This window comes from Nostoc sp. UIC 10607 (assembly GCF_047228265.1).
GTDB classification, from domain to species: Bacteria; Cyanobacteriota; Cyanobacteriia; order Cyanobacteriales; family Nostocaceae; genus Nostoc; species Nostoc foliaceum_A.
The window spans coordinates 250,246-304,846 of the sequence record NZ_JBIQNW010000003.1; the positions used below are offsets into that span (position 1 = coordinate 250,246).

The 54,601-nt window shown below is 41.8% G+C and carries 50 protein-coding genes, 2 tRNA genes and 1 pseudogene; 18 read left to right on the plus strand and 35 right to left on the minus strand.

Annotation, left to right across the window (positions count from 1 at the left end; translation table 11 throughout):
* The 6 genes from ACEYW6_RS04545 to ACEYW6_RS04570 all read right to left on the minus strand — a co-directional run.
* On the minus strand, positions 1–3,906 hold a 3,906-nt coding region (locus ACEYW6_RS04545), incomplete at its 3' end, for a tetratricopeptide repeat protein (RefSeq protein ID WP_412978788.1).
* Positions 3,907–3,948: 42 nt separating this feature from the next.
* Positions 3,949–5,250 carry a P-loop NTPase fold protein gene (locus ACEYW6_RS04550; RefSeq protein WP_412978789.1) on the minus strand — a complete coding sequence of 434 codons (1,302 nt, stop codon included), beginning with the start codon at positions 5,248–5,250 and terminating at the stop codon, positions 3,949–3,951.
* A gap of 374 nt (positions 5,251–5,624) precedes the next feature.
* Entirely contained in the window at positions 5,625–6,104 is a 480-nt protein-coding gene (locus ACEYW6_RS04555; protein WP_114084958.1) for a plasmid segregation centromere-binding protein ParR, read from the minus strand.
* Between the two features lie 5 nt (positions 6,105–6,109).
* A complete protein-coding gene (locus ACEYW6_RS04560) occupies positions 6,110–7,261 on the minus strand; it encodes a ParM/StbA family protein (RefSeq protein ID WP_190893146.1) in 1,152 nt (383 codons plus the stop codon).
* Between the two features lie 239 nt (positions 7,262–7,500).
* Positions 7,501–8,124, minus strand: a complete 624-nt coding sequence (locus ACEYW6_RS04565) for a DedA family protein (RefSeq protein WP_190893144.1) — start codon at positions 8,122–8,124, stop codon at positions 7,501–7,503.
* A 469-nt stretch (positions 8,125–8,593) separates the two neighbouring features.
* Positions 8,594–9,676: a Gfo/Idh/MocA family oxidoreductase gene (locus ACEYW6_RS04570; protein WP_196510648.1), complete on the minus strand. Its 1,083-nt coding sequence runs from the start codon at positions 9,674–9,676 to the stop codon at positions 8,594–8,596.
* A gap of 747 nt (positions 9,677–10,423) precedes the next feature.
* On the opposite strand from ACEYW6_RS04570, the gene queC reads away from it, so the two are divergent.
* Entirely contained in the window at positions 10,424–11,101 is a 678-nt protein-coding gene (gene queC, locus ACEYW6_RS04575; protein ID WP_412978790.1) for a 7-cyano-7-deazaguanine synthase QueC, read from the plus strand.
* A 53-nt stretch (positions 11,102–11,154) separates the two neighbouring features.
* Here the strand turns inward: queC and ACEYW6_RS04580 are convergent, their stop codons facing one another.
* Positions 11,155–12,549 (minus strand): hemolysin family protein, encoded by a 1,395-nt coding sequence (locus tag ACEYW6_RS04580; RefSeq protein ID WP_412978791.1) that lies wholly within the window; start codon positions 12,547–12,549, stop codon positions 11,155–11,157.
* Between the two features lie 80 nt (positions 12,550–12,629).
* Positions 12,630–13,331, minus strand: coding sequence for a hypothetical protein (locus tag ACEYW6_RS04585; RefSeq protein ID WP_412978792.1), 702 nt, complete (start codon positions 13,329–13,331; stop codon positions 12,630–12,632).
* Between the two features lie 295 nt (positions 13,332–13,626).
* Between ACEYW6_RS04585 and ACEYW6_RS04590 the strand changes: the two genes are divergently transcribed.
* Positions 13,627–13,699: transfer RNA gene (locus ACEYW6_RS04590), tRNA-Ile, on the plus strand.
* 199 nt (positions 13,700–13,898) lie between these two features.
* On the opposite strand, the gene ACEYW6_RS04595 is transcribed toward ACEYW6_RS04590, so the two are convergent.
* Positions 13,899–14,333: a hypothetical protein gene (locus ACEYW6_RS04595; RefSeq protein ID WP_190893133.1), complete on the minus strand. Its 435-nt coding sequence runs from the start codon at positions 14,331–14,333 to the stop codon at positions 13,899–13,901.
* Between the two features lie 100 nt (positions 14,334–14,433).
* Between ACEYW6_RS04595 and pyrE the strand changes: the two genes are divergently transcribed.
* Positions 14,434–15,057, plus strand: coding sequence for an orotate phosphoribosyltransferase (pyrE, locus tag ACEYW6_RS04600; RefSeq protein ID WP_190893131.1), 624 nt, complete (start codon positions 14,434–14,436; stop codon positions 15,055–15,057).
* A 41-nt stretch (positions 15,058–15,098) separates the two neighbouring features.
* Here pyrE and ACEYW6_RS04605 read toward each other — a convergent pair.
* A pseudogene (locus ACEYW6_RS04605) lies at positions 15,099–15,362 on the minus strand (zinc ribbon domain-containing protein); the annotation flags it as partial.
* A gap of 20 nt (positions 15,363–15,382) precedes the next feature.
* Between ACEYW6_RS04605 and ACEYW6_RS04610 the strand changes: the two are divergent.
* Positions 15,383–16,078 (plus strand): hypothetical protein, encoded by a 696-nt coding sequence (locus tag ACEYW6_RS04610; RefSeq protein ID WP_412978793.1) that lies wholly within the window; start codon positions 15,383–15,385, stop codon positions 16,076–16,078.
* Here ACEYW6_RS04610 and hpsP read toward each other — a convergent pair.
* The 7 genes from hpsP to glmM all read right to left on the minus strand — a co-directional run bounded on the left by hpsP (position 16,075) and on the right by glmM (position 25,048).
* Entirely contained in the window at positions 16,075–17,253 is a 1,179-nt protein-coding gene (gene hpsP / locus ACEYW6_RS04615) for a hormogonium polysaccharide biosynthesis glycosyltransferase HpsP (RefSeq protein ID WP_412978794.1), read from the minus strand. The genes ACEYW6_RS04610 and hpsP overlap by 4 nt on opposite strands.
* Positions 17,254–17,339: 86 nt before the next feature.
* Complete coding sequence (hpsO, locus tag ACEYW6_RS04620) at positions 17,340–18,515, minus strand: hormogonium polysaccharide biosynthesis glycosyltransferase HpsO (RefSeq protein WP_412978795.1); 1,176 nt, start codon at positions 18,513–18,515, stop codon at positions 17,340–17,342.
* A 37-nt stretch (positions 18,516–18,552) separates the two neighbouring features.
* Positions 18,553–19,533, minus strand: coding sequence for a hormogonium polysaccharide biosynthesis glycosyltransferase HpsN (gene hpsN, locus ACEYW6_RS04625; RefSeq protein WP_412978796.1), 981 nt, complete (start codon positions 19,531–19,533; stop codon positions 18,553–18,555).
* A 185-nt stretch (positions 19,534–19,718) separates the two neighbouring features.
* A complete protein-coding gene (locus ACEYW6_RS04630; protein ID WP_412978797.1) occupies positions 19,719–20,723 on the minus strand; it encodes a glycosyltransferase family 4 protein in 1,005 nt (334 codons plus the stop codon).
* 155 nt (positions 20,724–20,878) lie between these two features.
* The gene (hpsL, locus tag ACEYW6_RS04635; protein ID WP_412978798.1) at positions 20,879–22,534 is read right to left on the minus strand and encodes a hormogonium polysaccharide biosynthesis protein HpsL; all 1,656 of its coding nucleotides are present in this window, start codon (positions 22,532–22,534) and stop codon (positions 20,879–20,881) included.
* Positions 22,535–22,573: 39 nt separating this feature from the next.
* Positions 22,574–23,341 carry a glycosyltransferase family 2 protein gene (locus tag ACEYW6_RS04640; protein WP_412978799.1) on the minus strand — a complete coding sequence of 256 codons (768 nt, stop codon included), beginning with the start codon at positions 23,339–23,341 and terminating at the stop codon, positions 22,574–22,576.
* A gap of 234 nt (positions 23,342–23,575) precedes the next feature.
* Positions 23,576–25,048, minus strand: coding sequence for a phosphoglucosamine mutase (gene glmM / locus ACEYW6_RS04645; protein ID WP_412978800.1), 1,473 nt, complete (start codon positions 25,046–25,048; stop codon positions 23,576–23,578).
* A 566-nt stretch (positions 25,049–25,614) separates the two neighbouring features.
* Between glmM and ACEYW6_RS04650 the strand changes: the two genes are divergently transcribed.
* Positions 25,615–26,331 carry a heme oxygenase (biliverdin-producing) gene (locus ACEYW6_RS04650; RefSeq protein WP_412978801.1) on the plus strand — a complete coding sequence of 239 codons (717 nt, stop codon included), beginning with the start codon at positions 25,615–25,617 and terminating at the stop codon, positions 26,329–26,331.
* Between the two features lie 95 nt (positions 26,332–26,426).
* Here ACEYW6_RS04650 and ACEYW6_RS04655 read toward each other — a convergent pair whose 3' ends face one another.
* Positions 26,427–27,122, minus strand: coding sequence for a tetratricopeptide repeat protein (locus ACEYW6_RS04655; RefSeq protein WP_412978802.1), 696 nt, complete (start codon positions 27,120–27,122; stop codon positions 26,427–26,429).
* A gap of 102 nt (positions 27,123–27,224) precedes the next feature.
* Between ACEYW6_RS04655 and cobW the strand changes: the two genes are divergently transcribed.
* Both cobW and ACEYW6_RS04665 read left to right on the plus strand, forming a co-directional pair.
* Complete coding sequence (cobW, locus tag ACEYW6_RS04660) at positions 27,225–28,265, plus strand: cobalamin biosynthesis protein CobW (RefSeq protein ID WP_412978803.1); 1,041 nt, start codon at positions 27,225–27,227, stop codon at positions 28,263–28,265.
* 127 nt (positions 28,266–28,392) lie between these two features.
* Complete coding sequence (locus tag ACEYW6_RS04665) at positions 28,393–28,875, plus strand: ABA4-like family protein (RefSeq protein ID WP_412978804.1); 483 nt, start codon at positions 28,393–28,395, stop codon at positions 28,873–28,875.
* Between the two features lie 109 nt (positions 28,876–28,984).
* Here the strand turns inward: ACEYW6_RS04665 and ACEYW6_RS04670 are convergent, their stop codons facing one another.
* The 3 genes from ACEYW6_RS04670 to ACEYW6_RS04680 all read right to left on the minus strand — a co-directional run bounded on the left by ACEYW6_RS04670 (position 28,985) and on the right by ACEYW6_RS04680 (position 30,166).
* Positions 28,985–29,200, minus strand: coding sequence for an acetyltransferase (locus tag ACEYW6_RS04670; protein ID WP_190893112.1), 216 nt, complete (start codon positions 29,198–29,200; stop codon positions 28,985–28,987).
* A 280-nt stretch (positions 29,201–29,480) separates the two neighbouring features.
* On the minus strand, positions 29,481–29,789 hold the full coding sequence (locus ACEYW6_RS04675) for a DUF3181 family protein (RefSeq protein ID WP_190893111.1): 309 nt from the start codon (positions 29,787–29,789) through the stop codon (positions 29,481–29,483).
* A 119-nt stretch (positions 29,790–29,908) separates the two neighbouring features.
* Positions 29,909–30,166 carry a hypothetical protein gene (locus tag ACEYW6_RS04680; protein WP_190893110.1) on the minus strand — a complete coding sequence of 86 codons (258 nt, stop codon included), beginning with the start codon at positions 30,164–30,166 and terminating at the stop codon, positions 29,909–29,911.
* A 227-nt stretch (positions 30,167–30,393) separates the two neighbouring features.
* Between ACEYW6_RS04680 and ACEYW6_RS04685 the strand changes: the two genes are divergently transcribed.
* On the plus strand, positions 30,394–30,591 hold the full coding sequence (locus ACEYW6_RS04685; protein ID WP_190893109.1) for a DUF2795 domain-containing protein: 198 nt from the start codon (positions 30,394–30,396) through the stop codon (positions 30,589–30,591).
* Between the two features lies 1 nt (position 30,592).
* On the opposite strand, the gene moaC is transcribed toward ACEYW6_RS04685, so the two are convergent.
* Positions 30,593–31,102, minus strand: a complete 510-nt coding sequence (moaC, locus tag ACEYW6_RS04690; protein ID WP_412978805.1) for a cyclic pyranopterin monophosphate synthase MoaC — start codon at positions 31,100–31,102, stop codon at positions 30,593–30,595.
* A 33-nt stretch (positions 31,103–31,135) separates the two neighbouring features.
* Here moaC and ACEYW6_RS04695 point away from each other — a divergent pair.
* Positions 31,136–31,209, plus strand: a tRNA-Arg gene (locus tag ACEYW6_RS04695).
* A gap of 38 nt (positions 31,210–31,247) precedes the next feature.
* Here ACEYW6_RS04695 and ACEYW6_RS04700 read toward each other — a convergent pair.
* The 3 genes from ACEYW6_RS04700 to ACEYW6_RS04710 form a co-directional block, all read right to left on the minus strand.
* Positions 31,248–32,522, minus strand: a complete 1,275-nt coding sequence (locus tag ACEYW6_RS04700; protein ID WP_412978806.1) for an MFS transporter — start codon at positions 32,520–32,522, stop codon at positions 31,248–31,250.
* A 119-nt stretch (positions 32,523–32,641) separates the two neighbouring features.
* On the minus strand, positions 32,642–33,655 hold the full coding sequence (locus ACEYW6_RS04705; RefSeq protein WP_412978807.1) for a glycosyltransferase family 2 protein: 1,014 nt from the start codon (positions 33,653–33,655) through the stop codon (positions 32,642–32,644).
* A gap of 14 nt (positions 33,656–33,669) precedes the next feature.
* Positions 33,670–34,374, minus strand: coding sequence for a C40 family peptidase (locus ACEYW6_RS04710; protein WP_190893105.1), 705 nt, complete (start codon positions 34,372–34,374; stop codon positions 33,670–33,672).
* 10 nt (positions 34,375–34,384) lie between these two features.
* Here ACEYW6_RS04710 and ACEYW6_RS04715 point away from each other — a divergent pair, with 10 nt between their 5' ends.
* A complete protein-coding gene (locus ACEYW6_RS04715; RefSeq protein ID WP_412978808.1) occupies positions 34,385–35,317 on the plus strand; it encodes a serine hydrolase in 933 nt (310 codons plus the stop codon).
* A gap of 481 nt (positions 35,318–35,798) precedes the next feature.
* Here ACEYW6_RS04715 and ACEYW6_RS04720 read toward each other — a convergent pair whose 3' ends face one another.
* Positions 35,799–36,188 carry a hypothetical protein gene (locus ACEYW6_RS04720; protein ID WP_412978809.1) on the minus strand — a complete coding sequence of 130 codons (390 nt, stop codon included), beginning with the start codon at positions 36,186–36,188 and terminating at the stop codon, positions 35,799–35,801.
* Between the two features lie 1,116 nt (positions 36,189–37,304).
* On the opposite strand from ACEYW6_RS04720, the gene ACEYW6_RS04725 reads away from it, so the two are divergent.
* Positions 37,305–38,111, plus strand: coding sequence for a superoxide dismutase (locus tag ACEYW6_RS04725; protein ID WP_412978810.1), 807 nt, complete (start codon positions 37,305–37,307; stop codon positions 38,109–38,111).
* Positions 38,112–38,320: 209 nt separating this feature from the next.
* On the opposite strand, the gene ACEYW6_RS04730 is transcribed toward ACEYW6_RS04725, so the two are convergent.
* Positions 38,321–39,655, minus strand: a complete 1,335-nt coding sequence (locus ACEYW6_RS04730; protein ID WP_412978811.1) for a hypothetical protein — start codon at positions 39,653–39,655, stop codon at positions 38,321–38,323.
* Positions 39,656–39,860: 205 nt separating this feature from the next.
* Positions 39,861–40,502, minus strand: coding sequence for a hypothetical protein (locus ACEYW6_RS04735; RefSeq protein ID WP_190893098.1), 642 nt, complete (start codon positions 40,500–40,502; stop codon positions 39,861–39,863).
* A gap of 1,102 nt (positions 40,503–41,604) precedes the next feature.
* Here ACEYW6_RS04735 and ACEYW6_RS04740 point away from each other — a divergent pair.
* The gene (locus ACEYW6_RS04740; RefSeq protein ID WP_196510624.1) at positions 41,605–42,033 is read left to right on the plus strand and encodes a hypothetical protein; all 429 of its coding nucleotides are present in this window, start codon (positions 41,605–41,607) and stop codon (positions 42,031–42,033) included.
* A gap of 473 nt (positions 42,034–42,506) precedes the next feature.
* Here the strand turns inward: ACEYW6_RS04740 and ACEYW6_RS04745 are convergent, their stop codons facing one another.
* Positions 42,507–42,644, minus strand: a complete 138-nt coding sequence (locus tag ACEYW6_RS04745) for a hypothetical protein (RefSeq protein ID WP_190893094.1) — start codon at positions 42,642–42,644, stop codon at positions 42,507–42,509.
* Between the two features lie 105 nt (positions 42,645–42,749).
* Between ACEYW6_RS04745 and ACEYW6_RS04750 the strand changes: the two genes are divergently transcribed.
* From ACEYW6_RS04750 to ACEYW6_RS04775, 6 genes are all read left to right on the plus strand, one after another.
* Positions 42,750–44,114 (plus strand): APC family permease, encoded by a 1,365-nt coding sequence (locus ACEYW6_RS04750; protein WP_412978812.1) that lies wholly within the window; start codon positions 42,750–42,752, stop codon positions 44,112–44,114.
* Positions 44,115–44,222: 108 nt separating this feature from the next.
* Positions 44,223–44,882, plus strand: a complete 660-nt coding sequence (locus ACEYW6_RS04755) for a class I SAM-dependent methyltransferase (protein ID WP_190893090.1) — start codon at positions 44,223–44,225, stop codon at positions 44,880–44,882.
* A gap of 440 nt (positions 44,883–45,322) precedes the next feature.
* The gene (locus tag ACEYW6_RS04760; RefSeq protein WP_412978813.1) at positions 45,323–46,132 is read left to right on the plus strand and encodes a glucose 1-dehydrogenase; all 810 of its coding nucleotides are present in this window, start codon (positions 45,323–45,325) and stop codon (positions 46,130–46,132) included.
* A gap of 62 nt (positions 46,133–46,194) precedes the next feature.
* Positions 46,195–47,598, plus strand: a complete 1,404-nt coding sequence (locus tag ACEYW6_RS04765; protein WP_412978814.1) for a glycoside hydrolase 100 family protein — start codon at positions 46,195–46,197, stop codon at positions 47,596–47,598.
* Between the two features lie 245 nt (positions 47,599–47,843).
* Positions 47,844–48,146 carry a hypothetical protein gene (locus ACEYW6_RS04770; RefSeq protein WP_412978815.1) on the plus strand — a complete coding sequence of 101 codons (303 nt, stop codon included), beginning with the start codon at positions 47,844–47,846 and terminating at the stop codon, positions 48,144–48,146.
* A gap of 104 nt (positions 48,147–48,250) precedes the next feature.
* Positions 48,251–48,724 (plus strand): hypothetical protein, encoded by a 474-nt coding sequence (locus ACEYW6_RS04775; RefSeq protein ID WP_196510618.1) that lies wholly within the window; start codon positions 48,251–48,253, stop codon positions 48,722–48,724.
* 57 nt (positions 48,725–48,781) lie between these two features.
* Here the strand turns inward: ACEYW6_RS04775 and ACEYW6_RS04780 are convergent, their stop codons facing one another.
* From ACEYW6_RS04780 to ACEYW6_RS04805, 6 genes are all read right to left on the minus strand, one after another.
* On the minus strand, positions 48,782–48,964 hold the full coding sequence (locus ACEYW6_RS04780; protein ID WP_190893081.1) for a hypothetical protein: 183 nt from the start codon (positions 48,962–48,964) through the stop codon (positions 48,782–48,784).
* Between the two features lie 132 nt (positions 48,965–49,096).
* Positions 49,097–52,105 carry a UPF0182 family protein gene (locus tag ACEYW6_RS04785; RefSeq protein WP_412978816.1) on the minus strand — a complete coding sequence of 1,003 codons (3,009 nt, stop codon included), beginning with the start codon at positions 52,103–52,105 and terminating at the stop codon, positions 49,097–49,099.
* Positions 52,106–52,241: 136 nt separating this feature from the next.
* Positions 52,242–52,439: a type II toxin-antitoxin system HicA family toxin gene (locus ACEYW6_RS04790; RefSeq protein ID WP_412978817.1), complete on the minus strand. Its 198-nt coding sequence runs from the start codon at positions 52,437–52,439 to the stop codon at positions 52,242–52,244.
* A complete protein-coding gene (locus ACEYW6_RS04795; protein ID WP_412978839.1) occupies positions 52,440–52,685 on the minus strand; it encodes a DUF1902 domain-containing protein in 246 nt (81 codons plus the stop codon).
* Positions 52,686–52,992: 307 nt separating this feature from the next.
* Entirely contained in the window at positions 52,993–53,226 is a 234-nt protein-coding gene (locus ACEYW6_RS04800) for a hypothetical protein (RefSeq protein ID WP_412978818.1), read from the minus strand.
* 26 nt (positions 53,227–53,252) lie between these two features.
* Positions 53,253–54,601, minus strand: a 1,349-nt coding sequence (locus tag ACEYW6_RS04805) for a WD40 repeat domain-containing protein (protein WP_412978819.1), incomplete at its 5' end; no start/stop codon positions are given.

Consider the following 54,601-nt stretch of genomic DNA (forward strand, 5'->3'; position numbering starts at 1 on the left):
CCATTCCCGATAGCAATCACCTAACCAGTAGCATTGATTTGCTACATTCTTGTCTTGACTCAATTGCTCATAGAGGTCACGGCTTTGTTGGTAATGGGCGATCGCTTGTTCATATTTGCTCCATGCTTGATAGATGCGACCTAGTTGAAAGTAGGCACTAGCTATACCTGGTTGGTCTTCTAACTTTTGACGTTGTACCAAGCATTTTTGCTGACACTCAAGTGCTTGTTCATATTTACCCCATTCTCGGTAGCAACCAGCTAAGTTGTACCACTGGCTAGCTAGATTCTTTTCTTTGCCCAATTGCTCATAGAGATCACGGCTTTGTTGGAAATAAGCGATTGCTTGTTCGTATTTGCCCCAACTTTGATGAATCCAGCCTAGTTGAAAGTAGGCACTAGCTATATTTGTTTGGTCATCCAGTTGTTGACGAAGTGCTAAATCCTTGAGTTCATATTCGAGTGCCTGCTCATATTTACCCCATTCTCGGTAGCATCCAGCTAAGTTGTACCACTGACTGGCTACATTTTTGTCTTGACCCAATTGCTCATAGAAGTCACGGCTTTGTTGGTAATGAGCGATTGCTTGTTCGTATTTGCCCCAACTTTGATAAATCCAGCCTAGTTGAAAGTAGGCACTAGCTACATTTGTTTGGTCTTCTAACCGTTGATGTTGTGCCAAACACTTTTGCTGGCACTCAAGTGCCTGCTCATATTTACCCCATTGCCGATAGCAATCACCCAACCAATACCACAGATTTGCTACATTTTTCTCTTTACCCAATTGTTCATAGAGATTACGGCTTTGTTGATGATAGGCGATCGCCTGTTCGTACTTACCCCAGCCTTGATAAGTTATGCCTATATTCCACAGATCACTTGCTTCATCTTCAGACTTGCAAAACTCTTTGTCTATAGCTAATGCCTGCTGGAAGCATTCTAGTGACTGATGGTATTTGGTGTGTAAGCGATAACAAATACCTCGATTTCTCCAAAACAGCAGAAAAGCAGATGGATGAATATATAAAGCTAGGGTTTCAAAGCATTCCTGATAATAGTCGATTGCTTGATCAAATTTCTCTTGTTCCTGATAACAAGTTGCAATTGACCAAGCTATATAAGCACTGTGACTGACTTTTGGCTGAACATTGATTTCTTCTAGAAGTTCAACAGCTTTTATATATTTATCTGTACGAATATAAGATATTGCGGTAAGTAAACTTAATGCCCTTTGAGAGTCTTGCTCGCCACCATAATTTTCCAGACTATTTTCTAGAGCCGATGTCATTTCTTCACCTAGTTCTTTAACCAACTCTCTAAGACTACAAAATATATTAGGTTCTAGCTTATTAACAACATCAATGGCACAACTAACTAATCCTGTCCCTGATTCACCACAAGCAACATAAAGAATAGCTGTCTCTGCTTTCACCCGTATCTCTTCAGTAAATATTGAGTTTTTAGCGAATTCTTTCAGTCGTGCCAGAACTTCACCTTTGTGGTTAAACATTTCAATTTGGCGTAACAGTCTTAACAGTTCTTTAGTTGTCTCATCCTTAAAGTTTGTATCTAAACCAAGATAGGTAATAACAAATTTTTTAATTAGCTTTTTGCGAGGGCTGCTATTGACTTCAACTTGAGTTAAAACCTCCCCAGCAAATAGCAAATCTTTTAACCGTAATTCTGACTGTTTACAGTTAGTAGTTGATTCCTGTTGCAAATCTGACCAGATGATAATCGCATCCTGCGAAGATGCATTTTTGATTTTTAACTTTGCACCTGGAATTACAGGTTCATAAGTCTCAAGATTACTGAAAAGCTGGTCAACCAGCTTATTAACCTGTTTAGGAGAATAAATTCCGTAATAACCTAAAGCTAATAGAATTGGCTCATTCCAACGCGGCTCATGCAAATGTTTACGGATAATTGCTAAAATATCACTTACTTCATTGTCAGCAATATAACGTGCAGCAAAATACTCCTCAAACGTTAGGTGCATAAAGCCGTAGACTCCAGGCGCACGTTCCACAAATAGACCTGTGGTTTCCCGCACTTTTCGTAAAAACTCCTGCACGGCAAGGCGCACTGAATCTGATTCTAGGTCAGTATCATTTAATTCTGCTAGCTTTGCTGCTAACTGTTGTTCAACTTCTGCCTCAGTGACTAAACCAGAAGGCTTTTCCTCATGCATCCAGTAAGCCAGTGGTGCTAAAAATGCCACCACTTCATTTTGGTTCAGCAGCACTTTCGGAGCATCTGGCAACTTCTTACCTAGCTGCCAATCTTCGGTCAAGGTTTGCACTGCTAATTCATAAAGTTTCACCCGGCGGTTAGGTAGGCGCTCACCATTGCGGTGAATCAGTGCCAAAATTGTCAACAGTAGAGGGTTCGCTGTCAAGCGTTTTACACCCTCATTATCTTTAATTGCCTCTAAAATCTTCCTTGCTTGATCGTCTCCTGCTCTTTGCCATTGCGCCTCACTTGCTTCTGGCTGTTGCGCTCGTTCTATCGCCAAACACCAGCGTTCCAGGAATTTTTCTACCTGTTCGCTACCCATATCTTCAATAGTGAACTCAGCAAAACGGCTGCTCAGTTTCACATCGCGGTAGCCAGCTATGCGGCTGGTAATGACAAACTTATTACTAGAGAAAGCATTCACAAACTGATCGATTCTTTCCACAATCAGCCTGCGGCTTTCTTGTTCAAATACCTCATCTAGGCCATCCAGCAGTACCAAGCACTGCCCCTGGTGCATTTTTTCTAATAGTAGCGCCGCCATCTCTGTTCCCGCTTCCACTTCATCTTGAAAGTAAGCTTCCCACTGGCGGTAAAATTGGTGCAGATAGTCCAACAGACTTAACTCTGGTTCTTGTTGAAGTCGTTCTGCATAATCGGCAATACGAAAGAAAATTGGCAACAGAGCTTTACCCAATTCTTCTTGGGGTTCGCCACCTATTACTGTTTCATTACCATCACGTTTCGCTGTGGCAAAATGTAGCGCTAGATAACGCAGTAACGTTGTCTTTCCCGCACCTGGAGCGCCGAGAATCACGCAGTATTGATTCTCCTGCACTGCATGAGATAAATCAATTCTTGTTGTTACTGTTTTGGTGCTAGTAGTTGGTATTGAACTTAGTAAATCTGGTTCATAATAGGAAGGTTCGTCTAAATCGTAGGGGCTAGAGATGTTCATGCTCAACCTATGTTCAGCTTTGCGAAATGTAGTCATCTCTTGGTCTAGTTTCGACGTTTCTGTAATCTGCTGTCGCCTTACAGCTTGCAGTGAAACATAAATTTGATCGAGAAAAATATCTACTTGCCGCTGGACTTGCATCACGCCGCTGATTTTGAGATAGGAATTCTCAGCTATCAACCACTCAAGATAAGGATAAAACAAGGGATTTACGGGTGGACGTGCCTCAAATTTCACCAACTTACCCCGCCAATCCCAGAAATCAGGCGCACGGTTACGAAATTCTTCTAAAAATTCTTCTTTATTCAGCCAAAAAATTATGACCAATTCCCGACCAAATAGCGAATCTCTCCCTAAATTTAACTGCTTCATCTCTTGTTTGAGGCGGGATGTCGGCAGTTGGTCAATTCCAAACGCCATTATCAATTTGCGTTTATTTTGAGAATTATGCAGCCCAGTTTCATCTAAACTGTAGAGAAAGTTATAGAGTGAGTTATCACTGTAAAAGAAGTTTTGAGGCTCATGAAAAGTATGATCTCCATCTGATAAAAGTAACTTGATTTCCTCGACTACTGGATGCTGTGGCCCACTCTCCGGTGCAATAGCAAAAATTGTCGTTGTTTCACTAGATAATTCTAAGAAACTAACTAATTTTTTTAGCTCTGTTGCGTCATTTGCACTTATAGAATAAGTGATAGATTCGTTAGAAGCCATTTTTATTGATGAATAATTGCTGATTACGAGAGAAAACAACTATTAAATTTTTGGAGAGTTAGCAGCTTGCCAACGTTGTAAATCTTCTAATAGAATAGGGTTCACATCAAACCAGGATTTTTTACTGTGATTGTAATAGCCTAATACAAATTTGTTTTGCAAAAGCTCATCACAAATGACAAACTGACCTTTGTTAGGCAAACTATGGGTATTAGTAGTTAAGCAACCTGTACGGTGAACTTTATCTAGTTCAGGGAAATGGTAATCACTCAAATTATATTCTCTGCGTACTTCTTGCACAGCCTCTTTAGCAACATCTAAGTCTACATATATCAAATCTAGCCTTAAAGAAACTTCACAAGCTGTACGAGCCAGTCGCACCAAGTCACGCATCACACCGCCACTCTTTTCAGAAATTAGTTCTAGCGCATCTGGATTAAATAAACCCTTATAAGCAACACCCAAACTTGCTAAACGCTTACGAATTACATTATTAAGAATGTCTCTACCAAGTTGATTAGGGATTGTAGTAGGACATAAATTTTCATCGCATTCAAATACTGGTGGATTCGTTAAATCTAAGCATTTTTGAAAGCTTTCCATTGGTTGACGAAAGCTTGGAGAATATCTGAGCGAAATCGGAATCGCATATATAATATGGCAACTTAGCTGAGTCAGCAGTGGACTAGCGAACATTTCCAAGGCTGTAACTTGATCGTGTCGGTCAAGCCCATCTACAATCACCAGTAATTTCTGCTTGTTTCTTTTCTCAGCAGCTTCTATGATGGCGTTAACTCGCTCAATGATTTTACTAAGCTGCGGACGAATATTAAGAGTTGTAGTAACTTTTCTAGTTAGTCCTTGTTTAAGAATTAGACCTAGTTTTTTGATAATTTCTGGAAGTTCAAGACCAGTATTTTCAGCTTCTTCATCTTGATAAACTACAGTTTTGAGACTTTTTAGTAAATCATTTAATAAATCGTCTTTTAAACCCCACTCTCGTTGAATAACTTTTTCAAAAATTTTAATTCCAATTAGGACTACAACCTCAGCATAGCCAATGTTGTACTGGTCAAGAGCAGTTACAGTATCAATCCAAATTACTGTATACTTACTGTTCAAATGTTGTTTTAATCGCCGCAATTCTGTAGTTTTGCCACCGCCCCTGTGACCTGCTAGTAAAAATTTAGCTGGGTCGTCTTCCATATCCAAAAAAGTGATTAAATTCTCTACAGGACTGTTGGCTCGCTGGACATAAAAATTTCTCAGTTCTTCAGGTGTAGTAAGTGGTTCCTCTGGCTTAAAAAGCTGATAAGCAGGCTTCCAAAAACTGGTATTACTCATGGTGACAAATTTAAACTGATCTCAAACGGTGTTTTGGCTTACACTCGTTTATCTCAGTATAACTGGGTAATTTCCTGCTGTAGATTCCTAGAATTGAAAAACTTTATACTATAGTCCGAAATAATACTCTATGCCACTTTGATTGCACACTAAAAATTGATGTGCGATCGCTCGGTTTTACATAACTTGATTAGCCGCGTAGATGCAGTGACGTAAAGCGGCTTCCCGTTCGCGTAGCGTCTCCAAATAAGAAGGGTGGCGGCTTGTTGCCAAATATTGTGTCTGTACAAAAAATATATATTAATAATCCTTAATAGTATTAACTATTAAGGATTGTTAACATGAGCAAAACTGCTCACAAACCTGATTGTTCCTTAAAAATCATCGAGAAACTGACTAAGGCGACTGATTACGGGGTCAACCTCTTGAGGAGGGGTAGCAACAGTATAAGAAGTATTATTTACTACTTCTAATTGACTTGGAGACGGAATGAACGATCGATCGTTGACTATGAGCGCCAGTTGTGCAACTTGTTGAGAAAGTTGCAGTAGATGATGTTCCATCGCCTCCAAACGATTAGATCCCTTGGCAAAAAAACGTTCCTCAAGTCCAGCCACTTGACGTTGCAGTTCACCAATTTGTTGTTCAATTGGTGTTGTTGCTGCTGTTTGTGGAGCAGGTTGTACAGATTCCGGTACACATAAAGATTGCCACAAGGCTTCTTTACAGAGATCGCTGAAAGTCTTGTCTGGTTGTTTTTCCAAATAACTTTCTACTTGCGCTAACAAGCTTTCATCAGCAAGCTCTGGGTTGAACGTGACGGATTTAACTACCTTTTTTGACCATTGGAACATCAGCTTTATGCCCTAGCAGCGCGATTGGAGGATAATTGTGCCTCTCCATAAATATACTGCCCCAAAGCATTCGCCTGACGGGAAGGTGCTGCTAAATGAGCATTAATCTTTGCTTCCTTGAGCAGACGTTGAACGTCGTCCCAGAAGAACTCACCACCACCGCCAGTAAGAATCACATCGGTGACGCGTTCTGGCAACCAAGCTAGCACACGGCTACAGATTTCGCGAGAAAACATCTCCGTGAGGTTGGGAAGAAAATCGTCTAGGTTGGTGGGCTTGCTAGCGCCTTTAGGACGGTAATAGCGTTCACCTCTGGGTTTGTTCACAGCGGAAATCAACGCTAGAGATTGACTATCTGCTCCCTCGATTTCGGCGGACACCAATTCATAAAACTTATTCATCCCGAAGTCTTCGCTCTTAGAAGCGCCTCTGGCAAAACGGAAGTTATCTACCATCAAAAGATCGACGGTTTGATGTCCAATATCAACGATCGCCACCGATATTTTTGTAAAATCGGGGCTACCAGGACTTTTCTTCGGTTGAGCTTCAGACCACAATAGGCTACCGTAGCCTTCTGGCATGACCCATACCTTATTGACGTTCAGCGACACAGATTCGCCTCGGAAGTTCAACACATGAGGCCCACCTACTTGGCTAATCAACTGTGCTTTTTCCTTTTCAAATTGCTCTAAGGAAAGAAAAGGCAGACCTAGTACGACTGAGATATCGTCTCTAAGTTTGAAGTAGCCAGCGCTTGCTAACACTTTTACCAGTGCAGCTTCTACCTTAGATTGTCCGACTCCTAGATTCGCCCCAAAATCGGCTGCTAGTTGACCAACAGCATATCCATTTCCTTGATACTCCAGCCACAAATCCATTAAGGGGTCAGTAGCCCTGGCTTCAAAAACACCGCCGCGTACTTGTTCTATAGACATCTGCTTGACGTTGGCAGGTACGAACACCACATTGCCTGGTTCACGACTCACACAAGTTTTTGTGGAAGTTCTGCCTAAATCAACACTGAGAATGGTTTTCCCGGAACCACCGCCTGGCTTGGGAGTATTATTAACAGCATTGATGGGAGTCGATGCTGACACTCTATTCATGGGTATAGCAGCGGCATTGATTGGGGTAGCGGCGGAAGGTTGGTCTGTCATGAAAGCTCCTAGTTCAAACTTAACTGTAAAAAGTTGTCATGCTCATCTTACAAAAATGCGAGCAACCAGAAATTCTAGGTTGCGTCAAGTGTAGCTAGAAATACGCCAAAAATTAATTCAGGCAATACCTCCGATAAGCTCTGCCAACACACATCTAGTATTATTTGGCATAGTGTAGGCGAATTTTGGCCAGATGTAACCCCTGCTTTCACTGCTTTCAAACCAAAAGCCTCCGTGTTTCATCTTCTAGTACGTCTTAACTGGCGCTTGAATATCCAGAAAACAAATGCTAGAACCAAACCCCCAAGTACGATTTTGGATACAGGAGCGAGGTACTTGTCCACAAGTTCATACTGACTACCCAATATGTATCCTGAGTATGTTAGCAAACCCACCCAAGCAGCGCTACCTAAGGTTGTGTAAACCAAAAATGGTAGCAGGGGCATGTTGCTAATACCTGCGGGAACAGAAATCAAAGTGCGGATTCCTGGCACAAGGCGACCGATTAATACTGCTGTTCTACCTCGTCGGTCAAACCAATGTTTGGCCTTGGTGATATCTTTACTAGATATGCCCAGCCATTTGCCATATTTGTCAGCCCAAGCTTTCAAACGGGTTTCGCCCAAAAACTGACCTGGATAGTACCAAATAAGTGCGCCCAATACAGAACCCAAAAGTCCTGCGAAAAACACACCAATGATATTCAGCTTTGCCCCTCCTGGTTGATATGGACTTGCTGTAAATCCAGCCAGTGGCATGATCAATTCTGAAGGAATCGGGGGAAAAAGGTTCTCTAGGAACATTAGTAGGGCGATTCCCCAATAACCAAAATAGTTGATAGTATTAGTTATCCATTCAAGCATTGAGTCAATTCCTGAAATTGCTGGGCTAGTCTTGTTACTAAATTCAGCCTTAGCTTTTTTAAAAGCTAATTATCCCCGCTTGTTAAAGTCAAGGTAACTTAACTCCACTAAAGCATCAGAACTGAGAAACAGAGTAAGACAAGTGGAAGCTAGGGGTCTGTTTTATTAATTTCAAGGGTTATAAAAGTTCGTAAATATTTCTAGCCCTTGAGATTGAGCGATAAATCGCTCAATACGAACCTGAAAAAATTAATGAAACAAACCACTAGGTTTTATTTTCTAATTTTTTAGATCCCCCTTAGTCAGTTTTTTAAAATAACTAGGGAGGATCTAAAGATTTGATGGCAAATTTAAAAACACACTTTAGGATTTTTTCTGAGGTTGGGACTGTGGAGGAGATGAGGGAGGTAGGAGTGCAGAGGAAGACTAGGGAGAAAATTTTACCTTATCCCCCTCTGCCTCCTTTCTTCTAGGCTGTCGGGGTCAATGATTGTACTCTTGGTTCCGATTGCCAGTCTAAGGGATTCCAAACTCGATCTTCCAGCGCCATCTGCTCAATCAAACTTGCTAGTCTCAGGGCTTTGAGAGCTTGTTCACCACCTACTGAGGGTTGATTGCCACCGTGTACACAGTTGACAAAATGTTCTAATTCTGCACTTAAAGGTTGAATATTGCTGGTGTAGACTTTTTCAATCACACCATCTTGCCTATAAAGTACTTGTCGGTGGTCGGTGAGAGAATTGGCAGTCGTTTGTCGGTGAATCAAAATTTCATTCTTAAGAAAATCTGCCTCAGTAAATGAATTTTTACAATGGGCGACAATCCGGCGAATTTTTCGGTGGGTGACTTTACTGGCAGTCAGAGTAGCAACAATACCATTAGCAAACCCCAAGGTGGCGGTTACATAATCTAAATAACCAGAGTCTAGGGCGCGAGTCCCGCTAGCAGTCAATTTTGTTACTGGGGAAGCAGCTAATTCCAAAAGTAGGTCGATGTCATGGATCATTAAATCCAGGACAACTGAAACATCGTTTGCTCGATCTGAGTAAGGACTCATTCTGTGGGCTTCTAGCGCCAGTAATTCCTCTGTTTTTAGAACTTGGCTCAGTTCTTTAAAAGCTGGGTTAAAACGCTCAATATGACCTACTTGCAGAATACACCCAGACTCAGCCGCGGCATTTACTAAAGACTCTGCCTCAGAAATACTGGCTGCGATCGGTTTTTCAATCAAAACATGAATTCCCGCTAACAGACAGTTGATGCCCACGGCATAGTGCAGACGGGTGGGAACAGCTACACAAACTGCTTCCACAAGGGGTAGCAGATCGCAGTAATCTTCAAAAAAACGCACCTTGTAGTTGCTGGCAGTTTCTAACCCCCGCTCGACGTTAATATCTGCCACTCCGACTAGTTCAACATCTTTCATTGAACTCAGCACGCGAGCATGGTGTTGTCCCATGTTACCCACTCCAATCACGCCTATGCGGATTGGTCGTGGCTGGTTGCGCTGTGTATATGGATTCGGTTCTGCCACTGACATGCTATCTTGCACTATTATTCTCTCCTCAACCACCAAATTTAGAGACGCTACGGCCGTTGGCGTTTATACTCGAAAGCCAGTTACGATCCGTCTAAAACCATCCAGATGGTAACATAGAGCCTATGTTTATGAAGAATTTCAAAGTTTGTGTTCGGTTCCCGTAATCCAGATATCTTTTGTATAGATAGTTCGGGTTTGTTTTGGATTTTGCACTTTCTACAATAAATATGTGTCTTTTTATTAACTTTAAAACATTCAGTAAGACTTAAGTGTAAATTCTTCAAATTTATAAGGATCGCCTTCCTTTGCTCCGACTTAACTGGAGGTTGTGTTTAGGCAATTAATTACCGAGATCGATATCTAATTGATACTACTCAAATTACAAAGTCATGAAAAAGTAACATGTGTACTTTTTTCCAGAAAAATGCTGTTGGAAATTATCGCCGCTAAATTACTTGAAAAGATTTTTGTATGATTATTTGCAGCACCCGTTGTAGAAACGTACTCCTGTAAAGAAGCAAGCCACGCATAGCATCTGTCTGTGACACGCTGCGCGTTTGCGTAGCATCCCGCAGGGAACGTAGAGAAGATATCGCACCGCTTTTTGAGAGAAACTAGTGTAAATTGTTTTTTTGGAATATCTAAAGGTGCGGCGTTATTTGCCATCACTCACAGGGTTTAGGAGTCGCTTTGGCATTACTCTGTGACATCTTGTTAAGGTGTGATTTGGCAATTTGAAATCCAAAATTTGCAACTGAGATGAAAGCTGTAATTCTGTTATCTGGGGGATTAGACTCTTCCACAATTCTGTACAAAGCTAAGGCTGATGGCTGTGAATGTCATGCTATTTCCTTTGATTACCAGCAGCGACACCGACGAGAGTTACAGTCAGCCCTCACCGTTGCTGAAAAAGCTGCGATCGCAAAACATCAGGTGGTTAATTTTGACTTACGGCAATGGGGCGGTTCCGCACTTACCGATGATGCCATTGATTTACCCCAGGAGCGATCGCTGGATGAAATGTCTCAAAATATTCCTGTCACCTATGTTCCGGCTCGTAATACCATCTTCTTAAGCTTTGCTCTTAGTTACGCCGAAGCGATCGCAGCTGAACGTGTTTATATCGGTGTCAACGCCTTAGATTACTCAGGATATCCTGACTGTCGCCCCGACTATATCCAAGCAATGCAGGAAGTTTTTCGCCTGGGAACCAAACAGGGGCGTGAGGGACAACCAATTAATATTGTTGCACCCCTAATAAATTTGAAAAAAACTGAAATCATCCAACTGGGGAACCAATTGGGAGTTCCTTGGGAGCTAACTTGGTCTTGCTATGCTGGTGGAGATGTCGCCTGCAGCGTGTGTGATTCTTGTCGGTTGCGGCTAGCAGCTTTTGCCGAATTGGGACTCGTTGATCCACTGGCGTATGCTTCTTGAGTGAGGAGTTAAAATTTATAACTCCTGTACAGACGCGATTAATCGCGTCTCTCTTAACTTTCAACTCCTAACTCTTCTAACCGTCGCAGTTGAATTTGATGCAGGCGTGGGCCAACAATTGATACCACAGTGAATTCAAGATTTTCATAACATAAGGTTTCGCCTTTGCTAGGAATTTTTTGTAACTGATACAGCAAAAAGCCTCCTAGTGTCTGATATTCTCTTGTCAGAGGCAAATTTAGATGCAAAACTTCGTTTAGGTCTTCGAGGTTGATCTGTGCCTGCACCAAAAATTTCTGCTCCTCTAACATCTGAATCAGTAAGTCGTCGCTGCTTTCAGGTTCACTGGCATCGCCAATGATTTCGGCAATCACATCTTTGATGGTCACTAGTCCCACAGTACCGCCAAATTCATTCACTACCATGACCATAGCGGGTTTCTCTTGCTGCATCATGGGCAAAAGTTCACTCAAGGGCGTGTGTTCTGGAACAAACCGGGCGGGACGCATCCAAGGTTGGATTTGTGTCTCTAAACTTAGGTTTCCTCCAGCCAAAGGTTGTGCCAAATCTTTAAAATAAACAATGCCGCGAACATCGTCTAAAGATTCACCAATCACGGGATAGCGAGAGTAACCAGTAGAAGCCATTTCCTTAAGTAATGTCTGGAAGGTAGCATCTTTTGGCAGCGCGATAATACTGGTGCGGGGGATCATCACATCTTGGGCCATGACATCCCCAAATTCAAATACATTATTGAGCAATTCTCGCTCTGCACGCTGTAAACCAGTAGACCCCCATTCTGTAGAGATAATCAGTTGCAATTCTTCGGGAGTAACAGGCGGTCTCCAGCCTTGGCCTGTGTATTGGATGCCAAAAATCCGCAATAAAAAACGAGTTGATTGGTTCAGAATCCAAATAAAGGGGCCGAAAAAACGCACGATCGCTTTTACCGAAGGTCCCAAAAACCGAGCTAGCTGTTCTGAGTACAGCATAGCTAAGGATTTGGGACATAATTCTCCGATCACAATTTGCAAATAGGCAATCAAGAAAAAGGCAATGGGAATTGATAGAGAATGCGCTAGGAAGGTAGTCATCCCACTGGGTAAAGGCCAGGATTTAAACCATGCATTCACCAGCACGACAATCGTACTTTCGCCAATCCATCCCAATGCCAAACTAGAGAGAGTAATGCCTAACTGAGTGGTAGATAGCAGTCGGTCAATACTACGTTGTAGCATTTCGACAGCGATCGCTGGAATATCCCCAGCCTTAACTAGCTGGTGAATCCGCGATCGCCGCACGCTCACCATCGAAAATTCTGCCGTCACAAAAAAGGCATTTATGGCAATCAGCAGTAGCACTGACAACAACCGTAGCGCCACGTCTGTCCAAATTAAATTAGGAAAACCGCTCACCACCAAAGCTCGTGTAAAACTCACGCCCTCCATTTAGGAGGATTGGGAATTGGGTATCGGGGATTGGAAAGAATTCATTCCCCAGTCCCCAGCCCCCAGTCCCCAGTCCCCATTTACCTTTCTACAGGAATATTCGATGCTTCCAACTTTAATTCTTGAGCGGGATAATCAGTGAGAGCAAGTGATATCTTCTTGACATCATCAAGTAAAGCTGTGGGAATGCTCACTGTACCTGTGAATGCTGGCCCATTTACAGGCAATTCTGTTGGTAAACCCTCTGTACTAGCGCTCAAGGTTCGTCCTTTATCATCGGTAACATCTAAAAAACTATACAAAAAGCGCACAGAATCCTTACCTTTGTTCTGCATTTTCACTTTCAATAGCAAATCACCACCAGAGTAACGGACAGATTGCACAGTCATGGTTACACCCTGACTCTGGGCAATAACTGGAAAACCTGGCTGGGGTTTTTCTTCAACCACTACTGGGAGTTTTTCCTCTGGCTTCTGCTTGCTGCTATTGGTTTCTTCATCATCTTCCTCTAGCTTTTCCGATTTAGCAGCTTTGGTCTTACCCTCAATTCGCGCCTTGACAATTTTCAGAATCTCTTCCTCTTTTAATAGCACTAGCCCTGTCTGTTGGGAGTTATTTGCCTTATTGCTGGCGAATTTGGTTGTGGGACGCCCATCTGGTGTGGTAACACCTTTAAGTGCTGAACTCCCCAGTTCAAAACCCAAAAAGGCGCTCACAGAACCTGCTCCCATCATCAGGATTAACAAAATCAAAGTAAGAAGTACAGTAGAATTTATTTTCATCGCTGACAAGCTATCACATAAGAATGCTGGTCTATTTAAGAATAGTGAAGCTTTTGACCTCAATCCTTAAAGGAACTTAATCAATATTAGTTTGCACTATTTCATGATCAAATTATGTAGTATAAAAATCTGGTAAACTATTGTCGAGTATTCAAAGGTGGTAAATTTGTGCTATAATTACGCAATTGGCTAAACTTAATGCAATGAGGGATTTGCCTCACTTTAAAATTAGCAAATAAGGTTTACCTAAGAGTTAAATTAATTGACTCATAGGAACCCAAAACCCAAAAAACAAGCGCCTTTGGCCGATTGGGGAGGCAGCGAACTCATAATTCGCCTTCAGGCTGGTTCGATTCCAGCAGGGCGCACTGAACGATTCAAAAACCAATAATGTATTGTGTCACCAGACCCTCAAAGATGATTGGGACATGAGTAATACTAGATTATCTTGAGTATTGCCATCCTGGTTCAACTCCTACAGCTATGATTTGGTAATTTAGCCATTAGTCAATAGTTGCTGACAAATTACAAGGAACTAAGGACTAATGACCCCACAGGCTAGGACTGTTACCGAGGTGGTAAAGTTTCAAACCTGAATTCAGTTCCCACTTTGAGTTTGCTGCTATTCAACCGAGGAGACATCATCAGCGATGTGTCATAAGGATTTGGTAAATCAGGAGTGCGAATATAAGGATCGTTGCCAACTTGCTGAGTCAGGACATCATGATATAAAGTGTTAACCAACTCAGCATCGCGGGCAATTTCATTTTCTGGGAAGGAACCACCGAAACCGGAACCAGATCCTAGAAATGAGTCTAGCTGACGCTTGAGGCTGCTATTTTCGTAGAAATTGCGATCATGACGAAAATAAGCTCGTTCAAATGCATCACTCGTAGTTTCATAATTGGGTGTTTCTGTTTGAGCAGATGCAACAGAGGGAAAAGCAATACCAGCAACAAGCAGCACCAGTACACCACCAAAGGTTTTTAATTTTATACGCACGTTTCTGACTCCTCAGTTTTTGGGCAATCTTAATTTATGCTTAAGTTCAGAACTCTGATAAGTTCAACCTTTGGTGTAGCACAACTTTTAATGTTTTGTAATGACGTATCCTACTGAAACTCTTACCCACTCAGATATTTGGGCAACCACTCCTGATTTGACCACTTTGCGCCATAAGCTACTAGATTTATTTTGCCAACTTGCTTATCAAGAAGGTGATTTTCTCCTCTCCTCTGGGCTACGTAGTTCTTATTACGTCAATAAAACACAGGTAACACTTCATCCTCAAGGTGCTTTGGCAGTTGGACGGTTGATATTTCCTTTATTACCCGTAGATACACAGGCTGTGGGTGGTTTAACATTGGGGGCTGACCCAATTGTGACAGCAGTGAGTCTAGTTTCTGTTTATGAAAACCGACCGATACCAGCGCTGATTATTCGCAAGGAAGCCAAGGGTTATGGGACAAGAGCTTATATAGAAGGTCCCAGTTTACCAGAAGGTGCAAAAGTAGTAGTTTTGGAAGATGTGGTAACAACTGGGCAATCTGCTCTGAAAGCTGTTGATCGCCTTAAAGATGCAGGTTATACCGTAAATCAAGTAATTTCACTGGTAGACCGCGAACAAGGGGGAGGTGAGTTGTACCAGTCAGTTGGGTTGAAGTTTGAAACTTTGTTTTCGATTCAAGAAGTTCAAGAACGCTACCGACAACTTGCAAATTCATGAACATTTGATGTACTCCCCGTGAAGGTATGGAGATTCTGGAGTCAAACAGCGATTACAATTTCATACCGCATAACATCACCTAACCCAACAATCTTCGCCGCGTTGCCGTCCAGGTCGTTTTTAGACCTACAAGACGGACAACGCCATTTTCGCTCGGAGATTTCTAACTTTTCAAGGAGATGACCACAGCAGGAGCAAGTCTTGCTGGAGGGGTACCACGGGTCGATGTAGACTTTCTTTGTCGCCACCCACTCTCAGATGCTTAGAAAGTCGCGGAATGCCAAATCACTAACCTTTCGTCCCCATTATGATAATAGTAATATTTTTGGTTATTGGTGTTATCCTCAGCACAACTGCCAGTTTTGTTTTTGGAGTTCCCTGGCTGATGCCGATTTTCGGTGCTGCTGTTCCCTATCCCATTTTCTTTTTACAAGTACGTCGTCAACAATATAAAAGTGCTTTTTGGTGGATGTTACTGTGGGGAGTGTTGCAGAGTATTGCCGTAATTGTAGCAACAGCGACCGCACCACAAACAGCAGCAAAAGTCATCCTCCGTGGACAGTCATACACTACTGAGATGTTGCACTGGATTCGCACGGGAGAAGGTATGGAAGGAACACTCCGTTTATTTTTACCAGACCATTTATTGCACTACGGAATTTTTTGTATTCTCTGCGTTGTTACCTTAAGTAGCATGGCATTGATATTCGGCACGTGGATGCTGAACTACATGAATTTTTATGTTGCAGAATTGGTGAGAGTTAGCGCTAAACCCTGGTTAGCAGCTATTTTAGGATGGTATCCTTGGTCAATTTTGCGGATAATCGGGTTTATTGCCACTGGGGTAGCTTTAGCTGCTTTAGGATTAAATTTAGTAACTCGCATTAGAGGCGAAGTTCCGAAATCTCCCTTTCCCAAAACTTATATGTTGATTGGGATTGGTTTTGTAATTGCGGATATCGTTGTCAAAGCAGTTCTAGCGCCTATTTGGCAAAAACTTTTGTTATCTGCGTTGGGTTAAATTAATTTGTTTACCAGAATTTCCTGGTAGGCTTGGATTGTTTGCCTTGCGATCGCATCCCAGCTAAAATTTTTCAATGCATATTGTTGGGCGTTTAATCCTCGTCGTTGGCGTTCTGCGGGATTTTGCAAAGCTTCTTGCAGTAACTCTAGCAGTGCTTGGACATCTGTTGCACCCACCCAACCCGACTCACTATCACGTATCTGTTGACAAATATGCACTTGGTCAGAAATGACTACGGGTATACCTGCTACCATCGCTTCAGCTACAGCAATCCCAAAATTTTCGTAGTAGGAAGGTAAGACAAATAAATCAGCAGCTTGTAGTAAACTAACTTTGAGTTCACCAGTGACAAAACCTGTAATTGTAGTGTGCGATCGCAGTGGTGAATTTTGAATTTGGGATATTATCTTTTGTTCGTAATCTGGATCTTGAGGATTTGTTCCAGCTAAGACAAAATGAAACTTATAACCAACAGCTAAAAGCTTCTCTAGCGCTGGAATCAACAAATTCAACCCCTTTTTCGGGTCAATTCGTGACATAAACAGCACTAAAGGCACATCCTTTGGTATTTCTAACTGACTAGATACATTTTTAAGGGGGGATTGAGGGGGAATCACACCCAAGGGAATTACCAAATCGGGCGTAGATACTCCAAATCGTTCTGATATTTTAGCTTCTTGATCGCTGGTAAAATGAATTGCTACGGCACTAGCTAAATTTTGACGTTCTATAATTGCGACGTAAAGCTGCTTTAATCGTTTTTTCTTCCGTAAATCAGCCGGATCGAGAGTACCCAAAGGGCGGAAAATATAAGGTAGTTTTTGCTGACGACAGACAATAGCAGCAGCACTACTTATGGGAGAGAATAGAGCATGAATATGTGCTATGTCAAACTCATGAGCATGACGTTTTAGCCAGTTTAATAAATCTAGGGAAAATTTGTAGCGACGAAACGGGGCACAACGAAAGTAAATTATTTCATAGCCATCTTGTTTAATTGGGCGATTTAAAGGAATATCCAGAGGTGTTTGACCATTATCACCATTACTATCAGTTGTGAGAATTGTAACTTCCACTCCCTCTTTTACCAAAGCTGGAGCTAATCCTAGCACCATTTGACTGGGGCCACCGTAAATCAGAGAAATTGAAGGGACAATTTGTAATATTTTCATTTTTTTATCATTTGCCATTTGTCATAGAAAGCGTTCTCGTAAGAGTAGCCGCTGGCGCGTCTACGTCGTTTGTTATTCACTAATGACTAATGACTAATAACTAACTCTCGATAAAACTCTAATTGCTGTTTAGCTAAAGCTTTATTTGTATATTTAATCATTGCTTTTTGATAACCCATTTCACCCAGAGTATGAGCAAAATCTGGTTTATCCATTACCTGAACTAAGCAATTAGCAAGGGCTTGAGCATCACCTTCAGGAAATACTAAACCAGCTTCGCCAATTACATAGGGAATTTCACCAGAATCGGAACCAATCACAGGTACTTGGCAAGCCATTGCCTCAATTATCACATGGCCAAATTGTTCTTTCCAACCAACAGAAGTTAAGGTTTTAAACTTGTATGTTGTTTCTGAAGGCAGTACTAAAGTACTCATTAAATTGATATAGTTTGCAACCTCGTTATGGGGGACACTTTCTACTAAAACTAACCGTTCTTTAATATTGTTTTCTGCCGCAATCTTGGTTAATTCAGTTTGCAACTCTCCTCGTCCCAGCAGCAGTAATTTCCAAGGTTTATTTTTCAAATTTACTAAGGCTTGTAAAAGCGTCAATAAACCCTTCTCTTGCACAAAACGTCCAACAAAACCTACTACGAAATCTTCTTTTTCAATTCCCAACTTAGCTGCTAATTGTGGTTGAAGTTTAGGAGTAAATAAACTTTCATCTACACCCAGTTGCGGCATGACTTTAATTAGACCTTTGTATCCCCGTTGTTGCAAAACTTCTGCCCCATCTTGATTTCCAGAAATGATGCCGTGGCTGTGATTGAGGTTATATTTTTCTAATAAAGCAATTGGTAATTTCAGTTCATAGGGTAAATTCCACCAAGTAAAAAATACATTTTTTGCCTTGAGTCCTAATAGCTGATTTAAGGCAATCATCTGAGTATAAGCTAGTCCCCTAGACCCTTGTTCTACTTGAATTATTTGGGGACGAAATTGTTTTAATAAAGATATTAAATCAGCACCAAAGGTAAGAAGTCCCTGATGATTTTGACTAAAATTATAAACTGGAACTATTCTAAATGTGCCTTCATCACGGTATTCAGTTTCAATAATTCTATTTTGCACGCCACCTGGTTTCCAGCGCTTTGGTACTACAACTGTCACTTCAACTCCCGGTTCTAGTTGAGATAAAGCGCGTAATTTTTCACAGTTGAGGTCTACGATATAAGTGTGACTAGCAACTAAGATTCTCATTGATATTTATTAATTGTTATTCACTAATGACTAATAACTAAACTTGTTCATCCAATCGGCTGTAAATTTGGCCATCGTTCCATAGTGATTGGATGACAGTACCCAAGGCTTTGAAAAAACCCAAAGTGTAGAAAATAGCGCGAGTGGCGATTTTGATGGGGGAACCGCTTTTGTTACAAGGTGCGTGTCCGAGAACGTGACAGTCAAATAAACGGGCGTATAGGCGTAAAGCTTGAGTAGCAGTGAGGTTTTTCAGCCCTAGTAGGAAATGGTTGTGGTAAAAGGTGAGTTGATATTTTAGCGATCGCATACTAATATCATGACAACCCCCTGTTTCTTCGCCTAAATGCACCAAATGGGCTTCTGGGTCGTACCAAATCTTATATCCGGTCTGTCGCACCCGCAAGCAAAAATCTGACTCTTCGCGCACTGCACTACCGCGAAACCTCTCATCAAACCTCAGCCCGTACTTAGTAAAAATTTCGCGACGAAATGACATGTTACAACCCCGCGCTGTTAGCACTTGCTGGGGTTTGATGGTATGCACTAAATCAATATGATACCAAGCAATTCCTGGATCCATAGCTTGGGGAGGCAGATATTCAATCTCTAAATCTCCTCCAGAATCACCCAATTTCATTCTGTCAAATACTCGTCCGGCGACAGCCCCCACTTCTGGATTTTGCAAATAATTTTTTGCATGGGCTGCTAACAATTCTGGGGTTAGCTGAACATCATCATCAATAAATAATATTATTTCACCAGAAGACCGCCGCACAGCATAATTTCGCGCCCCTGGCAAACTTGCCCAATCTAAGCGCAACCACTTAATTTTACCTGCTACCGCCATCTCTTCTAGGTAGGCTTGAATTTCTGGTTGATGTTTTGGGGTTTGGTCTACTACTAAAACTTCAAAATTTGGATATTCCTGTTTTAGGACATCTACAATGCTATCCCGTAGCGCTTCTTCTCGACCATAAGTCGGAATAACTACAGTAATTAATGGCCAATTATTCATGATTTTTATTAAGCAATTTTTCTACTTTGATAATAACCTTATAAAACTTAATTTTACTGAAATTCAGTAAGCTTCTATTACTTGACTTTACTCCCTTACCTACTAGGTAAGCTTGCTTGTTGGTTAGGACTTTGTTGGGTTTCCTGCATGACCTAAAAAGTCAGAATTCACATTCAATCATTTTTTTACACTGCTGCATAGAGATTATCAAAGAACTCATTTTGCTTTTCGGAGTTATGCACAATTTGCGCTTGAGCTAATGCTCCTGCGCTTAAAAATTCGTAATGTTCTCGTTTATCACTTCTATCAAGAAATTGAATGATTTGCTGCAATGCTTTATCTGCCAAATAGTCATAGGTACTATTTAGAATTTCCCAATATTCATCAGTTTTAGTTTTCTCTCCATGTAGCCAATTATTCCAATGCCTATTTTCATTAATTGGTAACTCTAAAATATAACCATTTTCGCCATGACGAATAAACTCTGGTAAAGCGCATACATTTGTTGTAATCGCAGGAGTTGCAACGGAAAAACCTTCTATGATGCTAAAGCCATAAGTATCATGTAAAGTCGCCATTAATTGAAAATGACTTCGTGACAATAACTCAATAACTTTGTCATTAGGAAGATTTTTATGAAATACAACGTTATTTAGATTCAGTAACTTTAAATCCTCTACATATTTACTGCGATCGGGAAAATCAGTTGGTACTCCTGAACCATGCCCCAGTTCTGAAATTATATGTACAGTAATAGGTAAACCTAATTTTTCAGCTTTTTTAGCGAGTCTTAAAGCAACAACTCCGCCTTTGCGGGCAATGTGATTTCCTATAAATATAAGCTGGAGATTTGGCTGTTCATAATAAAGTTTTGATTGGTTAACTTTGACTGGAAAATTTGGATGGATAACATCTAATTTTTTGCTTATTTTCCCTTCTATCTTCCAACCTTCTATCCGCTTAATTAATCTCAACTTGGCATAATCAGAGATAGCGATAATTTTTTGGCAATTTTCTAGCGCTAATCGATTATTTAATAATTCATAAATTGCAGCTTCGCCTTGATTTTTAGGGTTTCTATATAAAACCCGATGATCCTCAAATGTGAGAAACCAAGGTTTATTTGTATATAAAATCTTGTTGAAAGCATGAATAGCTTGGTATCTTTCCCATACAGGCTGCCACGCCATAAAGCTGCCTAAAGGATACCAAATTTTTTCTATAGGATATCTGCCTGCGGGAAAAGGCTTGGGGCGGATGAGTGTATGCCGAGAATTTCGAGGTAGGTTTGGAATGCTGAGGTGTTTTTGACCTCCTATGATAACTTTTGCCATTTTTATTTCATTTAAATTGTTTTTAGACGTTTTTTCTTGTTTTTTTGCTGAGGGTTGGCATCTTCTTTATCTTGTTTCTCCAGTTCTGGCAATTTAAAAAGAACTCCCGCAAAAAACCAGTAATAGACAGCAACTGGATCAACATCCAGAGGATAGTAGTAGGTGTTGTAGCTAATAAACAATATAAACACCCACAAAGCTGCTCCGTAACTGCGGAAATTACGGTTCTTTATGGAGCGATAGGTTTTAAAGCCAATAATTGTTAAACTAGTGACCAAACCCAGAAAAGCTAGTACTCCAAGAATTCCAACTTCATAAAGTACTTTGGGATAGTAGGTTTCCACCAGCTTAGTTTTACCCATTACGCGGGCAGAGTTAGTTGCTCGACCTAAGCCACTTCCCAAGGGGCCGTCTACGTTTTTCCAATTCTCTTCAAATTGCTGGACGATAAAATCTTGAGGTGGTGATGCATCCCAGCGACTGGTAAAACTCTCGGTTCTCTCTTGCACGACAGCAGGGTTAGTCACCATTGCAATTCCCAGAACTAGGGCAAGTCCTATCCCTATGGGGATAAACCGTTTGAGGTTGCCAATTTGTCCAGTGAGCAATAGCAAAATGCCGAAGCAGATTGGTACTAAAGCTAAGGCGATTCTCTGTCCCGAAATTACAGCATTGATAAAGACTGTTACTAAAGAAACTAAACCGACCAGGCGCCATATTGGGAAAGGGTCGGTGAAGCCGGTAGCAAAGGTAAAAAAGGTGCTGGAAATTAAGAACCATGCCCACTGCCAAGGAGCTACAAATGTCCCTGGTAAGCGAATGACTCCTTCTTCGGGGCTATATAAGAGCGCTCCACCAAAATAACACCGGGCTTCTAGTGATGTGACAAATAGGGCATTTCCTTCAAGACCTCTAGTACCTTGACATATACCAGTTAGTAGTAACAGGTATTGAATAAATCCCAGAATACAGCAAATCAGTATAAGGACAATTTGGAGGCGCGATAAAAATAGAAAATCCCGTTTATCTCGAATTAAATAGTAAGCACAGCCAAGCAGAGGAACATAGCCTAAAAATACTTTTAGTCCCAGAATTCCCATACCTAAAGGTATTTCTTTCTCTGCTTTTTGTAATAATCCCAGGCTAGGCGGGTTAAACTGCTGGCCAGCATTAACAAATAACAGGGTTAGTACACTGCAACCCAAAACAATATAAAGTGGGATTTTAATGCCTTGGGGAATAATTAGGGGTAGCCCCTGTTTACGGCAAGTCTGCCAAAGCCCAATTAGGGCTGGAACATAAAAGGCATCTTTAGCTAATTGCAGTATGGGACTATTGCCCAGGTAGTAGGTGATAGTACCCCCAATAGGCACGTAAATGATGAAGGCGTATAGCGCTTGACGGGGGTATTTGTAGGAAAGGGATATGATAATTATCCCCAAGACACCAGGGACTGCTGCTTTAATTCCAGCTACGAAAAACAGCAAAATGCCAACGAAGACACCGCCAAAGGTGGCGGTGGTGAGTAAGCTAATAAGTTCTTTACGTGCTTGGGCTGCTTTGCGCTTTTGGGCTAACTGTTCTTTGAGGTTAAGAGTAGAAGTTTCTTTTTTAGCCTGCTTTTTCGATTTTTTAGATGGTCGGGATTTTGATTTTATTTTCGGCATAATGGTGCTGTAGCTTATCAACCTCAAGGAAATAATATATTACAGTTGACAAATTTCTCTGGATTGCTGTAAGTCGTACAATCCGAATTCATCTATAACTGATTTGTTTAATAATTTGCGATTAAAAATGCTAAATTTTAATCTTTTTGAATTATCAAAAAGATTTTCTCCTGTATCCAAAATATAAACCGCACCTGCAAATGGTAATGATTTAATGCTTTTTAGTTTGTTCTTTAAAATATCTCTGACTTTGGCATGGTCTATATAATATCTATAGTATCCATAGCCGCGATCATATTCTGCGATTTCGGGCAAATCATTCAAATCATATCGAATAATATTACAACTGCCGCACATCTTATAAAAATTGCTTCTTTTAATATATATATATTTACTGCCTTCCTGATATTTATAACCTTTATTGATAACCCAGCCATCAGAATCAGGATGTTGTTGAATAAACTTGGCTAAATTTTTACTCACACAATCGTCGGCATCAACTGTCATAGTATGAGTAGGAGAAAATTGACGAGCATAAACCAATCCTTTTAATATTTTACGCCCTTTATCTGTGTCTCCTTTAGCTACAGGGTTAGTCTCATTTGGAGGAGAAAAATCGACTGTAATGTATGTTATATGAGAATTAGTAAATTCTATTTTTGGCTTTTCGTGACAAACAACAATAACGTGAAAGTTAGGTGAGGTTTGATTGCAAACTGATTTAATGCATCTTTCAAATAATTGTGTAACACGTTCCCAAGAATTGGAAAATTTTGCACTTTTGAGTGGGATAACAAAAACAAGCATTATATTATCTTAGAATAAATAGCTAAGAGAATCTTGAAGTAAATAATAACACGTTAAGCTGATGCCAGTACTAATCATACTGACGCGGTGAGTTTTGTTAACAAGGAATTAGTCGAACACGATTTAACAATACAAAGACAAATGTCACAGCTTCTACAGATAACTAAGGCTAGTTAATTTGTAGAAGCTGTGACGTAAAATTGGCACTTGTAAAAAGCTGAGATAATAGCTAATTTAATCCATCAAATGCTGTTGGACTTTTGAAACTAATTCATTTGTCCAGTAGTTGGTAAGTTCGGCGTTGGCGGCTTCTACCATTACTCTAATTACTGGTTCTGTACCAGAGGCGCGAACCAAAATTCTGCCGGAATCACCCATTGCAGCTTCAGCAAGAGCGATCGCTTGTTGCACAGGTTGGCAATCTTGCCATCCCAAACGGCGATCGCGATCTACAACTCGCACGTTCCGCAAGAGTTGCGGGTAGGTCTGGAAGCTTTGATCTACTAATTCACCCAGGGAAACACCCGCCTCTTTCACCAAAGCTGCTATATGTAATGCTGTTAACAAGCCATCTCCAGTCACAGCATAATGACGGCAAAGAATATGACCTGATTGTTCACCGCCTAACATTCCCCCAGTCCGCTGCATTTCGGCTTGGACATATTGGTCACCGACTGCGGTGCGAATTAAGTTACCACCAATTTGCTGCCAAGCTTTCTCAAAACCTAAGTTGGCCATGACTGTAGATACAATCAGGTTGTCTGGCAGTTGTTGGTTTTGTTGTAAATGCCGTCCCCACAAGTAGAGGATGTAATCGCCGTTAACTTGTCTGCCAGTATTGTCTACTGCTAAGACGCGATCGGCATCGCCATCGAAGGCAAAGCCGATGTCGGCGTTGTGTTCTTGTACTGTAGCCGCAAGAATATCTAGGTGGGTGGAACCGCAGTTGACATTAATGCGATCGCCATCTGCTTCGTTATGCAAGCAGATTACCTCTGCCCCCATTTCTGTAAATACTGATGGTGCTAACCCAACTGCTGCACCCCACGCCAAGTCTAAAACAATCTTCATTCCCTGAAGATTGAGGGCACCGTTCAAGGGTTTTTTCAACGCCTCGCTATAATCCCCCACTAACTCAAAACGTGAGTAATGCCGTCCGCAATTACTGACTCTAGCAATAGGTGATATCTTGCCACGCAGTCCGGCTTCAATTTCTGCCTGCAATATTTGCGGTAACTTCCCACCATTGGCACCAAAAACCTTAATTCCATTGTCTTCTGGGGGATTGTGGCTGGCAGAAATCATCACTCCGCCGATGGCATCACTGATGCTGGTGAGATAGGCAACGCAAGGAGTGGGACATAATCCCAAATACCAAACCTCTAATCCTGCTGCTGTTAAACCTGCACTCAAAGCCATTGCCAGCATATCACTGGAGTTTCTGGAGTCCTGTCCAAGAATGACTGGCCCTATTTGAGTAGCATGGTTACGTAAAATAATCCCCGTCCAAAAACCAACTTGCAATGCTAGGGGCGCACTCAGTAATTCTCCGACTCGTCCGCGAATCCCATCTGTGCCAAATAAGGCATTTGCTGGTAGTGGAATTAAATTCAGCCCAAAACTGCTTTCAATCCCTTTGCCCAATGCATCAACTTCAGAAGCAGAACCCCCAGGAATTCCCGGTGTCCGAGTTATAGATGAAACCATATGTTTAAACACTCCACACAATCACACCGAAAAATAACACTTAAGACTTTATTCAGCAATTTCGACATGCTTTTTCTCTTGAGAAATTCATTCTAGATCAAGCAATGCTTACGTAATAATACTGAACTTATGCCTCTTTGATTGTAAATATTTCATGAAGTCAATATTGGTTTTTACGTTATCAGTAAAGTGTCCACATTTTAGCTAATTATTCCTTTTATGCCCTCAACCTTAGTCTTGATTATCTGTATTAGTTCACACTTTGCAATGTTACTCACCAAGAATAAGCTGTAAGAAATATTACCTTTGTTTTATAAAAATGTTTTCAGTAAAGCTGAGAAGGAAGGCGAAATTTAGCTAATAACAACGAAAAATCAAAATACCGGAATCTAAAGTTATATTCCATGAGCCTCGTTACTGTGTAAAAAACTACAAAATCCTCGCAACTTAAAAAATTTTAATATAAATTCTCATCAAATAGTTTTAAGGTAACGTTTTAATGGCTTTTTTAGCCGTTAGTGAATTAAAACTCCGGCAGTTAACTTTTTAAAGTTGAGAAATTTAGCATGAGCAGCAATTTAGCAACCAAATTACGTGTAGGCACTAAGAAAGCCCACACAATGGCAGAAAATGTAGGTTTTGTCAAGTGCTTTTTAAGAGGAGTAGTCGAGAAAAACTCTTACCGGAAACTAGTTGCTAACTTCTACTTCGTCTACTCAGCGATGGAAGAGGAAATGGAAAAGCATAGCCAGCATCCAATTCTTTCTAAAATTAACTTTCCCCAGCTAAATCGCAAGTATACCTTAGAGCAAGACCTAAGTTATTATTTTGGTGCTAACTGGAGAGAGCAAATCAAACTATCTCCCGCAGGCGAAGCTTACGTAAAGCGCATCCGAGAAATATCTGCCACAGAACCGGAACTATTAATCGCTCATTCATATACTCGTTACTTGGGTGACTTATCCGGGGGACAAATTCTCAAAAACATTGCTGTAACGGCGATGAATTTGTCTGATGGGCAAGGAACAGCCTTTTATGAGTTTCCAGAAATTCCTGATGAGAAGGCATTTAAAGCGAAATATCGGCAAAATTTGGATCAATTACCCCTTGATGATGCTACAACCGATCGCATCGTTGAGGAAGCTAACGCCGCCTTTGGCACGAACATGAAGATGTTCCAGGAATTGGAAGGCAATTTGATCAAGGCGATTGGTGTAATGCTTTACAATAGCCTCACACGGCGTCGTACACGCGGTAGTACTGAACTCGCAACTGCTGAGTAAACTTTATTAAGTAAAATTTTGTAAATCTAGGGGCAACCTCCCTGGGTTCACCTGAATAAAATCAGGCGATCGCGGGGATGTTGCCCCTACTGTTGTTAGCGATCATGGCTCTTATGTTGTAACTTGTTAAGAGCTTGTGCTGCGTATTGATGACCAGGATTCAGTCTAAGTGCTTCTTGAAAAGCAGCGATCGCTTCATCGTTTCTATCGCTGTAGTGAAATAATATATAATTACTTAGTCCGTAGTAAAGACCAGATATCGGCTTCGGCTGAACTTTAGCAGCGAATTGGCTAAAAGCATTCATCACAGAGAAAAATCCCTGCTTGTCATATATTGCTTGACCAGTAATTAAACAGGTTTGAAGGTGATAATTAAGTTCAATTACTTGATGGCAAATAGCTAAAGCTTCATCTAGTTTCCCCTGCTGTATGAGTGCTGTAGCTAACATTCTGTATATATATTCATTATCCCCATTGGGTTCAAGAGCAATTACTTGACGAAATGCAGCGATCGCGTCTTCTAGTTTTTGTATATCTAACAACCACACTCCTAAATCAGTGTATATCTGAACGCTAGGCTCGATAAGGAGGGCTTGTTGATAAACTGTTAACGCTGCTTCTGTTTTATTCTGATAAGATAATAGCTTTGCCAATCTCACATAAGCTAGAACATGATCAGGTTTTTGTTTGATTACCGATCGCCAAAGGATTTCTGCCTCCTGGTAGTTTCTTATGTTTTCAGCATATTTTGCTTGTTTTATCAATAGCTTAATAGTTTTAGCAGAATTCATTTGCGGTAATCTTACTAATTTCTATCTACAGAATATATAAACCCTAATTCCTAATCTAGTCAGCGATCAGGGAAAATATAAACAGGCACAATTAATTAAATAATGGCAACAAAAATTCCTGTCACAGTAATTACAGGCTTCTTAGGTAGTGGAAAAACCAGCCTAATTCGCCACTTGCTACAAAACAACCAAGGACGCCGCATTGCCGTTTTAGTCAATGAATTTGGCGAACTCGGTATTGATGGCGAATTGTTAAAATCCTGTCAAATTTGCCCAGAAGATGGTGAGGGCGACACTAATATATTTGAATTAACCAACGGCTGCTTATGCTGCACCGTGCAGGAAGAGTTTTACCCAACAATGCAAGAGTTAATCAAGCGGCGAGATAGCATCGACTGCATTTTGATTGAAACCTCTGGTTTAGCCTTACCAAAACCGCTGATAAAGGCTTTTCGCTGGCAAGAAATTCGCAACGCCGCCACTGTGGATGCTGTAATTACCGTGGTAGATTGTGCAGCGGTAGCAGCGGGGACATTTGCTAGTGATCCAGAAGCGATCGCAGCCCAGCGACAAGCAGATGATAATCTAGAACACGAAACACCTTTGCAAGAACTGTTTGAAGACCAACTTGCTTGTGCAGACTTGGTGGTGTTGAATAAAATCGATTTGGTAGATGCCGAGACAAAAGCCAGAGTTGAGGAATTGATTAAGCAAGAGTTGCCCAGAGTGGTGAAGATTGTTGAGAGCGATCTTTCTCAACTAGACGCATCTATATTATTAGGATTTCAAGCCGCAGTGGAAGACAATTTAGATTCTCGTCCCAGTCATCACGATACCGAAGAAGACCACAATCACGATGAAGAGATTACCTCAACTCATGTAATTTTGGATCGTACCTTCGACCCAGAAAAGCTGCAACAGCAGTTAGAAAAATTAGCACAACAACAAGAAATTTACCGGATTAAAGGCTTTGTGGCAGTGCCAAATAAATCCATGCGCCTAGTGATGCAAGGCGTGGGAACCCGATTTGATAAATTTTACGATCGCCCCTGGAAACCAGAAGAGATCAGGCAAACCCGCTTAGTTTTCATCGGTCGTGATTTAAAGTCTTCAGAAATTGAATCACAACTTGTAGCTTTATAAGTATACCCAGAACCCCGACTTTTTTAAGAAGTTGGGAATCTATATGCTGAAAGTTACGAGTTATGAATAACTAGTTAATTCAAAGCAGAAAACAACAATAACTGAAAATCTTTCAATTGACAAAATTATGACGATATCTCAACTATTTAACGTCGCAAATCTTTTCGTTTTACCTTTTTGGGCATTGATGATTTTATTGCCAAATTGGAAAGTTACACGGCAGATAATGTCATCATATTTGCCTTTTGTGGTGTTAGCTGGATCATATTTGTATTTGTTTGTCAATAGCATTACGCCAGAAAATGCCCAAGCTTTATCGAATCCACAATTAGCTGATATTGCGCGATTTTTTGCAGATGAAACGGCTGCTGCAACGGGTTGGATTCATTTTTTAGTGATGGATTTATTCGTCGGCCGCTGGATTTATTGGGAAGGGCAAAAAACAGGTATTTGGACAATTCATTCCCTGTCTTTGTGTTTGTTTGCTGGGCCTTTAGGATTACTATCTCACGTTTTAACTGACTGGATTGCTAAGGCATTTTTCCCGAAGTCTCAGCAGAATGAAACGGCGACGGTAGCAGAAAATGCTGCATCATCATCTGGAACATAATAGTAGGGGCGCATGGCTGTGCGCCCCTACAGCTTGTTGCTCTTGTTAGGTAAATTGATAATGGATAATCAGTTTACTTCCATTACCAATTACCTAATTCTAAAATCAATTAAGCGTTGTCGTGTCTATAGTCAGCATCTAACCAACAGCGTGGTAGAACTTCACCTGAAGGAAAAACGAGATTTTCTTTTTTAAAAGTATCTGATTGCTGTTCTTCTTGACCTTCTTGGTCTTTTGCATGAACAACATCAGTATTCGGGTCAAGTAATTCCTGAATTTCAACAATTTTTACCAATTCGCCACTATCTTTGACTTGTAAAAGCATGTAAATTGCTCCAATAAGTTTGCATGAAAGTTGTGAGAGAGTCTTAATATCAACTCACTCATATCTCAACCGATTTATAAGGCTGAGATTCCTTAATTGTTAAAGGAAATTTTTACCGCTGATGCACACATAAATTGAAAAAGATTCATCTGTGTGTATCTGTGGTTTTTATTTTTATAAAATTGAAACACCGAACAAATCCTCAATTCAGCATCTCAAATCGAATTAGGCAATGCTGACCGAGAAAATTGTTTAATTCAAATAATCTTGCTTTTAGCGATTAGATTTCGCGTTGATATTTCTCCAAAATATCTACTAAGGTGACTTGGCATTGCAGGGGTAGTAAATCGATTAAAGGAACTTCGCGTCTACCGCCGCCAATTTTCACTGGAATCGATCCCAATACTTCTAAAACTCGGTCTTCATTTACAGCATTGGAAGTAATTAAGGGATACAGTTGCTCGGCAACAACTGTATGGAGTTTGGCATTAGATAAATAAAGATGCCATTTCGCAACGTCTATGTAGACGCTTTCGCCAATTTCAGCTGCTAGGGCTTCTAGTAGTTCTGTGGTGTTAGTTTTAGCCATAAAAATAACCCTATATTAAGAAAGAGCGTAAAATCTCAGGCTTTTTTACATTATCGCTCACTTAACAAGCTGATTCTACTACCACAGGTTACAATCGCCCCAGCATCAGCAGTCCGTCTTCAGGTGGATTTTGGTGGAGTTTCGGTGTAGTTGGCGATCGCACTAATATAAATTAGATGCACCAACACTATTCCTGTCCAACTTGCAGTTACCCACGGCAGCCACTCCCAGGTAGTGCCTTTCAAAATGTGGAAAAACCACAAGCCAGAATTAATAGTAGCAGCGATCGCCACATGCACAGCAAAATTCATCCGGTCATCGATCTTGCGGTAATCAGGGTCTTTGCGATCGGGTTTGCGAGGCCAACGAGGAGGCATAAATATTTGTTACAGATTTAAATACACCCTATTCATTCTAAGGTTTTTGGGGCAGTGGTTGCTATTGGACTACTAGAACTTCTCCAATGTCCCATTCCCCAAAGATAATTCATCAACCTGGTGGATGACCTTTTGATCTTTCTCAGTTAAAAATGATTCATCTTTTTGATAGAGGGAGCAAATACATCCACTTGTGAAGATGGAAAGAACCTTTAGAGGGGATGAAAATGGCTAAGGCAAACCCAGTTGAAATACAAAAGCACTTGAAAGGTGTTGACTATCCCGCGAATAAGCAAGATTTGATCAAGCACGCTAAAAAGCAAGGAGCAGATAAGGGGATTATATCTCTGTTAGAGAAACTGCCAGAAGATGAAGAGTTTGAAAGCCCAACCGATCTCAACAAAGCTATAGGTGGGATACAGTAGCTTATTGCTCTGGCGGGGAATAATCTCCTGATTTCCCGCCACTCTTACTGATTAAACGAATTGATTCAATTTGAATCGACTTTTCTAAAGCCTTTGCCATATCGTATAAAGTCAGGGCAGCCACAGAAACGGCAGTTAAGGCTTCCATCTCTACACCAGTTTCAGCTTTGGTTTTGACTGTGGCTTGAATTTGATAACCTGGTAGTTGCGGAGCGGGTATAATCTCGACTGCAATTTTTTGCAAAGGCAAGGGATGACACAGAGGAATTAAACTGGCTGTTTGCTTGGCTGCCATAATCCCAGCCAATCTTGCAGTTGCCAACACATCCCCTTTTGGGACATTTCCGGCTTGAATGGCAGCGAAGGTAGCTGGCAACATCCGCACATTGGCAGCGGCTACTGCTTGGCGGATAGTAGGTGCTTTATCAGACACATCTACCATCTGCGCCTGTCCTTGGGGATCTAAATGGGTTAAGTTGGCAAAATTAGATGGAAAATTCTCTTGCGTCATTTAATTAGAAGTGTTAATATAGATTGTCGGTGAGGGCGTGTAGCTCAGTGGACTAGAGCACGTGGCTACGGACCACGGTGTCGGGGGTTCGAATCCCTCCTCGCCCGTTTTACAAGGCTAAGAGTTAAAAGTTAGGAGTGAGGAATTAAATTTCCTCACTCCTAACTTTTAAATTGTTCAAGGCATAAGCATCAGGAGCGCGACCTAATGCAAAGCGCAGGGAGTTGGATAGGTCTTTGCTCGACTGGGTGAGGAAGACGACAAGTGCAACAGAAGTGATCGCAGCACCATAGCCAAACATATCGCGGTAACCTACAAGTTCTGCGATGGTACCCAGAAGAGGAGCAGCGATCGCAATTCCCAGGTCAAGCCCAGCTACACATATAGCAAAAATTTGACCCCGTTCTTGTGGCTGTGAGCGGTCTGCCATCATTGTGATCATCATCGAGATGAGTGTACCACCACCAGCACCTTCAACGATCGCAGCCAGTAAGAAAAACATCGCACTGTCAGCCTGCCACAGCAGTATTAACGCTAAAACATAGCAAAAAATACCAAAGGTGATAAATAAACCACGACCAAAGCGATCGCTTGCCTTCCCAGCAAACACTCTAATACAAAAACTAGAAATTGCCGCAGCTGTAAAAAACAGCCCGCCATTGAAGTCTACATCAGTGGATTTGAGGAATAATGAAACAAAAGTATGTACAGCACCGAGAGACAAACCAACCAACAACATAACTATCGTTGGAATTTTCACCTGTGGACTAGCTAAAATTTGCCAGAAGTTGCGTAGGCGTAGCCCGTCGTAGACATCCTTTTCCTCAGTTTGCTCACGCGCCTGCACTGGCGGATTCGTGACTTGTACAATCCCCAAGAGAGCGACAAAACCCAATTCAGCGGATAACAGAAATAATATCCCGTAACCACTAGTAGCTTCTATATACCCTCCCAAGGCAGGACCAATTGCTAAACCAAGGGGAGTTGTCAGACTCATGTAACCAATGATTTCACCACGAGTTTCGGTGGGAGCTAAATCTGCGATTAAGGCACTGTAGCCAGTGGTAAAAGCGGCAATGCTAATGCCGTGAAAAATTCGCACCAAGATCAATAGCCCAATTGATTGGGTTGCCAAGTAACCAAAGGGTGCGATCGCAGCTACTATCGTACCAATCAACAAGGTAATTTTTCGACCACGTTCATCGGCTAACCGTCCCAGCGTCGGGCGAGATAGCAATAACCCAATGGCGAAACTGCCCATCACAATCCCAATTTCTTGCTTACTTGCGCCCACATCATCGATATAAAGCGGTAGCGTTGGTAAAAGCGAAGACATGCTTGACCAGAATAATAAACCTGCTGTAAATAAAATCAGCAGGTTGCGCCGCAGTTCGGTATCAAAGGTATTAAATGCTTTCAAGGTAGATGCAACTTAATGAGTTTTTTGTCATTTGTATAGAGTCAACCAAGTATTTACTCTTAACTATTTACTAATGACCAATGACCAATGACTAATGACTAATCATTACTATTGTTACGTTACTTAACCTTTTTTGCTACTACTTCTCGCACGCGATAGATAGGCCGCCCTTGGGATTCATGGTATGTACGCATGAGTAATTCTGCCAAAAGGCCAAAGCAAAACAACTGTACTCCAGTTACCAGAAGGAGAACTGCCAAAATTAGCAAAGGGCGATTGCCAATCATCTCACCTAAAGCCAATTTGACGAAAGTCAAGTAAATTCCAATCCCTGTTCCCGAAACCATTGAAATCAATCCCAACAGCCCAAAAACGTGCATTGGACGGGTGAGGAATTTTTTCATAAACAGAATTGTTAACAAATCCATCAACACCCTGAATGTCCGCCAAATCCCATATTTACTACGACCAAAGCGACGGGCGTGATGACGCACGGGTATTTCGGTAATTCTAGCTCCTTCGATGTACGCCAAAGCTGGTAAAAAACGGTGTAGTTCGCCGTAGAGGTTCATATCTGCCAACAATTCTGCACGATAGGCTTTCAACGAACAGCCATAGTCATGAATATTGACGCTAGTAGTACGGCGAATTAGCCAATTGGCAATTTTGGAAGGGAGTAACCGATTTACGGCACCATCTTGGCGTTTTTGCCGCCAACCGCTCACCAAATCGTAACCCTCATCCAGCTTTGCTAATAATATGGGGATATCAGCTGGGTCATTCTGGAGATCAGCATCTAAAGTAACAATCGCTTTCCCGACTGCATAGTAAAACCCAGCAGCCATCGCCGCAGTTTGTCCGTAGTTGCGACGCAAAATCACCGCCTTTAAATCAGTGCGGATTTGCGCTTCTTTCTTAAGAAAATCCCCGGAACCATCTGTAGAACCATCATCTACACAGATGATTTCATAATTTACCTGACTAGAAGAAAAAGTAGATGCGATCGCTTCTAGTAAAAGTGGCAAACTTTCCACCTCGTCATGTATCGGCACCACCACCGAAACATCTGGGACAATAGCTGAAATCGCCCCATTCTCTTCACTCAACCCTTGATAAACCTTCTCACTCCTCATATACCTGTGCGCCCTCAGCGTCTCTGTGGTTCGTAACTCTTGATAACTCTACCAGCACCCCGCAGCTGCTGATAGTAGGACTGACTAACAGCATCTCCCTGTTCCGAGAGAATATCAATCCCAATCCCATCCCGTCCCTGATCTTTCCCAGAACTATGAATGTAATAACCATCCGCCAAATAAAGCGCGACATGAGTTGCTTTTTGGCTAGTTCCAAAAAATACTAGATCCCCGGCTGTTAATTCTGCAATAGTAACTGGTTGAGTGAATCCTTCTTGTTGATAGGCATCTCTAGGTAACCAAATACCCACAGAAGCAAATGCCGCCTGCATCAACCCCGAACAGTCATAATTTGGCCCAACCGTACCACCCCAAAGGTAATAATTGGATTGTTGCATCGCTTTTTGGGTAAAGGCGATGACCTCTGCTAGCAATTTTTGAATCTCAGATTCAGAAAATGTTGCAGCCTGATAATGTACAGTAGCAGATTGTAATGAATCAAAATCTGAAAAGGATACCCATCCCGGATAGTCATCTTCACATAAATACACCTCAACCGCTGAATTTTGATGATTTGATGTTACCCACAAATGCCGCCCAGATGCGGCTTGAGTTGCCAAGCGTGTACATTCAGGAGAATCATATACATTCAGGTCAGCCAAACACTCATACTCCCCTGATTTTGGATTTTGGATTTTGGATTTTAGATTAAAGGACATTATTTAGAGAATGATTTTTTTTAATAAAGACGAACAACTCGAAAATCTTGGTAATGGCATTTTAGATGCAACTTGGGCAGCATTTCCGACTTTAGCCCGAAATCAAATTGCTTTGACTTGGGTGGTTTACGATCCACCAGTGCTAGTAAATACTGGTGGGGCGTTGACTCCCAAGGCTTTTTGGGATCACCCAGTCCGTGGTTTTACTTATCGCGGTGTTGAGCGGATTTATCCCGCCAGTGTAGTCAAGCTATTTTACTTGGTGGCGGTAAATGAATGGCTAGAAAAAGGCATGAGTCAAACCTCCAAGGAGTTGGAGCGAGCCTTGCGAGATATGATTGTTGATTCTAGTAATGATGCTACCAGCTTGGTTGTGGATATTTTGAGCGGTACCACCTCAGGGCCAGAATTACCAACCGGGCCCTTTGAAACCTGGAAATATCAGCGTAATATTGTTAACCGCTATTACCAATCTTTGGGTTGGGAAGAAATGGAGACGATTAACGTCTGCCAAAAAACTTGGGGTGATGGCCCCTATGGACGGGAACGGGCGTTTGTGGGAGAGTTACTGGAAAATCGTAATATGGTAACAACCAATGCGATCGCTAGGTTACTGCATAGTATTGTCGGTGGAGTGGCGGTTTCCAGTGTGCGATCGCAAGCAATGATGGCTTTGCTCAAACGGACTCTCAACGATTTGCCCACTGATACTGAGGAAAATCAGGTGACAGGTTTTTTAGGTAGTGGACTGACTGAAAATGCTCAAATTTGGTCAAAGGCAGGTTGGACAAGTCAAGTTCGCCATGATGCCGCGTATATTGAGTTACCAGAACAGCGTCCTTACCTCTTAGTGGTATTTACTGAAGGCAAAGCCCAAGCTAAAAGTCAGGCTATTTTGCCCTTTGTTTCTGGGCTAGTTGCCGATGCGATCGCTAGTCTATGATCTACTCTTATCGCATTGCAAGAATACCTATTTCTTCCTTTGGGGTTTGCTAAACAAGTAATTTTTACGGAGTTCAACCACTCATTAATGAGGGTTCGAGCCAACTTAACCTTAAAAAAGGCGGTTAGAAACCGCGTCTATACAGGCAAAACCCGCCTATCGCGCTTGTGCTGTGCTTCTCTGCGAGACGCTTCTCTTCGAGAGGCTTCTCGAAGAGAGGCTTCGCCAACGCCAACGCCAACGCGCACCACGCGGGTTACAAAAGCTTTATTTTTTCTTAGCTTACGGAGGTGTAGCTCCTGTTTGTGTAGCCGCGAATTCTATGAGACTGTTGGCAAATTCTAAAGAGGATGAAACCAAACATCTCAGAATAATGGCAGAAAAATTATGATCTAGCAGAGGCAAAATGAGAGATGCGACCACTAAGCCCACATACGGGAGAGTACAAAACTTTAGGGCATCAGATTGATAATTATTATTCCTAGTCAAAGGGACTTTTTGAAGGAAAATTTTTCTTGCCAGGTGAGTATTCAGAGCAATTAACTGCTTCTTCCGTGAGAACAATAGAAGGGTTTACAGCACATTTTAGATAATGGTTATTGGAATAAAAACGACAGTTTTTACAGGGAAGTTTCTGTATACCTTTAATGGAAAACACCATTTTATCATCTAAAAGCGCCCGGATTTTTCGCAAAATTACGAAAAAGGCTATCCAACTAATTATAAAACCAACAGGAGATAAAGATATTGCTATATCAGTAATAGTTAATTCATGCGTTTGTGATTGATTCTTTTGTGCCTCACTCACAATTACTTGATGTAAATTACTATTGGCTGCTATAGTTTTTGGCAACATTTGATCGTGATACATATTATTTACCTTTTGCTATATGTCTTTAGTGTCTTGATTGGTGATAGCGGGGTAACTAACTAAATATTTGAAAAAAGTTCCGACCTATTAGGGTTTCATACAATTTAGGCTGATAGCACTCTTGACTTTGGAATATATAGACATTTTTTTAGAAAGTAATTTAGCAAAATTTTAGAAATAAGATTTGATTTTACATTGATTATGTCAAATCTAAAAATCGTCTATATTCTAGATGTAGATATCAACAATTATTGGAAAATAATGAACTTATGGATTAGGTTTATCCATAAATAATTCCTACTTCAAGAGTCAAGATTGGGCATGAATCAAAATTTGAATAGGGGTAGCAAGTCTGCGAACACCTGAATACAAAAGCATTTTCACACCTCCACTAAATCTTTGATTTAGTGTTCTTCAAGACACCTCTACGAGATACTCTTGCTAACTTGCTTTCCGCTAGCTAGGGGTGTAGATTCGTTTTCTCGTATCGCTATCATTGGTCACCACTGATATCGAGTGGTAGCGAGTCTACCTACCCTTGCAAAGAGGCAAGCTAGCAAGAGCCTCTAGTGGAGAGTGTATTGATTATGACTTTTTCAATGTTCTGTATTTTAATTAACTCAAAATCACTACACATTTGTCAGTAATTCAATTTTTAATGTTTACAAGGTTTTAATTATAGGTTTAGCAAAATAAAACTTCAGCTATATCTGTCAAGAGTTTTGCTTGTCATTTTAAGTTATATACCCTAGGGAATAAATTACAGAATGTCCTTAAAACTAGATACTTTTATGTTAGAATATATGGAAAAATATTATCTAAAACTTTTAGACATTAAAGCTATATTACTTTTAAGCTATATTTATTACAAAACTTTTGAATGAATTATTTTTGCATTGGGAGCTTATCTAGTAGAGGGTTTTCACTGAATATGGGGCTTTTGAAGTGCGTGTAAATGACCCCAAGCATTGGCAGTGATTAATTCTCTTATATTGAGTATTTTTGCTCGAATTACTTGACAGCTAAGGTAAAATATATTTGGCTTGATTGGGCTGCAAAACAACAGTACATGAACAGATTACAAGCCAAATATTATTGATTTAGAGGATACAATTTATGATAAGGGTTTGGCGAGAAAGGATAGTCTTTTTCTTGACAACAATTTTGCTAACAATTCTGGTAATTTCTTATGAACCAGTACTAATAGCTGAGGCGCAATCTTCTACACCAACACCAACACCAACGGCTGCTAGGTCATTTCCTCCTGTAGCTTATCCTAATAGGTCACTTAGTGCTTCTCCCGCACAGCTACCACCATTGCCTTATGCTTATGGAGCGCTAGGAAAAGCTATTGATGCTGAAACGATGAAATTGCATCATGATGCACACCACGCTAGCTACGTCAATAACTTAAATGATGCATTGAAGCAGTATCCAGATTTACAAAAAAGAAGTGTTGAAGCTTTACTAGTAGATTTGAACAGCGTACCTGAAAATATTCGGACAAAGGTACGTAATAACGGTGGTGGTCACCTCAACCACACAATTTTTTGGCAACTTATGAGTCCCGAAGGTGGTGGACAACCATCCGGAGCGATCGCTCAAGAAATTAACCAAACTTTTGGCAGTTTTGATGCCTTTAAAAAACAGTTTAACGCAGCAGGTGCCGCTCGTTTCGGTAGTGGCTGGGTTTGGCTAGTACGCAATCCTCAAAATCAACTCCAGATTGTGACCACAGCAAATCAGGATAACCCGATTACCGACGGATTATATCCGATTATGGGTAATGATCTATGGGAACATGCTTATTACCTAAAATATCGCAACCGTCGGGCTGAGTATTTAAATAATTGGTGGAATGTAGTGAATTGGCCGCAGATTAACAGGCGAAACCTTTCCTTGGGAACGCTACGCGAACGGTAAGCTTCTCTACGAGACGCTCCGCGAACGCTAACACAACTTTCGTCACAACAGTCTCGTTAACAATACTAAGACTTACACAAGCGTCATATTTATTTCTTAGTAAAGGTTGTCCAGAGCGGAGCGTCTCCGGCTCCGTTCTTGGTTCCCATAACAGAAAATATATGTGCCAGTTCCGTAAGCCCTGAAATAAATGAAAGCTGCTGTAAGAATTACGTTAGCGTAGCGTTAGCGAGTATTCGAGCGTCATTACGAATTTTTAAAGACCGATGTTTGTAACGAACTATACATAGTAGAACAATTAGCAATACAAGCGCTTTGATCATTGATGGCTCCACTACCTTCTTTACTTCCGTAGGAGTTTTAGGAGTAAGATTACACGGAATCTCAATAATCTGTGTGTGATCAGAACCATTACCACTAGGAGTCAGATCGCATTCGCCTTTGCTGGTGAGAGACAAAGGTGTAGGTGTAGGTGTATCTGTCGGAGGAACAGATGCTTGAGATGAAGAACTATCGCCATCCAGTAGTAGAAGCAGAACTAAACCAAGAACCCCAACTCCGACTATTGGCCAGAGTAGATCAAAATCAGGACGGTCTTGTACCAAAACATCTCCTACAGAGCCAGGAAAAGTATCGAAACTTATTGCTTCTGCGTCCAACGCTACCGGATTACCACTCAGCAACATATCTCCTGGGACATCTTCTCCCAAGAGCTGACTAAATTCCTGTGGAATTGCGTTATTGGGGCGTCCGAGTTCCCCACCATCTTCGGAGTATGGAAAGGATAGTACTTCAAAAATCCTCTGTTGGAGTTGGTTCCGATCTCCAGAACTCAACGCATCCAGGCCTGTTGAGATTTTATCTAAATAAAAATTTGTCATCTCTGGCGACAGACCCAGAGACTTAATCTGCTCCTTAATGTTGGAAATTTTTGAGGCTTCCTCAAAGAGCAATCGTCCATATGACAATTTTAAGTCTAGTAATCCATTACGCAGACTGACCGATTTATTGGCTTCTGAGTATGGTGACCAGTAGAACTGCTTGGTTACAAGTCCGAGTCCTTCTACTGGGTTGCGACCAAAACGTTGTCCAAGAAGGTATTGAGATTCATCCATGATTGCAGCCGATCCGTTTCTCCAAAATGAGGCGAAAGGCACCGCAGAGAGATTGGGATTGTTACCGTAAAAGCTAGCGAAATTCTGGAAGTTTTTCTCCCCACCAGCTGCTCGTATCAGGAGGTTTTGATAGCTAGTCCCACCGTTTAAATCTAGTAATCGCTGGATTACCGATCCAGTTTTATTGCAGGTCAGACCAAATCCCACATCACATGCAGGAATAACTCGCATCTGGCTCAGATTCTGGTTATTGATTTGGTACTGGAGATACTCATACTCCAGTCCTTGTTGAATACCATAGCGTCCAATATTGAGCTGTGCAAAAGCAGACTGACACGTAGTGAGTACTACTGCAACAGATGAGAATAAGATGGTCGCAAAGCGAACCCCTTTCGGCATCGCAATTCTTTGAACGATTGATTTAGGCAAGATGCACCTCCACTAAATGACAGCAATTTCATTAGTTGTTCACGTCCCTAGTTTCAGTCCGTAGGGTCGATATTAATAGCTCTATAAATTCAACGAGTCGCAACGATAGGGCAGACTCATCGAGTCTGTAAACAGCGTTCCTCTCCTTGGTCAATATGGATTGGGGATTGGGAGAAAATTCATTCCCAACTCCCCAGTCACAAGTTCAACTCTTAGGTAAATAAATGTTGATCGTGATTCCGGTACCTTTAAGATTTCCTGATGAGAGTGTGTGATATAAGACCAATGCCCGGTTTGGTTGGTCGAAAAGAAACCCACGACGTGTGGGTTTGATCTTCCCTTCCTTTACTAAGGAAACAAAGGCTTCTAAATACCTACGTATACCTTGACGGTTTTCTTGACTAGTATTCATATGACGCTTAATCAGCATCATAAAGAAGTCCAAACTACGATTTTCCTGTCCCTGAATCAGATTGCCCTCATCTAGGAAAGAACTTGCTATGAGCCTGCCATCAACTTGTTTAACCTTAAAGAGGGTAAAGTAACGCCCTTCTTTTTTAGGATCGTTCGCATAACACACCCAAGAGCCTTCTTGATTCTGTGTAAAACCCTGTTCAGCAAGGTAAGAAAGCAAAGTATTACTTGCCTTGGTTTGTGGTGGAGGTAATAAATCCTCAATCGGATCTAACGAGCAAATCCTCTGTGTTGTTTTCCCTTCAGAAACAGCAGGAGTTTCCTGGGTATAGACACGTAAGGGCTTGTCGTCAGACATTGCCATACTAGACATCGCAGCGAACGCAGATATTTGAAGAACGATCGCTCCAAACAAACGAACAATGATATTCATGTTTTTCCTGTTACTCCTGCTTACGTTGTTAATAATCCAGTCGTTGCTAAATCAGGATTGATTTAGCAGTCTTAAATCGTTTGTTCAATTTAAGTGTTTGCCTCATTTGGTCGAAGGTAGCTTAAGTTTTCACCCATCAAATAGGACTTTGATATATGGGTAACTAAGTACAAAGACTATCAATATCAAAATAAAACACACAATTTCAATTTTTTATTGGCAACAGAAATTTAGCTTTTTGCATATTTTTACATATACAAAAAGCAATTGACATCGCGTCAAAAATTGTCTATTTACTCTTGTCTAATTTTTTGCCATTTTATGAGGGTTTTATGCCTTCTTAGCTGGCTGTAATGGTTCCTAAAAAAGGGCTTTTTTAGCTCTTTAGTATCTTATATAAGCAGACTTTCAAAAGCTCTGTGCTTTGCACCTTGGTGCTTTTGTTGATTTTCTGGGTGGGTTGAATAATTTTTTGTTTTTTGGAGGTAGCACACCTAACTAGCTGTTTCAGCATGGTTACAATTTAATGTATAAAATAATATCTCCTGACAGTAAAATAATATTACCATGAGCTTGAGACATGCAACAGTATTGTGGACAGTTGTCAAAGTTGTACACAGTGAATTGTAACCACCTCTTTATTAAATTTCATGGCAAATAGCTGAGAGTCAAAATCAATTTGCTTATACATCCTAGTATTTCCAAATCTAGTACTCTTGTTCTTAAAATAGCAAAGGCATGTTTTAAATATAACTATTTTTTGAATTAATATACGTATAATTAATATATTCTAATTGCGGGATAAGTTTGATTGTCTGATCTTTAAGCTACAAGCGATCGCATCAAACCAAGTTAGATTAGATTACTAGGTATAAAATTTACAAGTTAACAAGCTGTTGTTGCTATAGACCTTATAGGCATCTAAGGCTCAGATTCCCGAATCTATATATTGTCACGACCAAAGAGGATGTCCTTAAATCTGTTCTGTAGATAGAGGAATATCCTGAGCAAAGTTAGTATATTTAGAAATTGGGGTGTTAACAAGTTTGACTATAATTAAGATATCAACTATCAACTCGGTATTTTTATAAGCTTTGGCAGTATGAATGTGGAATTTTTTAACAGGATTCCTTTGATGCCTTTAGTATTACTATGGTTGGCTTACACTCTCCTGGGATGGTATCTTGCTGCTCATCATATTATTTGGTTGGTAGGAGCTTTTGTAGCTGCTATGGTTATAGCTGTAGTACGGAAAAGTATTTCTTGGTTAGAGCGTTTAGTTGAATTTGGATCTCAAACCTTAGTTGTTATATTATTTTTAAGTATATCAATTGCTTTAGTAGCAACTTGGTCGTTATTATTAAGGCTTTTTCTCATACCCCTAGCAACTACGCTTTTAGCTGATTTGGAAATGCGTTTTGCTGGTTTCAATAAGCTAGATTCATTTTGGATTTTAACAGTTCTAGCCGTATTGGGTTTGATCATGGGCGAATTAATAGATATTCTACTTTTTCCCAGTAGCAGATATTAAAACATTAAGGCTAACAAAAGATTTTTATCAATAAATAATTCAGAAGTTATAAGCCAGAATTGAGAATGTTTCTGAACGAAAAAGCTCATAAATCAAGGGGTTGAAGTCCTCAATTAACATGTTTATTTAGTGGTCAATAAGAAAGTGGTGATAAGTGAATCTCCCCACTAAAAGGTTGCTCAATTCTGAATTATTTAGTAGGGGCGTACATCTGTGCACTCCTACTGAGTCTGAAGTTTTAAGCGATCGCTGTCTCTAGCTGCTTGATAAAGCAAAGCACGATTACCCGCTATTAGTCAATCATTCTTTAGATTACTATAAATCCCACTCACGGAAGACGTTTTATTTAGTAATATTTTCTAGCCTATTACCAGAATTCATACAAACTAACAATGTAAATACTTCTGATAAAAATCGGAGGTAGAAGGTGGACATTGGGGAATTAACAGCGAACTGGGACATGGTTCCTTGTTTCAGATTAAATTGCCATTGTTCTGACAAGCATAGATGTTGTCTAGCAAGAGAAATTGAAGCGATCGCTCTAGGGAGATTGATCTGAACGTGGCGAGATGGATATTACCGTTTGAAGACATATCACTGATGATTGTCATTTTTGAGTCACATTTGTTTTGAACTATAGAGATATTAGGTAAAACAGTGCAAAAAAAGATGAAACAAAGCGGCGAGTCCCCACTCAACACTAATAAGGGAGTAATGTGAGTAGACGTAAAGACTACAGTTTGCTTCAGCAGACAACAACAGATCAAGTAGCAGCACCCAAGCCATCGCTGACATTACCAGATGCAGTAGCTTTGATTGTCGGTATTGTCATCGGGGCGGGGATTTTTCAAACCCCGGCTTTAGTGGCAAATCAAGCAGGTAGTGATTTTGCCGTACTGCTTTTTTGGCTAATTGGTGGTGTGGTATCTCTGGTAGGAGCGCTTTGCTATGCAGAGTTGGCGACTGTCTATCCCGATGTTGGAGGTGTTTATTATTATTTGAAGCGTGCATTCGGGCGGGGAGTTGCCTTTTTATTTGCCTGGGCGCGAATGACAGTAATTCAAACTGGTTCTATTGCCCTGTTGGCATTTGTTTTTGGCGATTATGTTTCTCAGATATGGCGGCTAGGAACGTTTTCGTCTTCTATTTATGCAGCCATAGCGATCGCACTTTTAACTGCTTTGAACATCATCGGTTTACAACAGGGTAAGTGGACGCAAAATTTGCTGAGTGCTGCGAAAGTTCTGGGTTTGTTGCTGGTAGTAATTCTTGGGCTTACCGCCATTCCTAATTCTGCTACTGCCGCCCCTGTAGAATCTGCATCATCAGGAACGTGGGGGCTAGCGATGGTGTTTGTGCTGCTTTCCTACGGCGGTTGGAATGAAGCCGCTTACATCTCGGCAGAAATTCAAGATGGACGACGTAATATAGTGCGATCGCTAATGTGGAGTATTGGCATCATCACTGCCATTTACTTACTGATCAATCTGGCTTACCTGCGGGGACTGGGATTAACAAACATGGCCCAGTCAGAAGCAGTAGCCGCAGATTTAATGCGCTCTCTTTGGGGCGAACCGGGAGCCTTATTCATCAGCATACTGATTGCGATCGCCACTTTGGGAGCAACCAACGCCACAATCTTTACCGGAGCACGTACTAATTTCGCTCTGGGACAGGATTTTTCGCTATTTGGTTTTATGGGACGCTGGCAACAACGTCCAAGCAGTCCTACTCATGCCTTATTGTTGCAAGCTGCGATCGCCTTAGCACTGGTTTTTTTAGGCACGCTCACCCGCAAAGGCTTTGAAACAATGGTGGATTACACCGCCCCAATATTTTGGTTTTTCTTCATGCTTTCCGGCATATCACTGCTGGTATTGCGAATCCGTGAACCCCACATAGTGCGTCCATTCCGTGTGCCATTTTACCCTTTCACACCATTACTCTTTTGTGCCGTCTGCGGTTACCTGCTTTATTCCAGCTTGGTTTATACAGGTGTGGGAGCAGTCGCAGGTGTTTTAGCTGTAGCAGCAGGTATCCCCGTGTTGTTCTGGAATAACTATCGCCAACGTAAGACTTAATACAATTTTGGATTTTGGATTGTGCAACCCAAAGCAATTCAAAATTTTACGACTATCAGTTGTTTTACTAACTACTGACCACAAGCTACTCAATCAAGGAGAAAATTCATGAACTTCAAAAAAATTCTGTTTCTAATGGTTACAGGGGTTAGTATTACCAGCTTGGGAATTGCTGGGTGTACACCGCAAGGGACAGACTTAGAAGCCGGGACACAACCTTCTACTTTGACTGGTCAGACCGAAACCGAAACACCAGCTGCTACAACTCCCACAACTCAACCACAAGAACGCCCTGGCGATGTTCCTTATGTACCTACACCACAGCCAGTGGTAGATGCAATGTTGCAAGTGGCAAAAGTGGGTAAGAATGATGTGCTTTACGACCTTGGTAGTGGTGATGGGAGAATTGTCAATACTGCGGCACAAAAGTTTGGTACGCGCGGTGTCGGCATAGATATTAATCCCGAACGCATCCAAGAAGCTAATGAAAATGCCCAAAAGGCAGGGGTAACTGATCGCGTGAAGTTTGTCCAGCAAGATTTGTTCACCACTGACTTTAGTGAAGCAACAGTAGTTACACTTTACTTACTGCCCGAAGTCAACGCCAAACTCCGTCCCAAGCTATTGAGTGAACTCAAACCAGGTACTCGCATTGTCTCCCACGCCTTCGATATGGGCGATTGGAAACCACAGCAAACGCTGAATGTAGAGGGCAAAACTATTTATTACTGGGTAGTTCCTGAAAATGTGCCAGCGAATTTGCGCTAGGGACTAATACCATTTTCAACTGTAGGGACTTACATCTGTACATTGGTGTCAACTTAAGCTAGACCTCGTTTCCAGCAAGAGGCTGGAAATGCTACTCAAAAGCGGCTCTGCCGCCAGCAAGAGAGGCGGCAGCCCCAACGACGGGCATTCCCAGTCGGAGACTGGGAACGAGGTAAGAGATAATCTTTAAAACCTTGTTTTAGACTGGCTTTCACGTTAAGTTGACACCAATGACATCTGTACGCCCCTACTAATTGATCTGTAGCAGAGATTTCGTCAAATACTATCAGAAATTCAAAATCAGGAAAGACCTATTTTTAATTTTGAATTCCATCTCTGGGGGGTTGACAGTGCCAACTTGGGATGTTGAAAAAATAATTTAAAATCCAAAATTGTTTGACTGAGTGCAAATTCAAGCAAGGGCAGCTTAGGGAGGAAATATGATAGGCTTAAAAGGAAAGAATGCTTTAATTACAGGTGCAACTTCAGGTATTGGTCAAGCGATCGCTATCAGACTCGCTCAAGAAGGGTGCAACATCGCTATCAACTACCGCAAAAGCCCTGAAGCTGCGGCAGATACAGAAGAGATGGCATTGCAAAAAGCCTGCGGAAATATCGAAAATTGTGGTGTGAAGTCGCTACTGATTCAGGGAGATGTCTCCCAAGAATCAGACATTGTTGAGATGGTCAACACCGTAGTAAAGGAATTTGGCAGTTTAGATATTCTAGTCAACAATGCTGGCATTCAAACAGAAAGTCCATCCCACGAAGTTACTACAGCAGAATTTGACCGGGTAATTGCAGTCAATCTCCGGGGTGCTTATCTCTGCGCCCGTGAAACTATTAAACACCTCTTGTCTCTTAATCGTCCGGGGGTGATTATTAATATTTCCAGCGTTCACGAAATTATTCCGCGACCGATGTATATCAGTTATTCCATTAGCAAAGGCGGTATGGAAAACCTGACCAAAAGCTTGGCATTGGAATATGCCAGCCGAGGTATTCGTGTCAACGCCATTGGCCCCGGAGCAACAGTCACGCCAATAAATCAAGCCTGGATAGATGACCCCGAAAAAAAGGCGATCGTGGAAAGTCACATCCCAATGGGGCGTGCTGGCACCTGTGAGGAGATGGCAGCCGCAGTAGCTTTTTTAGCTTCGGATGAAGCCGCCTACATCACCGGACAAACCCTATTTGTAGATGGTGGATTGACTCTCTATGCTGACTTCCGAGAAAGCTGGTCAGCTTGAGGTAAGGCTTGCGTACTTTCCACAATTGAGCCGATACATACCATTAGTGGAATTAAACGCCCATGACTAGCGCGATCGATAAGAACAGTCTGCTGGAAGCAGAAGCCTGGGAATTGTTGGAAGAGTCGATAATTTATTACCAGGGAAAACCCATTGGGACTGTAGCCGCCCACGATCCGGAGTCAGATGCACTCAATTATGACCAGTGCTTCCTCCGCGATTTTGTCCCCTCTGCATTGGTGTTTCTCATGTACGGCAAAGCAGAGATTGTGCGTAACTTCTTAGTAGAAACACTGAAATTACAAAGTCATGAAAAGCAGATAGACTGCTTTGAACCAGGAGCGGGATTAATGCCTGCAAGTTTCAAAGTACATTCTAATGGGAATGAGGAATTTTTGGTCGCTGATTTTGGTGAACTAGCGATCGCTCGTGTTCCCCCAATTGATTCCTGTATGTGGTGGATTCTCTTGCTACGCGCCTATGAAAAAGCTACAGGCGATTTGACTCTAGCGCGTCAGCCAGATTTTCAAGCAGGAATCAAGTTAATTTTGGATCTTTGCTTGGTACATCGCTTTTCCATGTATCCAACAATGTTAGTTCCCGATGGCGCGTTTATGATTGACCGTCGCATGGGAGTCTACGAACATCCTCTAGAAATTCAGGTGTTATTCTATGCGTCTCTCAGGGCCGCTAGTGAATTGCTTTTACCAGATGGGGATGGCGATAGCTACCTTGGCAAAGTCAATAGGCGATTGGGATCTTTGAAATATCATATCCGCAACTATTACTGGCTAGACCTGAAGCGATTGGGGGAAATTTATCGTTACAAAGATAACGAATTTGGTAAAGAAATTGTTAATAAATTCAACATCAACTCAGAATCAATTCCCAGTTGGTTGACCGAGTGGTTGCCCGAAACTGGAGGATATCTAGCGGGAAATTTGGGGCCGGGACGGATAGATTTTCGCTTTTTTGCTCTGGGAAATCTGATGTCAATCTTAGCTTCCTTAGCCAGTGAAAAAGAATCTCAAAGCATTATGAATTTATTTGCCCAACGTTGGCAAGACTTGATCGGCTATATGCCTGTTAAAATCTGCTTTCCAGCAATGGATGGTTTAGAGTGGAGAATTGTTACAGGATGTGACTCTAAGAACAGGGCTTGGTCTTATCACAACGGCGGTAACTGGCCCGTTTTACTGTGGTTATTTACCGCTGCGGCAATGAAAGCAGGTCGAACAGAACTTGCTCAAGCAGCTATAGCCATTGCCGAAAGGCGTTTATTTAAGGATCAATTTCCGGAATACTACGATGGCAACAATGGTCGTTTGATTGGTAAAGAAGCTAGAATTTATCAAACTTGGAGCATCGCCGGATTGCTAGCAGCCAAAAAGTTGCTGGAAAATCCAGATTACTTGGAATTAATCAGCTTTGCAGAGGGTCTTGAAGTCCCAGGCTGTAGCCTGTAGGTAGTGAATGCCCCCAAAGCTATGATTTAGCTGTTGTACTTAACTTATACAGGATGCTAGTACCGCAACTCTTAAAGACGCTACGCACATAGCAAAATCACCAAAGGAGTACGCAAAGATAAACTTGAAATCCTCAAATACCGGATAACTGATACACTATATTGTAAGAGGTATCTGAAGTGTCATACTCAGTAGTATCACAAGATAGTCTTTGCATCATTAACACGTTTTAACGTGTATAAACCATGAAAACTACTTCAGATTTAATTTCAGAATTTGAAAAACTATTCAGACAAAAATTGCAACTAAATAATTGTAAGCTCAGGAAGAAAAGACAAGAGAATAATTATGAAATTATTACTCCAGCTAAAGACATTTTTTTAATGTATTGGTCTGAATTCCCAGATGTTAACTTAATATATCAAGCTGTAGGGGTACGCACTCAGCAGACTGGGGTTTATGAACGCGCTATCCGCTCCCATATTAGTTCTAGTCTGAGTAGTATCCAGGAGAATCCTCACTCGGAAACACCATTATTGGTGAAATAACGAATACTCAGATAACACAGAAAATATTTACTGAACTCTCGCCAGCTTTTGTAATAGAACTGACGAGAGTTTTTCACCGAAAATCTGTTGATCAAGAGATAAAAATGCAATCCGAAAAAAATCAAGATCAAGATCAGCTAGATTATAAAGCCTTGTTAGCGAATGCAAAGCAAGCCTTAAAACTTGAATACCAGAAATCAGCCGCTTTAGCGTCCCAACTACAAGCTATAAAAACTCAGTTAGCGCAAGTTCAGGCTGAAAACAAAACTCTCAGAGAGAGTGCTTACGAAGATGTAATTAAGCACTTTGAGGCGCGGACTCAAGCAGCGGAAGCACTAGCACTAAAAACAGAAGTACACCAAAGATTCCTTGAAGCCAATGGTTGCAAGGATGATGAGAGCTTCGATACTCTATGGGATAGTATTAAAAATAAGATTCAGATCCAAGATGGTGAAGTGAGAATTGTTGCTCCAAATGGCACTCCTAAGTTCACCTTAACGGGCAGCATGATGACTTTGAGGGATTTTATTCAATCCCTCAAACAAGATCCAATCTCTAGAAAGTTTTTCTACAACTAAAGAGCCAAATTCATGAAAGCCTATCGCTAGAAGGGGACTAAAGATTGTAGCAGAAAGTTATTCATCTTCGTCTCCTGGCGGTCGCTCGCTCTCGCTTTGTTGGGCGTTCCACTCCAAAACAATGCGTTCCAACATCTCAGGTTGCGTACAGTTATTAACATCGGCGTACATTTGAATCAACTGCCTCACTTTAGGACTAATGTGGCGAATCTCTAGTTGGTTACTTTGCACCATGTTCATTAACTTTTAGTGTCTATTACATATGTTGAACTATTAAACTATGTCTGTTGCAATAAATTTTGTTAATGGCGATGTCTTACGACAAGCCGCTGTGCGTCTACGCTAACTGTCGCCCTATGTAACTATTTAGGCTTAACCTGGTGGGGCTGCTTCTTCAAAGGGACGAATAATCGCAGGGGCTGGTGTGACTTCTGGTTTAAAAATTCCCTGCAATGCTTGTTCTAAGGTTTGTGCCATGACAATCCGGTTTTCGTAAGCCACGACTACCCGCACCAACGTTGGTAAGCTATTCTGTGTGGCTTCTAGATAGATTGGCTCGACATACAGCAGCGATTCTTCAATGGGAATTACTAGTAGATTGCCCTGAATTGCTCTCGAACCCTGGCGATTCCACAGGGAAATTTGCTGAGAAATCACTGGGTCTTGGTTAATCCGCGCCTCAATTTGCTCTGGGCCGTAGACCAGTCTTTCTTTAGGAAAAGTATATAGTAATAGCCTACCGTAATTATCGCCATCCGATCGCGCCGCTAACCAAGCGATTAAATTAGTCCGTTGTCGGGGAGTATAAGGTAGAAGCAGAATAAATTCTTCAAACGGTACAGTGGGTAGACTAGTAATCAAATAATAAGGCTCTACCGGACGGGTTTCACTGCCATAGATTTCGTTAGGAATCTGCCACTGGTCTTCCCGATTGTAAAATACCTGTGGGTCGGTCATGTGGTAGGTCATCAACCGCTGAGATTGAATTTTGAAAAAGTCCACAGGATAGCGAATATGACTGCGGAGAGTAACTGGCATAGCACTGAGCGGTTTGAAGGTGTTGGGAAATATCCTTGACCAAGTAGCAATGATCGGATCGCTGGGATCGGCAATATAGAAATTAACACTACCGTTGTAGGCATCAATCACTACCTTGATCGAGTTACGAATGTAATTGATACCGTCGTTACTAGTGTCTGAGTAAGGATAGCGATCGCTTGTTGTGTAAGCATCAACAATCCAGTAAAGATAACTGGGATTACTTGGGAAATCTTGATTAGCCGCAGCGGCTACTAAATAAGGGTCGCTGTCAAATTTGAGGAAAGGTGCGATCGCTTGAATTCTTTGTTTGACATTTCGCCGCAGTAGCACCTTTGTCTGTGGCAAAAAGTCCCGCGTCAGCACCATCTGCCAATCTTTCAAATACATGGCGAATAACCACCGTCGCCATGCTGAACCGATTTCAACGCCACCCAGACCATCGTAAGAGTTGTAAACATTATCACTACCACTTGGGTAGTCTAACTCTCGAACCCTTGTGCCAGTCATCACATAAGTATTGGCTATTTCACCGTAATAAATTCGGGGTTGCCCAATGGGAATACTTTCACGAATGGCTTCACTGGAAGTTGTCAGAGCGCTACTATCACCGCTAATATCTTTGACAAAATATTCTGGTAGCCCACCCGGCCCAACTGTATTAACTGGGCTAACAGTAAACCCGAAACCGTGGGTATAAATTAAATGGCGGTTAACCCATGTTTGAGCTTCCTGTGGTACGCCAGTGTAGTCTAATTCTCGTGCAGCAATCAGTACCTGCCGCCTTTCTGTTGATTCAATTGCTTCCTGCTGAGGTTCTGGTGGTTTTCGAGGGGCAGATGGTCGGCGGGAAATTACATCTGTTTTCAGAGTATACCGATCAATATCGGCATCGGGGAACCGATAATATGGCCGAATTTGTTGCAGCTGACGGTTAGTTTCTAACAGTGGTCGCTGATCCCAAAGGCGAATATTCCGAATTGTCAAGTCATTAGCTTGAATATCAGCTTCAGTCAGTGTTCCTTGAGGGTTGAAGCCTCTGGAATCGATCGCCTCTAGATCGAATGCTTGGCGAGTCAAAGCGATAGTCCGCTGAATGTAGGGTTGCTCCCGTTGTAACTCATTAGGTAAGACAATTAAATATTGCACCACAGTAGGTACAACAACATCAGCTAATACAACTAGTACTAGATAAACCCCTAATCCGTAAAATACCAAGCGACGATACTGGGATTTGGGTTTCCAGAAAAACGTTCGCCAAAGTAGGTAAATTGCGATTGCTACTGCCACAATGCACAAAACGGTATAAGCTGGCAACTGGGCTATCACATCCGTGTAGCTGGCACCATAACTAACACCACGGTTAGAATACACGAGTTCATAGCGACTCAGCCAGTAACTCAGAGCCACTACCAGCATCAACAAGCCACCCATACCGGATAAATGACGCTGCTGCTGGGGTGAAAAACCAGGGAAAATCCCCTGACTCAAACTGTCAGCCGACAAGAGATAAGTGAGAGTAACGGCGACAAAGCCATACAAACATAATCCCATCAGCCAGAGTTCTAGCAGTTCCCAAAAGGGTAAGGAAAAGACGTAAAAGCTGATGTCTCGACCAAATAAAGGCTCAGTGCTGTTGAAAAGGGTGGGGTGAAAATATTGCAGCACCTTTGCCCAGTTTTGGAATACAATCAACCCAAAAATGGGACTGAAGAGAATTGCGATCGCAGTTAATAAAAATTGGGGATAAATTAAGATTGCGATCGTTACTCCCCCAATTAAGCCGAGATACCAGACTTGAGAGACAATCTGCCTCAACAGTTGCCAGATTGTCTCTGGTCGGAATAGGACAATAATGGGTTGACTAGCTTTATTAACTGGAGGATGCCAGTAAGAAAGAGCAATTTGACCATAGTGAGCCAGCATTAACCCGATCAACAAGCTCAGTACGAAAGCTAGGGGTAATAACCAGCGCAATCTGAATGGTTTAAGGCGTTGTGGCGTAAGTGTCCGGGTTTCGTTGCGTGTTTGATAATGAGGACTGAGAAAATTCTTTAATTCGCTGCTCAGTTCTGCTTCCTCACGCCTCACTTCTTCAATCTTCAAAGACTGGGGATATTTTAACCGTTGTGCGAGAGCCAGGTTTAGCAGTAAATAGGCAGCAGTTATCCCAGCCACCACTACCCACAAAACACCACGAGTTACCACCCTCAAGAGAAATACTTGGAGGTAGCCGACTTCCTGAAACCAAAAAATCTCTGCTCCCATGCGGGAACCCAAATCCAGGAGCAGCCACAGCCCGAAGAATACAATTAATAGTCTAAAGCCCCATTTCCAATACATTTGATTCACCACCATTCACCCTTAGAACTCGGTTGTTGCAGTTCAAGGCACGAAGTTCCGAGTTCCCAGCCTCAAGCTTGCTGATTAGAAGTCTATTTTCCTGTTCTACCGTCCTTACTTACTACTTGCTACCTCCCTAAAAGGCTTTAAGAAGTCCAGCTTGTTTCAAAACTCCATTAGCGGTATGGCGTGATTTGATGGTTCCGTCTACAACAAACCGACGATCTGTAATTGGACTGTACCAGATTTCATGATCTCCTTTGCCTTGCCGTTCAAAGTAACACCCAACTTCTGAAAGCATCTTTTTCAACTCAGGAGTAAACGACGCACCCATCTATGAAGCCACCTTAATCAACTCTTGTCGATGGCTGGTTAACTCAAAGGTGATAGAACCCACATAGTCAGGAGGGACAATTTTGTTGAGAATGATCAGTGCTGGAATTATTTCTCGTAGCTTTTGCATCAAAACCTCAATGGTAGAAGCTTCTGTTACCAATCCAGGTACATCATCACTAGTTGTTACCCAAACTTCTGCGTCTGAATCCCAAAATGCTTCAACCTTAAATGTGATTTGCGCCATCATTAGAGTGCTTACAACGTAGTTCCAGTTTAGATCATCTGAGTCATTGTAGGGGCACGGCAATGCCGTGCCCCCCAACCCATTTGGCATCTCAACAAGAAACAATATTGTTTTACACGATGCATATTAAATTTAAATGATACTAATTCCTTTACGGGAAATTACAAATAAATTCTTGGCTGGGGTGAACAGTTGTATCAGGGCACAACATTGTTGTGCCCCTACGCAAGATATTTGTGGTAGCTTTAGTTTGCAGGTTTGTGAAGATGGAATAATAAGGAAAATATTCGCCCTTGAATCACCATTATTAAGCCTTGGATCTCGGATGTTGCAGTTCTGAGCATGAAGTTTCGAGTTCAGAGGTCGAAATTTCGAGTTCAAAGGTGGAAGTTCCGAGTTTAGAGGTCGAAGTTTCGAGTTCAAAGGTGGAAGTTCCGAGTTCAGAGGTTGAAGTTTCGAGTTCAAAGGTCGAAGTTCCGAGTTCTGAAGGTGAAAGCTGGAGTTCTGAGCCTAAATGGTGGAGATAATAAGTACAGACCATTGTAAGGGCACGGCATTGCCGTGCCCCTAGCCATGTTCTTTACTCCAAACATATTTACGGCAGACTTCGCAAGCGGCTTTTGCTTCCTCTGTTTGCGGATTGGTGAAGATGGGATGGTAACGCAACCTGTCGCAACAGACTTGCAACCATGCACGCCAACTACCCCGCCACAACCGCACTATGCCATCACTACCACCACTAACAATCGTTTGCCCATCGTTGCTGATGGCCACAGAATAGACCCGACTCTCATGACCACGGAAGGGTTCGGCTAAGGGAAGACCTTGGCGATTCCACAACCGCACCGTGCCGTCATTACCGCCACTGACAATCGTCTGCCCATCGGCGCTGATGGCGACAGAATAGACCCAACCCTCATGACCACGCAATGGTTCAGCTAAGGGAAGACCTTGACGGTTCCATAACCGCACCGTGCCGTCATTACCGCCACTGACAATCGTCTGCCCATCGGCGCTGATGGCCACAGACCTGACATCATCCTCATGACCACGCAATGGTTCGGCTAAGGGAAGACCTTGGCAATTCCATAACCGCACTATGCCGTCACTACCGCCACTGACAATCGTCTGCCCATCGTTGCTGATGGCCACAGAATTGACAATATCGACATAATCCTCATTATGACCACGCAATGGTTCAGCTAAGGGAAGACCTTGGCGATTCCACAACCGCACTGTGCAGTCATCACTGCCACTGACAATCGTCTGCCCATCGTTGCTGATGGCCACAGACTTGACAATATGCTCATGACCACGCAATGGTTCAGCTAAGGGAAGACCTTGGCGGTTCCACAACCTCACCGTGCCGTCATTACCGCCACTGACAATCGTCTGCCCATCACTGCTGATGGCGACAGAATAGACCCAACCCTCATGACCACGCAATGGTTCAGCTAAGGGAAGACCTTGACGGTTCCATAACCGCACTGTGCCGTCATCACCGCCACTGACAATCGTTTGCCCATCGTTGCTGATGGCCACAGACTTGACATCACCCTCATGGTCACGCAATGGTTCAGCTAAGGTAAGACCTTGGCGATTCCACAACCGCACTATGCCGTAACTACCGCCACTGACAATCGTCTGCCCACCGTTGCTGATGGTCACAGAATAGACAAAACCTTCATGACCACGCAATGGTTCAGTTAAGGGAAGACCTTGGCGATTCCACAATCGCACTGTGCCGTCACTACCGCCACTGACAATCGTCTGCCCATCGTTGCTGATGGTCACAGAATTGACATCACCCTCATGACCACGCAATGGTTCAGTTAAGAGAAGACCTTGGCGATTCCACAATCGCACTGTGCCGTCACTACCGCCACTGACAATCGTCTGCCCATCGTTGCTGATGG

Excerpts from the sequence above, each read along its gene's own strand:
- ACEYW6_RS04550 (WP_412978789.1), bottom strand. The coding sequence starts at position 5,250 with ATGAGTAATACCAGTTTTTGGAAGCCTGCTTATCAGCTTTTTAAGCCA.
- ACEYW6_RS04555 (WP_114084958.1), bottom strand. The coding sequence starts at position 6,104 with ATGTTCCAATGGTCAAAAAAGGTAGTTAAATCCGTCACGTTCAACCCA.
- ACEYW6_RS04560 (WP_190893146.1), bottom strand. The coding sequence starts at position 7,261 with ATGACAGACCAACCTTCCGCCGCTACCCCAATCAATGCCGCTGCTATA.
- ACEYW6_RS04565 (WP_190893144.1), bottom strand. The coding sequence starts at position 8,124 with ATGCTTGAATGGATAACTAATACTATCAACTATTTTGGTTATTGGGGA.
- queC (WP_412978790.1), top strand. The coding sequence starts at position 10,424 with ATGAAAGCTGTAATTCTGTTATCTGGGGGATTAGACTCTTCCACAATT.
- ACEYW6_RS04580 (WP_412978791.1), bottom strand. The coding sequence starts at position 12,549 with ATGGAGGGCGTGAGTTTTACACGAGCTTTGGTGGTGAGCGGTTTTCCT.
- ACEYW6_RS04585 (WP_412978792.1), bottom strand. The coding sequence starts at position 13,331 with ATGAAAATAAATTCTACTGTACTTCTTACTTTGATTTTGTTAATCCTG.
- pyrE (WP_190893131.1), top strand. The coding sequence starts at position 14,434 with ATGACGTATCCTACTGAAACTCTTACCCACTCAGATATTTGGGCAACC.
- hpsP (WP_412978794.1), bottom strand. The coding sequence starts at position 17,253 with ATGAAAATATTACAAATTGTCCCTTCAATTTCTCTGATTTACGGTGGC.
- hpsO (WP_412978795.1), bottom strand. The coding sequence starts at position 18,515 with ATGAGAATCTTAGTTGCTAGTCACACTTATATCGTAGACCTCAACTGT.
- hpsN (WP_412978796.1), bottom strand. The coding sequence starts at position 19,533 with ATGAATAATTGGCCATTAATTACTGTAGTTATTCCGACTTATGGTCGA.
- ACEYW6_RS04630 (WP_412978797.1), bottom strand. The coding sequence starts at position 20,723 with ATGGCGTGGCAGCCTGTATGGGAAAGATACCAAGCTATTCATGCTTTC.
- hpsL (WP_412978798.1), bottom strand. The coding sequence starts at position 22,534 with ATGCCGAAAATAAAATCAAAATCCCGACCATCTAAAAAATCGAAAAAG.
- ACEYW6_RS04640 (WP_412978799.1), bottom strand. The coding sequence starts at position 23,341 with ATGCTTGTTTTTGTTATCCCACTCAAAAGTGCAAAATTTTCCAATTCT.
- glmM (WP_412978800.1), bottom strand. The coding sequence starts at position 25,048 with ATGGTTTCATCTATAACTCGGACACCGGGAATTCCTGGGGGTTCTGCT.
- ACEYW6_RS04650 (WP_412978801.1), top strand. The coding sequence starts at position 25,615 with ATGAGCAGCAATTTAGCAACCAAATTACGTGTAGGCACTAAGAAAGCC.
- ACEYW6_RS04655 (WP_412978802.1), bottom strand. The coding sequence starts at position 27,122 with ATGAATTCTGCTAAAACTATTAAGCTATTGATAAAACAAGCAAAATAT.
- cobW (WP_412978803.1), top strand. The coding sequence starts at position 27,225 with ATGGCAACAAAAATTCCTGTCACAGTAATTACAGGCTTCTTAGGTAGT.
- ACEYW6_RS04665 (WP_412978804.1), top strand. The coding sequence starts at position 28,393 with ATGACGATATCTCAACTATTTAACGTCGCAAATCTTTTCGTTTTACCT.
- ACEYW6_RS04670 (WP_190893112.1), bottom strand. The coding sequence starts at position 29,200 with ATGCTTTTACAAGTCAAAGATAGTGGCGAATTGGTAAAAATTGTTGAA.
- ACEYW6_RS04675 (WP_190893111.1), bottom strand. The coding sequence starts at position 29,789 with ATGGCTAAAACTAACACCACAGAACTACTAGAAGCCCTAGCAGCTGAA.
- ACEYW6_RS04680 (WP_190893110.1), bottom strand. The coding sequence starts at position 30,166 with ATGCCTCCTCGTTGGCCTCGCAAACCCGATCGCAAAGACCCTGATTAC.
- ACEYW6_RS04685 (WP_190893109.1), top strand. The coding sequence starts at position 30,394 with ATGGCTAAGGCAAACCCAGTTGAAATACAAAAGCACTTGAAAGGTGTT.
- moaC (WP_412978805.1), bottom strand. The coding sequence starts at position 31,102 with ATGACGCAAGAGAATTTTCCATCTAATTTTGCCAACTTAACCCATTTA.
- ACEYW6_RS04705 (WP_412978807.1), bottom strand. The coding sequence starts at position 33,655 with ATGAGGAGTGAGAAGGTTTATCAAGGGTTGAGTGAAGAGAATGGGGCG.
- ACEYW6_RS04710 (WP_190893105.1), bottom strand. The coding sequence starts at position 34,374 with ATGTCCTTTAATCTAAAATCCAAAATCCAAAATCCAAAATCAGGGGAG.
- ACEYW6_RS04715 (WP_412978808.1), top strand. The coding sequence starts at position 34,385 with ATGATTTTTTTTAATAAAGACGAACAACTCGAAAATCTTGGTAATGGC.
- ACEYW6_RS04720 (WP_412978809.1), bottom strand. The coding sequence starts at position 36,188 with ATGTATCACGATCAAATGTTGCCAAAAACTATAGCAGCCAATAGTAAT.
- ACEYW6_RS04725 (WP_412978810.1), top strand. The coding sequence starts at position 37,305 with ATGATAAGGGTTTGGCGAGAAAGGATAGTCTTTTTCTTGACAACAATT.
- ACEYW6_RS04735 (WP_190893098.1), bottom strand. The coding sequence starts at position 40,502 with ATGAATATCATTGTTCGTTTGTTTGGAGCGATCGTTCTTCAAATATCT.
- ACEYW6_RS04740 (WP_196510624.1), top strand. The coding sequence starts at position 41,605 with ATGAATGTGGAATTTTTTAACAGGATTCCTTTGATGCCTTTAGTATTA.
- ACEYW6_RS04745 (WP_190893094.1), bottom strand. The coding sequence starts at position 42,644 with ATGACAATCATCAGTGATATGTCTTCAAACGGTAATATCCATCTCGCC.
- ACEYW6_RS04755 (WP_190893090.1), top strand. The coding sequence starts at position 44,223 with ATGAACTTCAAAAAAATTCTGTTTCTAATGGTTACAGGGGTTAGTATT.
- ACEYW6_RS04760 (WP_412978813.1), top strand. The coding sequence starts at position 45,323 with ATGATAGGCTTAAAAGGAAAGAATGCTTTAATTACAGGTGCAACTTCA.
- ACEYW6_RS04765 (WP_412978814.1), top strand. The coding sequence starts at position 46,195 with ATGACTAGCGCGATCGATAAGAACAGTCTGCTGGAAGCAGAAGCCTGG.
- ACEYW6_RS04770 (WP_412978815.1), top strand. The coding sequence starts at position 47,844 with ATGAAAACTACTTCAGATTTAATTTCAGAATTTGAAAAACTATTCAGA.
- ACEYW6_RS04775 (WP_196510618.1), top strand. The coding sequence starts at position 48,251 with ATGCAATCCGAAAAAAATCAAGATCAAGATCAGCTAGATTATAAAGCC.
- ACEYW6_RS04780 (WP_190893081.1), bottom strand. The coding sequence starts at position 48,964 with ATGAACATGGTGCAAAGTAACCAACTAGAGATTCGCCACATTAGTCCT.
- ACEYW6_RS04785 (WP_412978816.1), bottom strand. The coding sequence starts at position 52,105 with ATGTATTGGAAATGGGGCTTTAGACTATTAATTGTATTCTTCGGGCTG.
- ACEYW6_RS04790 (WP_412978817.1), bottom strand. The coding sequence starts at position 52,439 with ATGGGTGCGTCGTTTACTCCTGAGTTGAAAAAGATGCTTTCAGAAGTT.
- ACEYW6_RS04795 (WP_412978839.1), bottom strand. The coding sequence starts at position 52,685 with ATGGCGCAAATCACATTTAAGGTTGAAGCATTTTGGGATTCAGACGCA.
- ACEYW6_RS04800 (WP_412978818.1), bottom strand. The coding sequence starts at position 53,226 with ATGGTCTGTACTTATTATCTCCACCATTTAGGCTCAGAACTCCAGCTT.